The organism is Streptomyces gilvus, from assembly GCF_022513565.1.
GTDB lineage: Bacteria > Actinomycetota > Actinomycetes > Streptomycetales > Streptomycetaceae > Streptomyces > Streptomyces gilvus.
Window position 1 is genome coordinate 1 of sequence record NZ_JAKWBE010000035.1, and the last position, 55,509, is coordinate 55,509.

51 protein-coding genes and 6 pseudogenes (1 of these 57 only partly in view) are annotated in these 55,509 nt (G+C 71.0%); 22 read left to right on the forward strand and 35 right to left on the reverse strand.

All coding sequences use genetic code 11. The annotated features are described in order from the left end of the window. A pseudogene (locus tag MKW14_RS35220) lies at window positions 1–132 on the forward strand (RNA-guided endonuclease TnpB family protein); the annotation flags it as partial. Between the two features lie 265 nt (window positions 133–397). Here MKW14_RS35220 and MKW14_RS35225 read toward each other — a convergent pair. The 4 genes and pseudogenes from MKW14_RS35225 to MKW14_RS35240 form a co-directional block, all read right to left on the reverse strand. Next, window positions 398–2,500 (reverse strand): SpoIIE family protein phosphatase, encoded by a 2,103-nt coding sequence (locus tag MKW14_RS35225; protein ID WP_240870030.1) that lies wholly within the window; start codon window positions 2,498–2,500, stop codon window positions 398–400. Between the two features lie 135 nt (window positions 2,501–2,635). Then, on the reverse strand, window positions 2,636–4,432 hold the full coding sequence (locus MKW14_RS35230) for a phosphatidylglycerol lysyltransferase domain-containing protein (protein ID WP_240870031.1): 1,797 nt from the start codon (window positions 4,430–4,432) through the stop codon (window positions 2,636–2,638). Between the two features lie 571 nt (window positions 4,433–5,003). Next, on the reverse strand, window positions 5,004–5,948 hold the full coding sequence (locus MKW14_RS35235; RefSeq protein ID WP_240870032.1) for a hypothetical protein: 945 nt from the start codon (window positions 5,946–5,948) through the stop codon (window positions 5,004–5,006). Window positions 5,949–6,171: 223 nt separating this feature from the next. Next, window positions 6,172–6,315: pseudogene (locus MKW14_RS35240) on the reverse strand (aldo/keto reductase); the annotation flags it as partial. Window positions 6,316–6,395: 80 nt separating this feature from the next. On the opposite strand from MKW14_RS35240, the gene MKW14_RS35245 reads away from it, so the two are divergent. Continuing rightward, window positions 6,396–7,079, forward strand: a complete 684-nt coding sequence (locus tag MKW14_RS35245; protein WP_240870033.1) for a class I SAM-dependent methyltransferase — start codon at window positions 6,396–6,398, stop codon at window positions 7,077–7,079. A gap of 18 nt (window positions 7,080–7,097) precedes the next feature. Here the strand turns inward: MKW14_RS35245 and MKW14_RS35250 are convergent, their stop codons facing one another. Next, a complete protein-coding gene (locus MKW14_RS35250) occupies window positions 7,098–7,340 on the reverse strand; it encodes a DUF5302 domain-containing protein (RefSeq protein ID WP_240870035.1) in 243 nt (80 codons plus the stop codon). A gap of 76 nt (window positions 7,341–7,416) precedes the next feature. After that, window positions 7,417–7,677 (reverse strand): annotated as a pseudogene (locus MKW14_RS35255) (ATP-binding protein); the annotation flags it as partial. Window positions 7,678–8,322: 645 nt separating this feature from the next. On the opposite strand from MKW14_RS35255, the gene MKW14_RS35260 reads away from it, so the two are divergent. Beyond that, the gene (locus MKW14_RS35260; protein ID WP_276622780.1) at window positions 8,323–12,393 is read left to right on the forward strand and encodes a beta-galactosidase; all 4,071 of its coding nucleotides are present in this window, start codon (window positions 8,323–8,325) and stop codon (window positions 12,391–12,393) included. 56 nt (window positions 12,394–12,449) lie between these two features. On the opposite strand, the gene MKW14_RS35265 is transcribed toward MKW14_RS35260, so the two are convergent. The 7 genes from MKW14_RS35265 to MKW14_RS35295 all read right to left on the reverse strand — a co-directional run bounded on the left by MKW14_RS35265 (window position 12,450) and on the right by MKW14_RS35295 (window position 17,097). Continuing rightward, complete coding sequence (locus tag MKW14_RS35265) at window positions 12,450–13,355, reverse strand: NAD-dependent protein deacetylase (RefSeq protein ID WP_240870038.1); 906 nt, start codon at window positions 13,353–13,355, stop codon at window positions 12,450–12,452. 91 nt (window positions 13,356–13,446) lie between these two features. Beyond that, window positions 13,447–13,668 carry a helix-turn-helix domain-containing protein gene (locus MKW14_RS35270; protein WP_240870040.1) on the reverse strand — a complete coding sequence of 74 codons (222 nt, stop codon included), beginning with the start codon at window positions 13,666–13,668 and terminating at the stop codon, window positions 13,447–13,449. Continuing rightward, window positions 13,668–14,159 carry a DUF2975 domain-containing protein gene (locus MKW14_RS35275; protein ID WP_240870154.1) on the reverse strand — a complete coding sequence of 164 codons (492 nt, stop codon included), beginning with the start codon at window positions 14,157–14,159 and terminating at the stop codon, window positions 13,668–13,670. The genes MKW14_RS35270 and MKW14_RS35275 overlap by 1 nt, the downstream gene beginning before the upstream one ends. Before the next feature lie 32 nt (window positions 14,160–14,191). Then, complete coding sequence (locus MKW14_RS35280; protein ID WP_240870041.1) at window positions 14,192–14,380, reverse strand: hypothetical protein; 189 nt, start codon at window positions 14,378–14,380, stop codon at window positions 14,192–14,194. Window positions 14,381–14,522: 142 nt separating this feature from the next. Beyond that, on the reverse strand, window positions 14,523–15,269 hold the full coding sequence (locus tag MKW14_RS35285; protein WP_240870042.1) for a phosphotransferase family protein: 747 nt from the start codon (window positions 15,267–15,269) through the stop codon (window positions 14,523–14,525). A 45-nt stretch (window positions 15,270–15,314) separates the two neighbouring features. Next, the gene (gene denD, locus MKW14_RS35290) at window positions 15,315–16,340 is read right to left on the reverse strand and encodes a D-erythronate dehydrogenase (RefSeq protein WP_240870043.1); all 1,026 of its coding nucleotides are present in this window, start codon (window positions 16,338–16,340) and stop codon (window positions 15,315–15,317) included. A 163-nt stretch (window positions 16,341–16,503) separates the two neighbouring features. After that, entirely contained in the window at window positions 16,504–17,097 is a 594-nt protein-coding gene (locus MKW14_RS35295) for a TetR/AcrR family transcriptional regulator (protein ID WP_240870044.1), read from the reverse strand. 89 nt (window positions 17,098–17,186) lie between these two features. Between MKW14_RS35295 and MKW14_RS35300 the strand changes: the two genes are divergently transcribed. Next, window positions 17,187–17,615 carry a nuclear transport factor 2 family protein gene (locus MKW14_RS35300; protein ID WP_240870045.1) on the forward strand — a complete coding sequence of 143 codons (429 nt, stop codon included), beginning with the start codon at window positions 17,187–17,189 and terminating at the stop codon, window positions 17,613–17,615. Continuing rightward, window positions 17,612–18,484, forward strand: coding sequence for an NmrA family NAD(P)-binding protein (locus tag MKW14_RS35305; RefSeq protein ID WP_240870047.1), 873 nt, complete (start codon window positions 17,612–17,614; stop codon window positions 18,482–18,484). The genes MKW14_RS35300 and MKW14_RS35305 overlap by 4 nt, the downstream gene beginning before the upstream one ends. Before the next feature lie 12 nt (window positions 18,485–18,496). Here the strand turns inward: MKW14_RS35305 and MKW14_RS35310 are convergent, their stop codons facing one another. From MKW14_RS35310 to MKW14_RS35320, 3 genes are all read right to left on the reverse strand, one after another. After that, window positions 18,497–18,832 carry a hypothetical protein gene (locus tag MKW14_RS35310; protein WP_240870049.1) on the reverse strand — a complete coding sequence of 112 codons (336 nt, stop codon included), beginning with the start codon at window positions 18,830–18,832 and terminating at the stop codon, window positions 18,497–18,499. Then, window positions 18,829–19,320, reverse strand: coding sequence for a hypothetical protein (locus MKW14_RS35315; protein ID WP_240870050.1), 492 nt, complete (start codon window positions 19,318–19,320; stop codon window positions 18,829–18,831). The genes MKW14_RS35310 and MKW14_RS35315 overlap by 4 nt, the downstream gene beginning before the upstream one ends. Window positions 19,321–19,473: 153 nt before the next feature. Continuing rightward, complete coding sequence (locus tag MKW14_RS35320) at window positions 19,474–20,283, reverse strand: SDR family NAD(P)-dependent oxidoreductase (protein ID WP_240870052.1); 810 nt, start codon at window positions 20,281–20,283, stop codon at window positions 19,474–19,476. Window positions 20,284–20,346: 63 nt separating this feature from the next. Here MKW14_RS35320 and MKW14_RS35325 point away from each other — a divergent pair, with 63 nt between their 5' ends. Beyond that, window positions 20,347–21,135, forward strand: a complete 789-nt coding sequence (locus MKW14_RS35325) for a helix-turn-helix domain-containing protein (protein ID WP_240870054.1) — start codon at window positions 20,347–20,349, stop codon at window positions 21,133–21,135. A gap of 87 nt (window positions 21,136–21,222) precedes the next feature. Here MKW14_RS35325 and MKW14_RS35330 read toward each other — a convergent pair whose 3' ends face one another. Continuing rightward, entirely contained in the window at window positions 21,223–23,142 is a 1,920-nt protein-coding gene (locus tag MKW14_RS35330; RefSeq protein ID WP_240870056.1) for an N-acetylmuramoyl-L-alanine amidase, read from the reverse strand. Between the two features lie 234 nt (window positions 23,143–23,376). After that, a complete protein-coding gene (locus tag MKW14_RS35335) occupies window positions 23,377–23,916 on the reverse strand; it encodes a cysteine hydrolase family protein (RefSeq protein WP_240870058.1) in 540 nt (179 codons plus the stop codon). A gap of 167 nt (window positions 23,917–24,083) precedes the next feature. Here MKW14_RS35335 and MKW14_RS35340 point away from each other — a divergent pair, with 167 nt between their 5' ends. Continuing rightward, window positions 24,084–24,938 (forward strand): DMT family transporter, encoded by an 855-nt coding sequence (locus tag MKW14_RS35340; protein WP_240870060.1) that lies wholly within the window; start codon window positions 24,084–24,086, stop codon window positions 24,936–24,938. A gap of 146 nt (window positions 24,939–25,084) precedes the next feature. After that, window positions 25,085–26,614 carry an MFS transporter gene (locus MKW14_RS35345; protein ID WP_374116643.1) on the forward strand — a complete coding sequence of 510 codons (1,530 nt, stop codon included), beginning with the start codon at window positions 25,085–25,087 and terminating at the stop codon, window positions 26,612–26,614. A gap of 28 nt (window positions 26,615–26,642) precedes the next feature. Here MKW14_RS35345 and MKW14_RS35350 read toward each other — a convergent pair. The 3 genes and pseudogenes from MKW14_RS35350 to MKW14_RS35360 form a co-directional block, all read right to left on the reverse strand. Next, a pseudogene (locus MKW14_RS35350) lies at window positions 26,643–27,067 on the reverse strand (DUF6003 family protein). Window positions 27,068–27,169: 102 nt separating this feature from the next. Beyond that, entirely contained in the window at window positions 27,170–27,376 is a 207-nt protein-coding gene (locus MKW14_RS35355) for a hypothetical protein (RefSeq protein ID WP_240870062.1), read from the reverse strand. Between the two features lie 347 nt (window positions 27,377–27,723). After that, window positions 27,724–30,057, reverse strand: coding sequence for a glycosyl hydrolase family 95 catalytic domain-containing protein (locus MKW14_RS35360; protein WP_240870064.1), 2,334 nt, complete (start codon window positions 30,055–30,057; stop codon window positions 27,724–27,726). A gap of 219 nt (window positions 30,058–30,276) precedes the next feature. Here MKW14_RS35360 and MKW14_RS35365 point away from each other — a divergent pair, with 219 nt between their 5' ends. Next, window positions 30,277–31,143 carry an SCO6745 family protein gene (locus MKW14_RS35365; protein ID WP_240870066.1) on the forward strand — a complete coding sequence of 289 codons (867 nt, stop codon included), beginning with the start codon at window positions 30,277–30,279 and terminating at the stop codon, window positions 31,141–31,143. A gap of 236 nt (window positions 31,144–31,379) precedes the next feature. Here MKW14_RS35365 and msrA read toward each other — a convergent pair whose 3' ends face one another. Beyond that, on the reverse strand, window positions 31,380–31,892 hold the full coding sequence (gene msrA, locus MKW14_RS35370; RefSeq protein WP_240870068.1) for a peptide-methionine (S)-S-oxide reductase MsrA: 513 nt from the start codon (window positions 31,890–31,892) through the stop codon (window positions 31,380–31,382). Window positions 31,893–32,075: 183 nt separating this feature from the next. Here msrA and MKW14_RS35375 point away from each other — a divergent pair, with 183 nt between their 5' ends. Together MKW14_RS35375 and MKW14_RS35380 are read left to right on the forward strand one after the other, a co-directional pair. After that, window positions 32,076–32,432: a PRC-barrel domain-containing protein gene (locus tag MKW14_RS35375; protein ID WP_240870158.1), complete on the forward strand. Its 357-nt coding sequence runs from the start codon at window positions 32,076–32,078 to the stop codon at window positions 32,430–32,432. Between the two features lie 25 nt (window positions 32,433–32,457). Next, on the forward strand, window positions 32,458–32,631 hold the full coding sequence (locus tag MKW14_RS35380) for a hypothetical protein (RefSeq protein ID WP_240870070.1): 174 nt from the start codon (window positions 32,458–32,460) through the stop codon (window positions 32,629–32,631). Window positions 32,632–33,096: 465 nt separating this feature from the next. Here MKW14_RS35380 and MKW14_RS41400 read toward each other — a convergent pair whose 3' ends face one another. Next, window positions 33,097–34,053 carry a helix-turn-helix transcriptional regulator gene (locus MKW14_RS41400; protein WP_240870072.1) on the reverse strand — a complete coding sequence of 319 codons (957 nt, stop codon included), beginning with the start codon at window positions 34,051–34,053 and terminating at the stop codon, window positions 33,097–33,099. 247 nt (window positions 34,054–34,300) lie between these two features. Here MKW14_RS41400 and MKW14_RS35390 point away from each other — a divergent pair, with 247 nt between their 5' ends. The 3 genes and pseudogenes from MKW14_RS35390 to MKW14_RS35400 all read left to right on the forward strand — a co-directional run. Continuing rightward, window positions 34,301–34,729: an ANTAR domain-containing protein gene (locus tag MKW14_RS35390; RefSeq protein WP_240870073.1), complete on the forward strand. Its 429-nt coding sequence runs from the start codon at window positions 34,301–34,303 to the stop codon at window positions 34,727–34,729. A gap of 99 nt (window positions 34,730–34,828) precedes the next feature. Beyond that, entirely contained in the window at window positions 34,829–35,719 is an 891-nt protein-coding gene (locus tag MKW14_RS35395; RefSeq protein ID WP_240870075.1) for an SDR family oxidoreductase, read from the forward strand. 277 nt (window positions 35,720–35,996) lie between these two features. Next, window positions 35,997–36,209 (forward strand): annotated as a pseudogene (locus MKW14_RS35400) (DUF6895 family protein); the annotation flags it as partial. A 110-nt stretch (window positions 36,210–36,319) separates the two neighbouring features. Here MKW14_RS35400 and MKW14_RS35405 read toward each other — a convergent pair. Beyond that, entirely contained in the window at window positions 36,320–37,681 is a 1,362-nt protein-coding gene (locus MKW14_RS35405) for a trypsin-like serine protease (RefSeq protein ID WP_240870077.1), read from the reverse strand. Window positions 37,682–37,905: 224 nt separating this feature from the next. Between MKW14_RS35405 and MKW14_RS35410 the strand changes: the two genes are divergently transcribed. Further along, window positions 37,906–38,235 (forward strand): SRPBCC family protein, encoded by a 330-nt coding sequence (locus tag MKW14_RS35410; RefSeq protein WP_240870079.1) that lies wholly within the window; start codon window positions 37,906–37,908, stop codon window positions 38,233–38,235. Between the two features lie 218 nt (window positions 38,236–38,453). On the opposite strand, the gene MKW14_RS35415 is transcribed toward MKW14_RS35410, so the two are convergent. Further along, window positions 38,454–39,293, reverse strand: a complete 840-nt coding sequence (locus MKW14_RS35415) for a SigB/SigF/SigG family RNA polymerase sigma factor (RefSeq protein WP_240870081.1) — start codon at window positions 39,291–39,293, stop codon at window positions 38,454–38,456. A gap of 279 nt (window positions 39,294–39,572) precedes the next feature. Between MKW14_RS35415 and MKW14_RS35420 the strand changes: the two genes are divergently transcribed. Together MKW14_RS35420 and MKW14_RS35425 are read left to right on the forward strand one after the other, a co-directional pair. Next, on the forward strand, window positions 39,573–39,743 hold the full coding sequence (locus MKW14_RS35420; RefSeq protein ID WP_240870159.1) for a hydrophobic protein: 171 nt from the start codon (window positions 39,573–39,575) through the stop codon (window positions 39,741–39,743). A 101-nt stretch (window positions 39,744–39,844) separates the two neighbouring features. Continuing rightward, a complete protein-coding gene (locus MKW14_RS35425) occupies window positions 39,845–40,738 on the forward strand; it encodes an oxygenase MpaB family protein (protein ID WP_240870083.1) in 894 nt (297 codons plus the stop codon). 116 nt (window positions 40,739–40,854) lie between these two features. Here MKW14_RS35425 and MKW14_RS35430 read toward each other — a convergent pair. Then, window positions 40,855–41,694 (reverse strand): annotated as a pseudogene (locus tag MKW14_RS35430) (LysR family transcriptional regulator substrate-binding protein); the annotation flags it as partial. Between the two features lie 310 nt (window positions 41,695–42,004). Here MKW14_RS35430 and MKW14_RS35435 point away from each other — a divergent pair. Both MKW14_RS35435 and MKW14_RS35440 read left to right on the forward strand, forming a co-directional pair. Further along, window positions 42,005–42,907, forward strand: coding sequence for a peptidoglycan-binding domain-containing protein (locus MKW14_RS35435; protein WP_240870085.1), 903 nt, complete (start codon window positions 42,005–42,007; stop codon window positions 42,905–42,907). A gap of 98 nt (window positions 42,908–43,005) precedes the next feature. Then, on the forward strand, window positions 43,006–44,109 hold the full coding sequence (locus MKW14_RS35440) for a M23 family metallopeptidase (protein ID WP_374116641.1): 1,104 nt from the start codon (window positions 43,006–43,008) through the stop codon (window positions 44,107–44,109). Here the strand turns inward: MKW14_RS35440 and MKW14_RS35445 are convergent. Beyond that, window positions 44,093–45,286 carry an amidohydrolase gene (locus MKW14_RS35445; protein WP_240870087.1) on the reverse strand — a complete coding sequence of 398 codons (1,194 nt, stop codon included), beginning with the start codon at window positions 45,284–45,286 and terminating at the stop codon, window positions 44,093–44,095. The two genes, MKW14_RS35440 and MKW14_RS35445, sit on opposite strands and share 17 nt — an antisense overlap. A gap of 179 nt (window positions 45,287–45,465) precedes the next feature. On the opposite strand from MKW14_RS35445, the gene MKW14_RS35450 reads away from it, so the two are divergent. Continuing rightward, window positions 45,466–46,032 (forward strand): hemerythrin domain-containing protein, encoded by a 567-nt coding sequence (locus MKW14_RS35450; RefSeq protein WP_240870088.1) that lies wholly within the window; start codon window positions 45,466–45,468, stop codon window positions 46,030–46,032. A 351-nt stretch (window positions 46,033–46,383) separates the two neighbouring features. Further along, window positions 46,384–47,622 (forward strand): MFS transporter, encoded by a 1,239-nt coding sequence (locus MKW14_RS35455; RefSeq protein WP_240870090.1) that lies wholly within the window; start codon window positions 46,384–46,386, stop codon window positions 47,620–47,622. Window positions 47,623–48,127: 505 nt separating this feature from the next. Here MKW14_RS35455 and MKW14_RS35460 read toward each other — a convergent pair. After that, window positions 48,128–48,658 carry a hypothetical protein gene (locus tag MKW14_RS35460; RefSeq protein ID WP_240870092.1) on the reverse strand — a complete coding sequence of 177 codons (531 nt, stop codon included), beginning with the start codon at window positions 48,656–48,658 and terminating at the stop codon, window positions 48,128–48,130. Between the two features lie 168 nt (window positions 48,659–48,826). Here MKW14_RS35460 and MKW14_RS35465 point away from each other — a divergent pair, with 168 nt between their 5' ends. After that, window positions 48,827–49,360, forward strand: a complete 534-nt coding sequence (locus tag MKW14_RS35465) for a DoxX family protein (protein WP_240870094.1) — start codon at window positions 48,827–48,829, stop codon at window positions 49,358–49,360. Between the two features lie 5 nt (window positions 49,361–49,365). On the opposite strand, the gene MKW14_RS35470 is transcribed toward MKW14_RS35465, so the two are convergent. The 7 genes from MKW14_RS35470 to MKW14_RS35505 all read right to left on the reverse strand — a co-directional run. Further along, a complete protein-coding gene (locus tag MKW14_RS35470) occupies window positions 49,366–49,659 on the reverse strand; it encodes an alpha/beta fold hydrolase (RefSeq protein WP_240870096.1) in 294 nt (97 codons plus the stop codon). A gap of 134 nt (window positions 49,660–49,793) precedes the next feature. Continuing rightward, complete coding sequence (locus MKW14_RS35475) at window positions 49,794–50,030, reverse strand: hypothetical protein (protein WP_240870098.1); 237 nt, start codon at window positions 50,028–50,030, stop codon at window positions 49,794–49,796. A gap of 62 nt (window positions 50,031–50,092) precedes the next feature. Further along, complete coding sequence (locus MKW14_RS35480) at window positions 50,093–50,533, reverse strand: Lrp/AsnC family transcriptional regulator (protein ID WP_240870101.1); 441 nt, start codon at window positions 50,531–50,533, stop codon at window positions 50,093–50,095. A gap of 13 nt (window positions 50,534–50,546) precedes the next feature. After that, window positions 50,547–51,896 (reverse strand): transaminase, encoded by a 1,350-nt coding sequence (locus MKW14_RS35485; protein WP_240870107.1) that lies wholly within the window; start codon window positions 51,894–51,896, stop codon window positions 50,547–50,549. Window positions 51,897–52,158: 262 nt separating this feature from the next. Next, on the reverse strand, window positions 52,159–53,682 hold the full coding sequence (locus tag MKW14_RS41085; protein WP_276622802.1) for a helix-turn-helix domain-containing protein: 1,524 nt from the start codon (window positions 53,680–53,682) through the stop codon (window positions 52,159–52,161). Between the two features lie 102 nt (window positions 53,683–53,784). Beyond that, window positions 53,785–54,972, reverse strand: a complete 1,188-nt coding sequence (locus MKW14_RS35500; RefSeq protein ID WP_240870109.1) for an SGNH/GDSL hydrolase family protein — start codon at window positions 54,970–54,972, stop codon at window positions 53,785–53,787. Between the two features lie 4 nt (window positions 54,973–54,976). After that, window positions 54,977–55,509: the 3' portion of a TetR/AcrR family transcriptional regulator gene (locus tag MKW14_RS35505; protein ID WP_240870112.1), read on the reverse strand. The gene runs 49 nt beyond the window's last position; the window shows 533 of its 582 coding nt (coding positions 50–582); the start codon falls outside the window, past its right edge; the stop codon is at window positions 54,977–54,979.

The window sequence follows — 55,509 nt, forward strand, 5'->3', positions numbered from 1 at the left end:
CTTCTGGCGGCCGGGCTGGCCGTGTCTGCCTGTGGAGACGGTGTAAGACCTCAACGGGAGTCCTCCCGGACGGGGCGGTCGTCGGTGAAGCAGGAAGCCTCACCTGCGAGGGTGGGAATCCCCCGCCTTTAGGCGGGGGAGGAAGTCAACGGGGGTTCCTCTCCACCGTTGTCGACACGCCGGCCCGGCCCCGGTCGGCGGGGGGGGTCGGGGCCGACCGCGACTCAGCGTGAGGGCGGGAGAAGGGGACCTCCAGCCAGAGCCGGGAGATGGTGGATTCCTTCCATCAATGCCGTCTCTGTTGTCGATTTCACCCAACGGCGGAGGCTGCGCGCCCGGGGCCACCGACGCCGTCCTGCGCAGGGCAGGCCACTCATGGGGTGGGCTTCCTGCACCCTCAGACGATGGTCTGCAGCACGAGAAGCGCCACGTCGTCGAGGCGCTGGCCGTTGGTGCCAGCTCTGCTCAGCACGGTGTCGATGAGCCCGTCGAGATCTCCGACCTCGGCTTCGGCGAGATCGTGGGCGAGGCGGGTGATCGAGTCGTCGAGGTCCACTCCCGGTGCTTCGACGAGACCGTCGGTGTACAGGGCCAGCAGCGTCCCCTCCCGAAGCGGGATCTCGGTCAACGGGAACGTGGCGTCGGGATCGATGCCCAGGAGCGGTCCGGGCGGGACCTCCAGCGGCCCGGCCTTCCCGTCGGGGAGGCGCAGGACCGGTGGAGGATGGCCGGCGCTGGCCAGGGTGACGCGTCGGCGGGCGAAGTCCAGGTGGGCGTAGAGGCAGCTGGTGAACAGGTCCGGATCGAGGTCGGTCAATAGCTGGTTGGCGCGTTGCAGGACCTGGTCCGGGGGCGTACCCAGCGCTGCATGGGCGTGGACGCCCGTACGGACCTGGCCCATCAGGGCAGCGGCGGCGACGTTGTGGCCCTGGACGTCGCCGATGACGGCGGCGGCCGCGGTGTCGCCGAGGCGGATGAGGTCGTAGAAGTCTCCGCCGATGTCCATGCCGCGGGTGGCGGGCAGGTAGCGGGCGGACACCCGCAGTCCGTCGATCGAGGGGAGGCTGCGGGGCAGCAGCGCCTGCTGGAGGCCGTGGGCGAGCTCGTGCTTGGTGTCGTAGAGGCGGGCGCGGTCGAATGCCTGGGCGATGAGTCCCGCAAGCGAGGTCAGAACGGCTCGTTCCTCGGCCGGAAAGGTGTGGGGATGGTCGTACGACAGGACGCAGACGCCGACGGGGCGGCCGGAAATGATCAGCGGCAGGAAGGCCCAGGCCTGCTTCCCGCTGACCAGGGGCGCGTCGGGATGGGTGCGCCGCATCTCCTCCGGGTCGGCGAAGAACGCGGGCGTTCCGGTGGTGAGAGCCTGACCCGCGGGGGTGAAGGTGGTGTCGAGGGGGAGCCCGTCCAGTCGCTCGATGGTGTGATCGGCGTACCCGCGATGACCGGTGATCCGCAGCCGGCCGGCGTCGGCGGTGGACAGGACCAGCCCCTGGGCGCCGAAAGCGGGCATGATCTGGTCGGCGACCAGATCGACGACGTCCTGGACGCCGACGACCTCGGTCAGCGCGGCGGCGAGATGCGTGAGCTGATACAGCTGGCCCGCACGGGCCGGCATGACGGGCGGAGGGGACGCGGGCCAGGCCCGCTCGTGCGCGTGGCCGGGCAGGATGCGGGCGCTGATGCCGCTCTCGTCGGGGTACAGGTGAATCTCGAGCCACTGCTCCGGCGGACGGCACACGGTGAACGAAACGGGCTCCCGGCTGATGACCGCGGCACGGTAGCGGTCCTCGTAGACGGGGTCGTCGAGCCAGCGCAGGGACTGCCACGGCTGGGTGCCGAGCAGACGCGCCGCCTCACGGCCCAGGAGGTCGGCGGCGCCGGAGCTGACGTAGGTGAAGCGGCCTTCCAGGTCCAGCGCGCAGCTTCCGCCGGGCAGCCGCTCGACGAAATCGGCGAGGGCCAGTTCCGGGGGTGCGTACCGGCGGCCGATTTCCACCGGCACAGGGCGCGGCCGTCCGGTGCGGGCGTCCGCGGCCTGCTCGGCGGTTTCCTCCAGCAGGCGGGCCAGACGCCGACAGCTGGACGTGATGTTTCCGCGTTCGCGCGGGGTCATGTGCGGCGGACGCGCAGCCGACCACATCAGCAGCAGGCATCCCCACTGCCGCACGCCGGTGACGGGCGCGGCGACCAGCGACATCGAGTACGGAAGCACCATCGCGGTGCGCGGATAGGAGCGGGCCATCTCCTCCTGGCTGGCCACCCGCACCATCCGCTCCTCGCGCACGGCCTCGGCGACGGGTGCCGGAGAGGCGAGCGGGACCTTCGCCCACGGCGCGGCGAACTCGACGGGCGCCCCGCAGACCGCGTCCAGCCGCAGCAGCAGCCCGTCCGGCGCGAGCAGGTACAGGGCGCCGATAGACGCACCGGTACGGCGGACCGTCTCCGCGAGCGCGGCGTCCAGTGAGCTGGTGTCCGTGCGCGGATCATCCAGACCGGTCACAGCCCTTCGCCGCCCATCTCCATCCCCACCGTCTGCCCAGAACACCCATGTTTTCACCTTTTGCGTGGCATGTGCGGCCGTGAAGCACGCCTACGGATCCGCGTACACGCGTCTTGCCGTCGTCGATGGTTTCGGTCAGTGCTTCCAGGGCAGCGTGAGGAACCCTTCCGCGCGGGCGCTCGCCAGGCCGATCCGGGGGATGTCGCTGCTTCGTGCGAAGAGCAGGTAGCGGGGTTCCCATATCGGGCGGTATTTGGCGTTCGCGCGGTACAAGGACTCGATCTGCCACCAGCGGGAGAAGAACGTGAGGGTCGCGTGCCAGATGCGGAGCACCGGGCCCGCGCCCAGACGGGAGCCGCGTTCGAAGACCGAGCGGAACATCGCGAAGTTCAGGGAGACGCGTTGGATGTCCAACTCGGCTCCTCTGAGGAGGAGTTCGACGACCATGAACTCCATCAGACCGTTCTCGCCGTCGCGATCACGTCGCATCAGGTCCAGGGAGAGGCCGTGTTCGCCCCAGGGGACGAAGCTCAGCAGGGCCCGGGGAACGTCGTCCGCGTCCCGGCACACCAGCATCACGCAGCGGCCGTCCGACGGGTCGCCGAGGCGCCCGAGGGCCATGGAGAAGCCGCGTTCGGTGGCGCCGTCGCGCCAGCGGTCGGCAGCCTCGATCAGCGTCGCCATCTCGTCGGCCGGGATGTCCTCGTGGCGCCGGATGTCGACCGTGTAGCCGGCCCGGCGCACTCGGTTGTGCGCCTGTCGGACGACGCGCATGGCGCGGCCTTCGAGGGTGAAGTCGGCGATGTCGACGATCGCCTCGTCGCCGAGTTCGAGGGCGTCCAGACCGTGGCGGGCGTAGATGGTGCCCGCCTCCTCGCTCGCGCCCATCACCGCGGGCGTCCAGGCGTGTTGGCGCGCTTCGGTCAGCCACGCGTCGATCGCACCGGGCCAGGCCTCCGGGTCGCCGATCGGGTCACCGGAGGCCAGGCTGACGCCGCCGACGACACGGTAGGTGATGGCCGCCTTGCCGGTCGGGGAGAAGATCGCCGCCTTGTCCCGGCGCAGGGCGAAGTAGCCGAGGGAGTCGCGGGCGCCGTGCTTGTCCAGCAGGGCGTGGAGCCGTTCCTCGTCCTCGGGGCCGAGCAGCCTGCGGCCGCGCGGGGAACGGAAAAGGGCGTACAGGACCAGGCAGAAGGCCGCCGCGAGCAGGATGTTGATGATGATGTCGGTCCAGCGGGGGGCGCGGACCGCCGTGACCGTGTCGGCGAGGGGGCCGACGCTGACGCCACGCAGGAGCGCGTAGGCGACCTCGTCGGCAAAGGTGGCGCCGGGGAGTTTGTTCGTCGCGTGGACGAGGAGGGTGCCCAGGCCGCCGGTGACCACCAGGCCGCCCACGCCGACGGCCAGTGCCAGCTTCGGGTTGGACGGGTCCCCCACCGCGTTGAACTCACGGCGGCTGATCAGCAGTGCGGCGACGAACAGACCGGTCAGCGCGGCGGAGAGCCAGTTGAAGGCGTGGGCGCGGTACTCGTGCTGCGTGAGCGCGAGGACGTACAGGGCGAACAGGGGGGCGGACAGGACGAGATTGACCACCCACGCCGCCCGCTTGCGGCGGCGCATCACCAGCACGAAGAAGATCGCCAGAGCCGCCGAGACCAGGCCCGCGGTGGCCAGGTACGGCGTGAAGAACTGCCCCGAGTGATGGGCGTGCTGCCGGTGCAGATGGAGGGTGATACGGCCGTTGTTGTGCTCGTTGACCTCCTGCCGGAACGGCAGGGACATCACCGCCGCCACGTTCAGTACGGCGATCAGCCGCAGGTACCAGACGGTGGCGTCGGCGGCCCGTCGCCGCAGCCGGCTCGGCCCAGTGCCCGGGGTGCGCTTCGCGCCGGAGGGACGCGTGGGTATCGGGGCCGACAGTTGTGAGGTCATGGTGGCCGATCACCTTGAAGGCGGAGGAGGGGACGAGAACGAAGGATGACCTTACACTTTGTAGTGTATTGACGGTGGTCGGTAGGGGGATCGTTCCGGGTACGGAAACGGTGTGAAGCCGGGGCGGGCGGTCTTACCGATGAGCCCGTGCCGGGAAAAACCCCAGATTTCTGGGGTACCCCGACCTTTCCCGCGGCTGAAGACTGACGTCATGAACACCTCAGAAACCACCCTGAGCCAGAACAAGGACCTCGTCCGCGCGTTCATCGACGCGCTGTTCACCAAGGGCGACCTCGGCGCGGTCGACGACCACCTCGCCGAGGACTTCGTCAACCACGACCCTCCCTTCGACGAAGACCGAAGCCGGTGCGGTGCGAGCCGGCCACTGTCACGATGCGGTAGGGCATGCCGCATCTTCCCAAACGGGTGTGCTTCGTCGTGGCCCGGGCGGTGCTCATCCTCAGCTCAACCGGCAACACGGTCGGCCGGATCATGACCTGGGGTCCTCCGCATCGAGCCGGCGGGGCGCGCTCCAGCCGGAAGCCAGAATTCGCCACCCGTCACCAGTCCGTCAGTCGGGGAGGTCGACGGTCCACGTACGGTCGCCGGCCGCGCTGGCCGTGATCTTCGCCCGCTCGTCCGGATTCTGGGGGTCGAACACCGACTCCACCCGGTGGACCATCTCGTCGCTGGTCCAGAAGGGTTCGTTCTTGGTGAACCTGCCGCCCAGCTTGCGGCGGACCTTCCAACGGAACCTGACTTCGTAGGAGCAGAGCCAGTACCCCTCGGTCATCTTCATACTGCCCGAGAATCCGGGGCTGTCGTTGAAGGTGATGTGGCCGGCCTCGTTGACGATGTTTCCGTCGTCGGTGTTGTAGGGCGGGCGGAAGGGGCCGTCCACGACCCAGGCTCGCTTCGACTTCTTGGGTCGGTAGTTCACCGCGTTCGGGGTGATCTGCTGGTTCTCGTCGGTGACTTCCTGCCAGAAGTCGTACGCGTCGTCGGCACGCGTCGTCATCCCATCGGCCCGTCGCAGCGTCGCACGCTGTTCGAAGCCGATCTCCTGCGCACTGGCGAGTGACTGCTGGCCCGGGCCCTCGTACCGGGAGGTGAAATGCAGGGTGGGGTTACCGATCGGCTGCGGGTCCTCCGCCTTGTCCTTGCCCCTGACCGACGTCCCGGCCTTTCCACTGCGCGTTGACCGGGTGGCACGTGGGCCCTCTTCAACCCGCCGCTGCTGCCGTGGCGGACTGTCGCCCCGCTCGACACCGGACTCCTCCTGTGTCCGCTTCGCACCCGTGGTGCTCGGTGCGGCCCAGGGCACCTTCGGCCCTGCCCCCGCGCTCTCCGCGACCATGCGGCTCACCGCAGCGTTGCCCGCGGTGCGCTGGAGAGCGATCGTCCGGGCGGGGGTCATGGGGCCGCGGCCCGGGGCGAAACGGTGCTCGCGGACGCTGTCCTCATGCGGTCGGATCAGATGACCTGCGGTCTCGGCCTTGTCGGGTCCTTCACGCATCTGCACAGCAGACGTTCCCCTCGCTTCGGTGAAAGTTCACCAGAACATCAAGCAACGACGGTAGGCAGCCGGCAGGCAGCGATTCAAGAACTCCGGTACACACGACGGGGCAGAACCAACGGCCTTTCGGGCATCTTCCTTGCGTCCGGGGAGGACGAGGAGGGCTCCGGCGGTGGCGGCAGGGCCAGGCCGGGGTATCCACGAGGGAATCCCGATGACAGGGCCGTCCGCGTGCCAAGGGCGACCAGATTGCCGTGCCGACACCCTCGTCCAGGCACAGCGGGATCATTTCGCGCTCCTCCTCACGGCCGAGGAGGTTGTAGTGGTTCTGCATCGACACGCAGCGCGCCCAGCCGTTCTGCTTCTGCGGCGGCACGGCGGACCGCCGTTTTGCCGGACCGGCAACAGAAGTGGCAGACCAGGCGGCGATGGGGCGACGGTGGGCCCGTGACCGACAACGACATCGCAGCAGGATCACCCGCGTCCGACACCCCGTGGTCTGCCGACGCATACCTCGGAGACCCGGCGGTGCGGGCGGAATGGGACAACCGGTACGCCGACCGGCAGCGGTTGTGGAGCGGCCGGCCCAACGGTGCGCTCGTGGCCGAGGTCGCGGGGCTCACCCCCGGCCGGGTGCTCGACGTCGGCTGCGGCGAGGGCGCGGACGCCGTCTGGCTCGCGCGTCGCGGCTGGGACGTGACCGCGCTCGAGGTCTCCGGCGTGGCGCTGCGGCGGGCGGCCGGGCATGCGCGGGACGCCGGCCTCGCCGTTCACTGGGTGCACGCCGCGCTGACCGACGCGATGCTCCCGCCGGCCTCCTTCGACCTGGTGTCGGCGCAGTACCCAGCCCTGCTGCGCACCCCTGACGCCGCGGCGGAGCGAGCGCTGCTCGGCGCCGTCGCGCCCGGCGGCATCCTCCTGGTCGTGCATCACGCGGGCATGGAGAGCCAGCAGGACCACGACAGCGGCTTCGACCCGGCTGACTACGTATGGCCCTCGATGATCGTCGACCTCCTCGACGACGACTGGGAGGTCGAGACGCACGAGCAGCGGCCCCGCGTGGTACCTGACGGCGGCGCCGGCGCACACCACACCGACGATCTGGTGCTGCGCGTACGCCGACTACGCTGAGCCTGGTACGTCCGCAGCTCAGCCGCCGCTCTTGCGGCGGAACGACCGCTGGTGCGCGGCTGGGCCGTGCGCGCCGCGGATCTTCGACGCGTCGCCGTTCGCGGCGGCGTCGGCGGAGTCCGCCTGGGCACCGCGCTTGCGTGCCAGGGCCTCGCGGAACTTGCGCTTGATGTCGTCGTTGCCGTCGCCTGCGGGAACGGTAGCGGACGTCTCGGCGTCAGCCGGCTCCGAACCTTGCTGGGATGCGGCCTCTGCGGTCATCGTGTCCTCCTGAGGTTCGGGCTGTTGCGGTGCCCAGCTTGCCATGCCGCAAGGGGTAGGCGGGTCACCGAGACGCTCAGTCGGGCAGCGGTTGTTCGGCCCAGATGGTCTTGCCGGTGGACGTGTGGCGGCTGCCCCAGCGCTCGGCCACCTGGGCCACGAGCAGCAGTCCGCGTCCGCCCTCGTCGAAGACGCGGGCCCGTCGCAGGTGCGGGGCGGTGCTGCTGGAGTCGGAGACTTCGCAGATCAGTACGTCGGCTCGGATCAGCCGTAGCTCGATGGGCTCGCTGCCGTAGCGGACGGCGTTGGTGACCAGTTCGCTGACGATCAGCTCGGTGAACGTCTCCGCCGTCCGGTGCCGCAGGAGGTGCATCACGCCCAGGGTGATGCCCCGTGCGCGCAGCGGCACCATCATCACCGAGTGCATCCTGAACCGGCGCATGCTCTCGGCACGGGCCGGGGAGGCCGTCGTCCACGCGCTCAGCTTCGGGTCGCTCGCACGGTAGTGGGCGCCCTGGCCGGTGATGAGGGTCTGTGCAGGTGGTGATCCGGGAGGGCAGACGTCGATGTCGCCCGCCCGGACCGCGGATTCGGGGCAGCCGGAGAGCACCGACCGCTGTGCGGTCCGGCGGCACTGCACGGGTGCGCCTCCGCCGCGTTGCCGTAGCCGCCGCCGACGGTGTGCATCAGGCCGTTCCGCCGTCCGCGCCGGTGCCGTGAGACGTCGTCAAGTGGCTTTCCCCCGTTGCGGTTTCGCGTTGGCCTCTGCCGTCCCGACCATGTTCTGCCGACCCATTGTGTTGCACCTTGCGCGGCTCTACTGTTCGACTTTGCCTGAGTCTGTTCGATGCTGATTGCTCAGGCGGTAATGGAGGCCGCAGTGCGGAGTAATCGAATCGGTTCAAAAGCTGCGAGACCCGGCCGCGGCCGGTGGTGGAGGGCGGTCCTCGCGACGACCGCGGCCATCGCCCTGGCCGCGGGCATGACCGCGCCCGCCGTGGCGCAGGACAGTGGCGGGAAGACGCCCGCCGCCGCTGCCGGCAGCCCGCAGGCGCACACCGTGAGTCTTGACGGCTACTCGTTCCTCGTCGACGGAAAGCGCACCTACCTGTGGTCCGGCGAGTTCCACTACTTCCGGCTCCCGAGCCCGGATCTGTGGCGGGACATCTTCCAGAAGATGAAGGCCGCCGGATTCAACTCCACCTCGCTGTACTTCGACTGGGGCTACCACTCCCCCAAGCCGGGTGTGTACGACTTCAGCGGAGTGCGCGACGTCGACAAGCTGCTCGACATGGCCCAGGAGGCCGGGCTCTACGTCATCGCGCGCCCGGCGCCGTACATCAACGCGGAGGTCGACAGCGGCGGCCTGCCCGGCTGGCTGACCACCAAGGCCGGGAACAACCGCAGCGACGACCCGCGGTTCCTGAAGTACGCGGACGAATGGCTGACGCAGATCGACCGGATCATCGCCCGCCACCAGCTGACCAACGGCACCGGCTCGGTCATCGCCTACCAGGTCGAGAACGAGTACTACAACGGTTCCACCGCCGGCCGCTCCTACATGCAGCACCTGGAGGACAAGGCCCGCGCCGACGGCATCACCGTGCCGCTGACCGGCAACAACAACGGCACCTTCAACTCCGGTGCCGGCGCCCTGGACGTCGACGGCCCGGACTCCTACCCGCAGGGCTTCGACTGCTCCAACCCCACGAAGTGGAACGGCGTCCCCGACATCAGCTACGACCACCCGGCCGGCAAGCCGCTGTACTCCCCGGAGTTCCAGGGCGGCGCCTTCGACCCCTGGGGCGGCCCGGGCTACGACAAGTGCGCCCAGCTGATCAACGACCAGTTCGCCAACGTGTTCTACAAGCAGAACATAGCCGTCGGCGCCACCGCGCAGAGCTTCTACATGACCTACGGCGGCACCAACTGGGGCTGGCTGAGCATGCCCCAGAACTACACGTCGTACGACTACGGAGCGGCGATCCGTGAGACCCGCCAGCTCGACCCGAAGTACGACGAGGACAAGCTGATCGGGTACTTCACCCAGTCGGTCGCGCCGCTGACCAAGACCGACGCGATCAGGACCACGCCGCCGGACGACTCCGCGGTCGTCGACACCGCCCGGATGAACCCCGACACCAAGACGCAGTTCCATGTGCTGCGGCACGGGAACTCCACCTCCACGGCGGTCGACAAGACCCACATCTCGCTGGACTTCAACGCCCAGCCGGCCGCGGACACCACCTACACCTGGGACGACCCCGACTCCGCGCTGCAGTACACCGGTTCGTGGTCGCACGTCGCCAACCAGAGCTACACCGGAGGCGACTACAAGCACACCGAGTCGTTCTCCAACAAGGCCGGCGACTCCCTCACCGTCCCCTTCGACGGCACCGCGATCCGCTGGATCGGGTCGAAGACCAACAACCACGGCTACGCCGACGTCTACCTCGACGGCGCCAAGGTGGCGACGGTCGACGACTCCGGCGGCGAGAACCAGGCCGTGATCTTCCAGAAGACCGGACTGCCGGCCGGATCGCACACCCTGAAGATCGTCGTCGCCGGCAGCCACAGCTCGGCCTCCACCGACAACTACGTGGCCATCGACGCCATCGACGTGCCGACGGGCACCGCCGCCGAACAGCCGACCTATCCGGTCGTGCCCCAGCAGCCGGGCACCGCGATCACGCTCGACGGCCGCGACTCCCATGTGATCGTCGCCAACTACCAGCTCGGACACGCGCAGTTGCAGTACTCCACCTCCGAGATCATGACCAGTGCGGCCATCGGCAACCGCGATGTCGCCGTGCTCTACGGCGACCCGGGCAGCGACGGAGAGACCGTGCTGCGCTACTCCTCCAGGCCCACCGTGACCACCAGCGGCGGCACGGCCACCACCACCTGGGACGAGGCCACCGGTGACCTGCGGCTGAACTACACCCACAAGGGCCTGATCCGCGTCAGCGTCAGCGGCGGCGGAAAGCCCCCGTTGCTCCTGCTCGTCGGCGACAAGGCCACGGCCAAGACGTTCTGGCGCCAGGACACGGCGAACGGACCGGTGCTCGTCCGCGGCACCCATCTGCTGCGCACCGCGACCAGCCTCGGCGGCGGCCGCACCGTGGCACTGACCGGCGACAACGCCGACGACAAGAACATCGAGGTGTTCACCTCCGCCACCCACGTCGCCTGGAACGGCAGGGAACTCAAGACCCGGGCCACCGACACGGGAAGCCTCACGGGCAAGATCCCGGTGGCCGCCGCGGTACACCTGCCGGACCTGACCAACTGGAAGCACGCCGAGGAGTCCCCGGAAGCGGCCCCCGCCTTCGACGACTCCGCCTGGCAGGTGGCCGACAAGACCACCACCAACAGCGTCTCCGGCGTCAACTCGCTGCCCGTCCTCTACGCCGACGACTACGGCTTCCACACCGGCAACACCTGGTACCGCGGCCGCTTCCACGCCACCGGCAAGGAGACCGGCATCCACCTGGTGTCGGACTCCGGCGGCGGCGCGCAGGCCTTCTCCGCCTGGCTGAACGGCACCTTCCTGGGCAGCTCCACCACCGGCAGCGCCGACTTCACCTTCCCGGACGGTGCGGTGAGGTCCAAGGGCGACAACGTCCTGTCCGTGCTCACCGTGAACATGGGACACGAGGAGGACTACAACTCCACCAACGGCAACAAGACCGCGCGCGGTCTGACCAGCGCCTCCCTCGTCGGCGCGCCGCTGACGTCCGTCACCTGGCGGCTGCAGGGCGTCCGCGGCGGCGAGGACCTGGTGGACGCGGTGCGCGGCCCGCTCTCGACGGGCGGCCTGTACGGCGAGCGGGCCGGCTGGTCCCTGCCGGGCTACCCGGACAAGAACTGGGACCGGGTCTCCCTGCCGACGACCGACACCCGTCCCGGGGTCTCCTGGTACCGGACCGACGTCAGCCTCGACCTGCCGCACGGCCAGGACACCTCGCTCGGACTGACGTTCACCGACGACCCGTCACGCAAGTACCGCGCGACGATCTTCGTCAACGGCTGGCAGGTCGGCAACTACGTCAACTACCTCGGCCCGCAGCACAGCTTCCCCGTACCCAACGGAATCCTGAATCCCAACGGCCGCAACAGCATCGCCATCGCGGTGTGGAACCTGGACGGCAGCACCGGCGGGCTGGGCAAGGTCTCGCTGACCAACTACGGCAGTTACGCCTCGTCCCTGCGCGTCGCACAGAACGACAGCCCGCGCTACGACGCCCGTACGTACGCGATGCCGAAGCGTCCGGGAGCGGACGTCACCCTGAACGTGCCCGACACCGCTCAGCCGGGCCAGGCCTTCACGGCCGAGGCGACGGTGCGGGTCCCGAAGGACCGGTCGTCCGCGTCCGAGCTGACGGGTTCGCTCGCCGCACCCGACGGCTGGAGCGTCAGCGCCACGAGCCCCACGTCCGTCAAGCGCGTGCCACCGGGCGGATCGGCCACCTTCACCTGGAAGGTCCAGCCGCCGACCGGGACGCTGCCGTCCGCCTCGGCGATCACGGCGACGGTGCACTACCGGCAGAACGGACGCCAGGCCGTCGGCGACGACGAGCGCATCGTCGGCGGAATCCCGCCGGCTCCCCCGTCCGGCAAGAGCGCGGTGAGCGATCTGACGTTCCTGTCGTCCACCAACGGCTGGGGCCCGGTGGAGCGCGACAGCAGCGTCGGCGAGCAGGCGGCCGGGGACGGGCGGCCGATCACCATCGCCGGAGTCGGCTACACCAAGGGTCTGGGCACCAACTCGGTCAGCGACGTCCAGCTCTATCTCGCCGGCACCTGCTCCCGGTTCACGGCGGAGGTCGGGGTCGACGACGAGACCGGTGGTGCGGGAACGGTGACGTTCTCGGTGATCGCCGACGGCAAGACGCTGGTGACCACGCCGACGGTCCGCGGCAGGCAGGCCGCGGTGCCGATCGACGTCGACGTCAGCGGCGCCCAGGTGATCGACCTCAAGGTCGGTGACGCAGGCGACGGAAACGGCAACGACCACGGCGACTGGGCGATGCCGACCCTGACCTGCGGCTAGCGCGAAACCGCTTCCCGGGCGCGTGCCCGGGAAGCGGCCCCGGCTGGTGGAGCACGTCAGATCGAAGGCGCCGCCAGGCCGTCGTCGGAAAGACCCAGCTGACCGGTCACCGTGGCAAGGGCCCGCCCCAGCGGGAGCTCGACTCGCGCGACGGCGTACCGGTCACCGCGCGTCACGTCCCGGTTGATGATCAGCACCGGTTTCCCCGCCTCCGCGGCCTGACGCACGAACCGGAACCCCGACATCACCGTCAGCGAGGAACCCAGGACGAGCAGGGTGTCCGCGGCGCTGACCAGCTCCCGGCACTGCTCGACCCGCTGCCGCGCCACGGCCTCGCCGAAGAACACCACGTCCGGTTTGAGGATGCCGTCGCAGCGCACACAGGGCACCACGCGGAAATCGCCGACCTGGTCGTCGCTCAGGTCGGCGTCACCGTCCGGGTTGATGCCCGCTGCCACCGGAGCGAAGTCCGGATTGGCCTCGGCCAGCCGAGCGGCCAGTTCGCGTCGGGGGCTGAGGGCGCCACAGCCCAGGCACACCACCCGCTCCAGGCTCCCGTGGAGTTCCACCACACCCTCGCTTCCGGCGGCCTGGTGCAGCCCGTCCACGTTCTGGGTGATCACTCCCGACAGCAGCCCCCGCCGCCCGAACTCGGCGACCGCACGGTGCCCAGCGTTGGGACGGGCCCGTCCGAAGGCACGCCAGCCGAGGTGACTGCGCGCCCAGTACCGGCGCCGCGCCTGGGCGCTCCCGGTGAAGTCCTGGTAGAGCATCGGAGTGTGCCGGCTCAGGCTCCCGCCCTCCCCGCGGTAGTCGGGGATGCCGGACTCCGTGGACATGCCCGCACCACTGAGCACCAGCACGCCGCCGGCTCGTAGGGCGTCGACGACCGGCCGCAGATCCGTCGTACCGGGCGGCAGGTCCTCGGAGGGAGTCCAACTCAGGGTGGGGCGCATGCGCATAGCGCCAGGGTACGGAAGCGGGGCCGGCGATCCGCGGCCGCCGAGCACACCTGGTGCCGTCCCGCACCGCCTCGCTGGAACGAGCGGCGGTTCATTCGCCGGCCATGTCCTCGGCCTCCCAGCGCAACAGGTCGCCCGGCTGGCACTCGAGCACTTCGCAGAGCGCGGCCAGCGTGGTGAAGCGCACGGCCCTGGCCCGGCCGTTCTTCAGGACCGCCAGATTGGCGGGTGAGATGCCCACGCGCTCCGCGAGCTCGCCCACGGACATCTTGCGCTTGGCCAGCATCACGTCGATGTCGACGGCGATCGGCATCAGATCACCTCGTCCAACTCGGCCTGCATCTGCGCCGCTTCGATGTCGCGCGCGACGGCCTGGGCGAGCAGCATCCGCAGCACGAGCACGATGAGCGCGACGCCGAGGATGGCGACGCCGATGCCGGCCATGATGAGGGTGACGCCCGGGTCGTCGCGCTGTCCGGGTGCGTTGATGGCCGTGACGGTGAACCACAGGACGGCGATTGCCACGATCGCGCCGATCACGCCGTCCACGTACCGGAAGGCGGCATGGGAGAACACGGTGCCGCGACGCACCATCGCCACCAACCGCCCGACGCAGACGACGGCGACCTGGACCGCCACCATGCCCACGATCGTGACGACGCGAAACGAGGTCAGCGGGAGCGAGCCGTCTTCCGGATCGCTCCCGCTCACCAACACCCACACCATCAGTGCCTGGATGAACAGCGTCCCGACGAACACCATCACGAGCACGGCACGCAACGCGGCCACTGTCAGCTTTCCCACGACCTGTCCTTCCATCGAATCACGATGGGAATCTATCGAGTATCGATAGATCGAGCAAGGGTGGGAAGCAGGGCAGCGGTGCCGGCGCCTGCGGCGGATGCCAGCGCGAGGCCCAGGACCGCCGGGTTGAGAAAGCCGGGGACCGTGGCGGCGGCGTAGCTACCACCGCGGGTCTCGCAGACGAACTGCAGCGGCACGTAACTGACGGTGTAGTCGACCACGTGCAGGGACCGCTCCCAGTGGCCCGGCGTCCGGCAGGGCCGGAGCGGAGAGGCCTCACTGGCGAGATCGGCGTGGCTGTGACGCGGGCCATATCTTCTGCCACAACAGCGTCACAGCAGTACCGGCCGGCCCCGGACGACCTCACATGTGGGATCTCAGCACGTCGACCTCGCACCCGGGCGCGAACGCGTCGAAACCATGCTGGAGAAGCCATCGGACGGCAAGCAGGCTTCGCAACGACCACCACGCGTGGATCACGTCGCGGTCGACGTCGGTGCCGTAGCCGGCGATGAGGTCGTCCAGGTGCTCCTCGTGTCCGAGCGTGAAGGTGGCCAGGTCGTACAAGGCATCACCCCGGCCCGCCTCGGACCAGTCGATGATGCCCGTGACCTCGTCGCCGTCGACGAAGAGGTGCGCGATCTGCAGGTCGCCGTGGGTGAACGCCGGCGTCCACGGCCGCAGCGCGGCCTCGGCCACCCGGCGGTTGCGGGAGACCAGGTCCGCGGGCAGGACGCCGTTCGTCACGAGCCACTCGCACTCGTCGTCCAACTCCGCCACCAGCGTGGTGACGCTCCGGCCGGCCCTGCCGAGCCTCGGCGGCAGTGGCGCGTCGTGCAACTTCCGGATGGCGGCGCCGGCCGAGGCCCATGCCGTCGGCGACCCGGTCGACGGCCCGCCGAGGCGTCCGAGCGTCGTCCCTGTCAGCGCGGCGAGCGCGAGCGCGGGCGGCTTGCGCCACAGGACCCGCGGAGTTGGCACCGGCGCGAGGGACATCGCCTCGACCTCGGCGTCGATGCGCGCCTGATCGGCGTCCACCTTCACAAACACATCGCCGACGCGCAGGGTCGCGCGCTCGGAATGGGCGACGACGACCTCGACCTCATCCATGAGGGACCAGTATCCGGGGGCTGATCGGCGCCGTCGCCGGATTTATCACGTGCGATGACGGGACTGCCACGTCACGGCGTCCCGGTGATCTTCGACGTACTCCCTGACCACACTGAGGAAGCTGGGATCAGGCTGCAGTCCCAGTGCGGCAGCGCGCTCGGAGTCGAAGACGGCCGGCCACGAGCCGACGATGGCTTCGACGGCGGGATCGGGTGCCAGGCTCACCAGGTCCGCCACGTCCCCTCCGGCCACCTCGCGCAGCGCGGCCAGGATCTCGGCCACGGAGACGGTCAGCGCGGGCAGATTGACGGGCAGCACACGGTTCAGGCGGCCCGGGCCGGTGCCGCGTTCGGCCTCGGCGATATGCGTCAGCGCCTGGATGGTGCGGCGCGGGGAGGCAACCGCCACGCGCAGGGACGGGTCGACCGGGCAGACCGTCGGCCGGGCGGCGAGTGGCTCGCGGATGAGGGCGGAGATGAAGCCCGAGGCGGCGGCGTTGGGGGCGCCCGGGCGGACCGCCACCGTCATCAGCCGGGCGACCCGGCCGTCGAGCAGGCCACGGCGGGTCATGTCCGTGATCAGGTGCTCGCACATCAGTTTCTGTGTGCCGTAGCTGGACTGCGGCAGCGGGAGCGTGGTTTCGCTGACCACCGCGGGCAGTGGCAGGTCGGGGCTGGAGCCGTAGACGGCGATGCTGCTGGCGAACACCAGTCGCACCACCGGGCCGCCCGCCGCCGCCTGCGCCCGGGCCGCGTCGAGAACGGCCCGCGTGGCGTCCACGTTGGCGTGCAGGCCCAGCTCGAAGTCCGCCTCGCACGCCGCAGACACCGCGGCGGCGAGATGGAAGACCACATCCACCGGTTGGGCGAACAGTTCCGGACAGCACGCGGCCAGGTCGCCGCGGACCACCTCCACCAGCGGGTCGGCCACCAGCGCGCGGTCGGGCTGCGTCACCTGGTCGGCCAGCACCAGCCGGTCGATCGGAGCACCTCCCAACTGCCCCGTGCGCACGAGACGTTCAGCCAGCAGCCTTCCCAAGAAACCGGACCCACCCGTGACGACCACCCGCACCGGCCCCGCCTCCCTCCGCACCAGATCTCGCGTCCACCCTGCCCCATCGGGGACCGGCTCAGACACCGCGGAAGGCCCCCACCCAGCGGGAAACGTGAACGGAACGTCGCGCACGAGTTCGGGCACCCGGTCGCTGCGCCGGGAAATCCGGGCCCACGGCGACTCAGCCGATCTGTCCGCCTGCATCCAGGAGTCGGGCGGTGTAGGCCGCGAGGTGAGCTCGGAGTTGTTGGCGGGGCATCTGCTGTTGGCCCGCGAGGTGTTCGACGAGGTCGGCGCGGGTGGCGGCAAGCAGGGCGTGGGCGGTGAAGGCGGCGTCGGGGAGGCCGGGGATCTCTTCCAGTGCGGCCTGCAGGGTGTGGTGCCACCAGTCGTACTGTTCCGCCTGGTAGGGCCCTCCGCTTCCGGCTTCCTCCAGGGCCAGGGCGAGATGGCGGTTGTCGAGCTTGAAGCACAGGATGGCGTCCAGCAGGGCCGGGACGCGCTGCCGCGCGGGGGTGGCCGGGCCCAAGGGCGACGGCCCCTCCTCCACGGCCTCCATGACCGGTCGGAGCCGCGCCGCGTACAGCGCCTGGATCAATCCGGTGCGGTCTCCGAAGGCCCTGAACAGGGTCGCCTTGCCGACCCCGGCTTCCGCTGCCACATCGGCCATGGTGACGGCCTCGACGCTCTCGCCGCGGGCGAAGAGGCTGTCCGCGGCCGCCAGGACGGCCGCCCGGTTACGGGCTGCGTCCTTACGTGGTCTGCGCTCGGGCATACGGCTCCTCCATTTGCAAAAACGGACCCCGGGTCCGTATCGTCGAATCGAAACGGACCTCGGGTCCGTATCGTACGGGAGGAGTACTCATGCCCATGAACACCGCACCGGCGGACCTCTATCGCCACGGCCTGGCCCTGTTGTTGAAGAAGGACATCCCCGCCTGGATCGATCTCTGGGACGACAACGGCGTCTTCGAGTTCCCCTTCGCGCCCGACGGCTGGCCCCAGCGGCTGGAGGGCAAGGCCGCGATCGCCGACTACATGCGCGACTATCCCGACCACATCGATCTCCACGACTTCCCCCACGTGCACATCTACCAGACCACGGCCGAGCAGACCATCGTGGTCGATATGCGCGCCGTCGGCCGCCTGGTCACGAGCGACAGCGCCTACGACATGACGTACATCGCCGTTGTGACCGTCGAGAACGGCCGTATCACCCACTACCGCGACTACTGGAATCCCCTCGTTCTCGTCCAGGACCCGACGACCGACTTCACGGGGAGCAACCGATGACCACTCTCCCAGCGATCCTGGTCATCGGAGCCACCGGCACCACCGGCAGCCGGGTCGTCTCCCAACTCCTCGCAGCCGGCCACCCGGTGAAGGCTGCCAGCCGGCGCACCGGTCGGCGTCAGGACGCGGCTGAGTCCGTCGTCTTCGACTGGAACGACCCGGCGACCTTCGACCAGGCCCTCGATGGCGTGGACCGGGTCTACGTCATCCCACCGCTTGGCTCCCGGGAACCGGCCGCCGTCATGCTGCCCTTCCTGCGGCTGGGCCGTGCGGCCGGGGTGCGTCGGACGGTGCTGCTCAGCTCTTCGGCCATCCCCTGCGGCGGTCCGGCCACCGGACAGGTGCACCAGGCGCTTCCCGACCTCTTCGACGAATGGGCGGTGCTACGGCCGTCGTGGTTCATGCAGAACTTCACCGGCGACCACCTCCACGCGCGGAGCATCAGCGAGCACGGGACCCTTCTGACCGCCACCGGTGACGGCCGTGTCGGCTTCGTGGACGCCGACGACATCGCCGCGGTCGCCGTGCACGCCCTGACGGCCGCCCAGGCCCCCAACACCGACCTGGTCATCACCGGTCCGCAGGCGCTGAGTTACGGCGACATCGCCGCCGTTGTGACCGAGGTCACCGGTACAAGCGTCACCCATCGACAGCTCAGCTACGAGCAGATGCGCGACCGACTGGCCACGGACATGCCCCCGGATTTCGCGGCCATGCTCGCCGGAATGGACCGCGCCATCGCCGAGGGCAGCGAAGATCGCACCACTGACGCCGTCCTGCGCCTCACCGGCCGCCCGCCGCGCAGCTTCCGCGCGTTCACGGAAAGGGAACTGGGGAGGATGCAGGGGGTCCGCCAGAGCTTCCCGTAGGAACAGAGTCGGTCAGGGCTGTTCGGCGTACCAGGTCCAGTCGTCGGGCAGGGTGGGCAGGTGCCTGTTGCGGTCCGAAAGGACCATGGCGTCCCGGTCGTCGAGGTTCGCGTCGAGCACTCGGTGGGCGGCCCGGCGCCACCGCTCGAAGGTCTCCGGTGACGCGGTCGCGAGCCGGTGGACGTCGGTCACCCGCAGCCGACCGCCCACACCCGCCGGGCGCACCCGGCGCAGCCCGTCATCCGACAGCAGGTCCAACGCCGGGCGCAGCGGTACCTGGTCGCAGCGGGGCAGTTCCTGTTCGGCACAGGCCGCGTAGAGAGCCAGGGCCACGAGTACGACGGTCATGTGCGCGTCGAGGGCGTTGCCGCCCGCAGGCGGGTACAGCCACTCGTAGACGTCTCCCAGACGCACAGCCGTCGTGCCCAGTGGAGGCAGTCGGTCAGCGGTGCGATGCCGGTCGTGGTCACCACCCGGCCCTCCCAGCGCAGTTGACGCTCGGGGGCGTCGGGCGGGGGCGGGTACAGAGTTCGGTCCTCGGTGATCCGCGGCAGCATGTCGATCTTGACCGCCGCGCCGGGAAACCGACCCTCGGCGCCCTGCGCCCCCAGGTGGAGCAGTTGGCGTACTCCGCAGGCGGCGACCTCGGGGTCGGTCCATTCGTGGCCCTCGGCGCACTCCAGGTGGGCCTCGCGCCCACGGGCGACCAGGGTCAGGCCCGTCGTACGGCCGCAGCGGGGGCAGTACAGCGGCTCCTCCAGTACGTCGTCGATGAGATCCCCGTATTTGGCCACGACGATCTCCCCGCCGACCACCACGCGGACCAGTCCTTGCACGTCACGTCCCTTCGAGCGGACCGATGGACCACGTCCTACCCGGGCGGTGCGCGAATATCCGCCCCGCGCTGTCGGCAACCCTGGGAGGAATGGGCCGACCGGGCACGTCTGCTCCTGTTTCCGTGTCTCGGTGGTGCAAAGGACGCTTCCTGGTCAGGCCCTGGCAGCGAGGGGGCGCCAGGTGTTCCAGGTCTCGAGGCGTTGGCGGTAGGCGGCCTCGACGACGGGATAGGGGTAGGTGCCCAGGAACAGGCGCAGGGGCGGTTCGTCGGTGTCGACCAGTTCGAGGATGACGCCGGCGGTGGCCCGGGGGTCCTGGGGTGCGCGGGCGGCGGCGCCGGCGCGGCGGGCCTCGCGGACGGGTCCGTAGGCGGGGAGGGGGTGGGTGTGCACCGCGGACGTACCGGACCAGTCGGTTCCGTAGGGGCCGGGTTCGACGATGGTGACGCGGATGCCGAGGGGTCCGACCTCCTGCGCGAGCGCCTCGCTCATTCCTTCCAGGGCCCACTTGGACGCGTTGTACAGCCCCAGGGTGGGGAAGGCGGCGAGGCCGCCGAGGCTGGACACCTGCACGAGGTGACCGCGGCCCTGGGCGCGCAGGAAGGGCAGTGCCGCCTGGGTCACCCACAGCGGGCCCAGCAGGTTGGTGTCGAGCTGGGCGCGGGCCTGCTCCTCGGTGGTCTCCTCGACCATGCCGAACAGGCCGTAGCCCGCGTTGTTGACGACCACGTCCAGGCGGCCGAAGGCGTCCGCGGCCCGCTGGACGGCGCCGGCGGCGGCTTCTCGGTCGGTGACGTCCAGCCGCAGTGGGAGGACGCGCTCGCCGTAGGTGTCGACGAGGGATCGCAGGGACTCGGGGCGACGCGCCGTGGCGGCGACGCTGTCGCCGCGGGCCAGGGCGGCCTCGGCCCAGATCCGGCCGAAGCCGCGGGACGCGCCGGTGATGAACCATGTCTTGCTCATGCCTCCACCGTGCGAGATGCGGCGGGCCGCAGCCAGCACCCCGGGAGGGTTACCTTCGAGAGCATGGTGAGCGACAACGTCCTGGGAGAGTTCCTCAAGGCGCGTCGGGGACGGGTCCCGCCCTCGCACGCCGGCCTGGCCCTTCCCGGCCGGCGGCGGGTCGCGGGGCTGCGGCGGCAGGAGCTGGCACGGCTGGCCGGTATCAGCGAGCCGTATCTGACGCGGCTGGAGCAGGGCGTCGACCGGCATCCGTCGCCGCAGGTGCTGCGGGCGCTCGCGCGGGCGCTGGAGCTGGACGCCGACGCGACGGCGTACCTGCTCTCCCTCGCCGACGCGCCGGATGCGGAAAGGCCGGTGGAGAGCGAGGTTTCGGCGGACGTGCACCAGCTGCTGGAGGCGTGGGCGGGCAGTCCGGCGTACGTGCGCAACCGGCGCTTCGACGTGCTGGCCGCCAACAAGCCGGCCCGCGCTCTCGGCCCGATGTACGAGCCCGGGCACAATCTGGCCCGCGACATGTTCCTCGAGCCCGCGGTGCGTCAACTGCTCCCGGACTGGCCGGAGATCGCCGCCCAGACCGCCGCGGCCCTGCGCGCCGAGGCCGACCCGCGCGATCCCACAACCGCCCGTCTGGTCGCCGAGCTGGAGGCGGACGAGGACTTCCGCCGGCTGTGGGCGCGTCACGACGCACGGCCCTCGCGCGACGAGCTCAAGCGGTTCGTGCATCCCGTCGTCGGTGATCTCGCCCTGCGACGCCAGGCGCTCACGGTCGGCGGCGCCGAGCACCAAGTGATCATCGCCTATCAGGCGGCGCCCGGCAGTCCGTCCGAAGCGGCCCTCGCCCGGCTCGTCTGACGCACGCGCCGCAAGCCGCGTACGCCCGGTGCCCAGGAGGCGGGATCCTCCTGGGCACCGGGGTCGTGCAGCGTGCTCAGCCGCGCGTCACGAGTCCGTGGCCGTGACGTCCCCCGCGTACACGAGGGCGACGCGGTGGTTGTACTGGATGGTGTACATCGCCTTGGCGCCGGTGACGACCCGTCCGCTGGAGGGGAAGTAGTCGTCGGTGAGGGACGGTGCGGTGGTCGCCACATAGGCCTGGCCGGTGGGCACGGTGTACATGCTCAGCGGGGCCTGTGTGGAGGGCGACAGACCCGAGGGGTACTCGGAGGCGTCGGGGTAGCTGGAGCCGTACACCGCCACCGGGGAGGTGCCGGCCGCCGTGATCACCTTCACGCCGTGGGCCGGCGCGGTGTTGCAGCCGTGCGGGTTGTGGAACCACACCTTCGCGCCGCTGTACCAGATGGCGGTCCAGTCGCCGTCCTGGTCGGCGACGACGAACTGCTGTCCGGCCACGGCCGTGCTGCCCCAGTCGTTGATGCGGTCGGTGCCGGCCGCGCCGGGGTGGATGGCCTGGTCGCCGAAGAGCGGGGCGGTGTCGCTGGGCTCGGTGCGCAGGTAGACGAAGTTCGCCTTCTGCTGCGTCTCGGTGCAGGCGGTGGTGGCGCCGGTCGGGTCGTCGGAGGGGCAGATCTGGACGGTCTGCACGTTGGTGTCGAAGCGCGGGGCGATGGTGACGACCGAGCCGACGGGGCCGACGCCGTGGCGCCGGGTGTGCACGCCGAGCAGGTTCATGAAGTGGTTCCAGTCCCAGCCCGGCCCCGGGTCCCAGTGCATGCCGGAGACGAGGGAGGACTTGGGGCCGGCGACGTTGTCGTGGCCGATGACGTGCTCGCGGTCCAGCGGTATGCCGAAGCGGTCGGCGAGGTACTTCACCAGGTCGGCCGTGGCCTCGTACTGCGCCTCGGTGTACCAGGTCGCGCCGTGGGCGGCGTAGCCCTCGTGCTCGATGCCGATGGAGTGCATGTTGGTGGAGTAGTTGCCCGCGTGGAAGGCGAGGTCCTTGGTGGGGACCATCTGCGTGACCGCGCCGTCGGAGGAGCGCATCACGTAGTGCGCCGCGGCGCCGCCCGCCTGCTCGAAGGTGGTGATGGCGGCGTCGTAGGAGCTCTCGGTGTCGTGGATGACGATGGTGTCGATCCGGATGCCGTTGGCGGGGCGGTTGGAGACCTGGCCGTTGGACGGCGACGCGGGGACGAAGGTGCAGGCGACGGTGGTGGGGCACTCGGTGGTCGTGTCCGCCGCGGCCTTCAGGTGCAGCGACGCCAACTGGCCGGTGGCCGGGCGCACTTCGGTGTCGGCGGTCAGTGAGACGCGGGTCCCGTCGGTCGTGGTGCGGTGGGCGCCTCTCTTCATGGTGGCGAAGACGCGGTCGGCGAAGGCCTCGGCGCCCTGGCGGCGGGTGGACTGGCTGTAACGGGCCACGGCCGCGTACCACTTGCCGGGGTCCGCGGAGGTGGAGCCGGTCGCGGCCTTCTGGTACGAGGCGAGCAGGGCCGCGCCGCCGCGGATGTTGGCGGACGGGTCGGTGCGCAGCTTCCGCGCCGGCAGTCCGGTCAGCTTCGCGGCGGCCTGAACGGTGTGCAGGGCCGGGTCGGCGGCCAGCTTGGTCAGATCGCCTCGGCCCGCCGCGCCCGCGTCGCCGCCGGCCATCATGGCCGGGGTGACGTCGGTCAGGTGCATCGGCCCGAAGCCGCCGTCCGTGCTGTGCTGCCCGGGGTGGGTCTCCCAGGCGGACTCCTGGTACGCCACCGCGAGCAGCACCTGGCGCGGGACGTGATACGCGTCGGCGGCGTCCTTGAAGTCCTGCTGCAGACCGGTCGCCGCGGGCGCGGCCCCACTGGTGGCCAGTGCCGTCATCGGCACCGCCATGCCGCCCCCGACGGCGAGCGCCGCGAACGCGGCCAAGAGGCTGACGCGGCGGCGCTTCGAGGCGTTTCCGCGCCTGGTACTGCTTGTGGTCATGAAGGTCCCCCCGGACCTGAGAGAGTTCGAAGTGGCCGAGCGGACAAGACGAATGACGGCGCGTCAGGTGGTCGACCGGCTACGAGCACGCACACGACTCCGCGAACTCCGAGCCGCTGTCCGTCGGCTTCTGCGAAGGGGATGATCCACCTCAGGGGGAACCCGCGTCAACCTCGGTCCGGAGAAGGGCAGTTCACGGGAAGATACTCAACGGGGAAAGTGAACGGACCGTGCTCAGCCGCGCCACAGATCGTCGCCGTCACGCACCTGGGCGCCCATGTTGCGTTCCATCATGCGCAGTGCGGCCTGGGCGAGGTCGGCGTGGATGTGGGCCACCGCGTCCTGGGGAACGGTCACGTCGAAGTGGCGGATGTGGGCGTCCAGCGCCGAGTAGAGGATGCACTGTTCGGTGACCTGACCGCACAACACCAGGTGGTCGATGCCCTGTTGGGAGAGCAGGTAGTTCAACGGCGTCTCGAAGAAGACCGAGTGGCGTGCCTTGACGACGAAGAGGGAGCGGTCGTCGGGCACGAGCGGTTCCACGAGTGCCGCGTGCGGACCGGACAGGGCCTTGTCGAGGAGTTCGCCGTGGTGCGAGCGCCATTCACCGAAGTTGTCGTTGACGTAGATGACCGGTACGTCGTTGTCGCGGGCTCGCTCCAGCAGGGCGGCCACCCGTGGTACGACCTCCGTGACCGAGGGCAGCAGCAGTTCGGCGTCGGCGTGATCATAGGTGTTGATCATGTCGATGACGATCAGTGCGGTCGTGCCCATACCCACCAGAGTTCCCCACTGGCGGCGACCATGCAGACTTCCGGAAGATCCCGTATGCCCGGGCTCCGGCCGCCTCGTAGGCTGAGGGCTGCTCGGGGCCCGCGGGGGAAACTCGGGGCCTGCGGGGCAACCGGACAGAGTCCTGTACCTTCCAGCCGAGGCGCCGCATGATCGAGTTCGCCGCTGTCTTCGCCGTCGCGGGCGCCGCGAGCAATGCCATGGGCACCGCCTTCCAGCGCAAGGCCGCCTCCACCGCCGACAAGCGGGGACTGCGCCTGCTGGGGGAACTGGTGCGCCGGCCCGCCTGGGTGATCGGCATGGCCGGTGTGATCGGCGCCGCGCTCTTCCAGAGTCTGGCCCTGGTCAACGGCCCGCTGGCCCTGGTCCAGCCGCTGTTCATCCTGGAGCTGCCCTTCGCTCTCATGATCGCCGCGCCGCTGATGCACCGACGGCTGCCGGCCTGGGGCTGGTGGGGAGTGAGCGCCGTGGTGGCGGGCCTGGCGCTGGTCCTCGTCTCGGCCGCCCCGCACGGGGCCACCCACCAGGCTTCACCGGCGCGCTGGATCCTCGGTCTCGGCCCCTGCCTGGGCGCGGTGGCCGCCGCCGTCCTGCTGTCCGGCCAAGGCCGCCCGGCGGTGGTGCGGGCCGCTCTTCTGGGGGCCGCCGCCGCGATCGCCAACGCCGTCACGGCCGCCCTGCTCAAATCGGCGACGGGCACCTTCGCCGACCACGGCTTCACGGCCTTCCTCACCTCCTGGCAGACCTACGGCTTCGCCCTGGCCGGAGTCATGGCGGTGCTCCTGCTGGAGAACGCCCTGCAGGTCGGCCCGCTGGCCGCGTCCCAGCCGGCGCTGACCATCGGCGACGCGGCGGTGAGCCTCGCGCTGGGGGTCGTGCTGTTCGACGAGGAGATCCGCACGGGCTGGTGGCTGGCGCCGGCCGCGCTCGGCGCCCTGCTGATCGTCACGGGCGTGATGGTGCTGAGCCGCGCGGTGCAGGGGATCGTCGTACTGGAACAGTGAACCCGCAGGCCGAGACCGTATCGGATGCGGCATCGGGACCGTGGGCGCATCCTGGTCGGGTGATCGGTAGAAACACCGAACGCGCTGGGAGCAGGGCTGCTCACGCCGCTCCCGCGCCCTCCCAGTCACTGGCTCTCGCCGCCATGATGTTCGCGGTGGCGATGACCTTCATCGACCAGACGATCGTGTCCATCGCGGCACCCGACATCGTCTACGAGCTGCACCTGAGCGCGTCGGGGATGCGGTGGGTGGTCAACGCCTATCTGCTGGCCCTGGCCGCCTTCTTCGCCCTCGGCGGACGCCTCGCCGACCTGTTCGGCCCCCGCCGTGTCGTGGTCATCGGCACCCTGGTCTTCGTCGTCTCCTCGGTCCTGTGCGGCTGCGTCCCCAAGGGCGACTCCGCGCTGACCTGGCTGATCGTCTTCCGGGCCACGCAAGGGCTGGGCGCCGCGCTGCTCTTTCCCGCGGCGCTGGCGGTGGTCGTGGCGGTCTTCCCCGTCCAGCGCAGGGGCCGGGCCCTCGCTCTGTTCTTCGGGCTGACCGGCGCCCTCACCGCGCTGGGCCCGCTGCTCGGCGGCTGGCTGACGTCCTGGACCTGGCGCGCGATCTTCTGGGTCAACGTACCGGTCGCCGTCGTCGCCCTGATCCTGACCGCCCTCGCCCGTATCTCCGACCGCCGCCGCGACGAGACACTGGACGTCGTCGGCGCCGTACTGGTCGCGGCCGGCATGGGTCTGAGCGTGCTCGGCTTCCAGCAGGCCTCCGCGTGGGGCTGGGACAGCGCCGCGACCTGGGGGTGCGTCATCGGCGGTCTGGCCGTACTGGGCGTGTTCTGCCGCTACGAGCTGGGGACCCGTCATCCGCTGATCAACCTGGCGGTCTTCCGCGACCGCGCCTTCACGGTCGACTCGCTGGTGCTGTTCTTCGCGATGCTGGCGTTCGTCCCGCTGTTCTTCTTCGCCTCCGTCTACGCCCAGGTCTCCCTCAGCGCCTCCCCCGACCAGGCCGCCCTGTTCCTGCTCTACTTCTTCGCCGGGTTCGCGATCGCCTCCCAGTGGGGCGGCCGCATCCTCGACAAGCAGGGAGCACGACCGGCCATGAAGATCGGGTGCGTGGTCGGCGCCGTGGGCTTCGCCCTGTGGGCGGGCAAACTCACCGACCTGTCCATGCACGACCAGTGGCCCTACGCCGCCCTCGCGGGCGCCGGCATCGGCTTCATCCTCGCCCCCGCCTCGACGGACGCCGTCAACCGCTCCATCGACGCCACCTACGGCGAGGTCACCGGCATCACCCAGACCGTTCGCAACTACGCCGCCAGCATCGGTCTGGCCGTGTTCGGAACCGTGCTGAACCATGCCATGACCGACAACGTGGTGCGGAGCCTCACCGCCCGTGGCCTGTCCTCGACCGCCGCGCACTCCGTGGCGCAGGACACCGCGGAGGCGATCGCCGGCAACGGGGACACGCGGCAGCCCACCGGTTCGGGTACGGCGGCGACGATGACGCGGGATGCGATGTCGACGATCCGCATGGACTTCGCCGAGGCCAACCAGTGGGTCTTCTACGGCATGGCCATCGCCCTGGGCATCGGCTTCTTCTGCGCGCTGCGCCACCCCGGAGGCACCGCCCGGGCCGAGACGGAGCAGCAGACCACGGCGACGCCGGTCCACCGCTGATCCGGGTACGGCCGGGGCGGGCGGGTAGTCAGCCGCGCGCCGCATGCGTGACCGTCGCGGGGTCCACTCCGGTCAGTTCGACGATGCGGTGCGGCGGGACGCCGGCGGCGAGGGCGCGTCCGATGAGGTTGTCGCGGCCGTCGGAGCAGTCGCGGTAGGCGAGCAGCTCCTCCTCGACCCGCGCGAGCGGCTCGGATGTCAAGTAGTGGCGGACGCGGCTCAGTTCCTCGTCGCTGAGCGGGACGGGCAGCCGCTCGGCCCCCCTCGGGAATGGCCCCGGTCTCCTCCGGCGGCAGCAGTCGCAGATGCGGAGATGGGCGTGCTCTTCTGCGCGTCCAGCCACGCGCGTACGGCGGGCGTCTCCATGCAGGCGAGGTCGCCGACGGCGGCAGGGGGCACCCCGAGCGGCGCGGAGACGTCGCCGAGCAGGAACAGGTAGGCGTCATCAGTCATCGTCGGCTCCTTCTCAACGGGGGCTGATCGGCGTCCCATTACCCCGCCGCGCCCGGATTACCGCGGCCTCACCGTGTCGAGCGCACCGGGGGTGTCGAAGCCTCATGCCGCGTCCGGCGCACGCCGTGCCGACTCCGGTGCGGGCATGTCACGAGCCTTCTGCAGCCCGCCGGGGATCAGCTTCAGATGCCGCCGCGCATGCGCGTGCCGTGGGGGGCCGGGCGCCGCGGTCAGCCAGTCCTCGACACGGTCCATCAAGAGCAGCAGCCCACCGAGCAGGGGAACCACCAGCACCGCCACGACGATCACAACGCCACCCTCCATCGGCTCCGGTGAACCCCGGGTGCCCGGCATGGAGCGGCAGATCCGTCGGCGCGGTGTGAAGGTGCGGTGAAGTTGGGGCGAGCGTCGACTGTTGTGATCGTCTGCCAGGATGCGGCCATGCCCACCCCGGTTGTTGAGTCCCTCGGGAACCTTCGCCGTGGTCAGCGACGATGAAGCCGAGGAGTTCGGGCTGGGGCGTCGGGTGAAGTTGCCGCGGCGAGCATGAGGGAGCGGCGGCTACTCGGCCGCCTGACCGTCAGCTGCGTCGAACTCACCGGTCCGCGATCACCTCACCGCACCCGCCGCTGCCGAAGGGACCGAGGGGCGGGTGCCTACGCGGGCAGCCCCCAGCGCGGTGCGTCCTGATTCGGTGGAACGGGAGTGATGGTCAGATCGGGGTGGTCGCCGCGGGCGATGATGAGCGCGGTCTCGCCCTTGCGCAGCGCGATCCTGATCGCGCCGTCACCGGCTTGCGTGTACCGGAGCGGGCGACCCCGTTCGTCGCGCACCTCGACCGGTCCGTCGATGCCGTGTCGTACGACGCAGGAGGCGCCGGCTTCGCTGTGCACCCGGACCCAGCGCGTGGTCCCGGACTGGCGGCGGGCGCTGAGCAGGAAGGCGCCCTGGGTGCGGAAGTCGTGCACGACCAGGTCCGCCCAGGCGGCGGGCAGCGCGGGGAAGACCCGGATGGTGCCGCCCCAGGACTGGCAGATCATGTCGTGCAGGGACTGGGCCGCCGACAGGGGAGTCTCGATCACCGGGCCCGACTCCTGGTACATGGTGTTGGGCTGGATGAAGCGGGTCATGAGTTGGTCGAGGTAGTGCAGGGCGTCGTCGCCCTTGCCCAGCAGCGCCGACATCGAGGCCGCGCCCGTGAAGGTGTAGCCCTGCAGGGCGCCTTCGAACCCGACCCAGTGGGCCAGTGACCTCTCGATGAGGGCGCGTTCGTCGGGGGTGCGGCCGGTCACCTCGTAGAGGGGGTAGACCGCGAGCAGATGCGAGTAGTGGCGGTGCGACTTCGCGAACGGGATGTCCGCGCCGATCATGAAGCCGTTGGCGTCCGTGGGGTACGGCACGCGTTTGGCCAGCACTTCCCGCCAACGGGGCACCAAGGGGTCGTCGAGACCGAGGAGTTCGGCCGATTCGACGAGGGTGCGGCAGCCCCAGGTCAGCAGCATCAGGTCGTAGTTGCAGTCCCGGGAGTCGCCGCCGTACTCCGGAGAGAAGGTGGCGGGCAGGTGGAGTCTGCCGTCGGGGCCGGGCTCGAGGAAGTGCAGGTAGTAATTGACGGCCTTGCGGAGGAGAGGGAAGAGGACGTCGCGCAGGATGGCGGTGTCCATGGTGTGGCGGTAGCTGAGCCACACGTTGTGCAACGCCCAGGTCAGATCGCCGACTTCGGGGGTGGGCGGGTCCTGACCCGGGATGCCGACGCCGTAGCCCATGAGCGGGCTGGCCGCGCCGTTGACCAGGTGAGGATCGGTGGTGCGGGGGATGCCGAGCGAGTCGCTCCGGTACGGCTGCGCCACCTCGGCGGCGAGGTTGTCCCGGTACTCGCTCAACGCCCGTGTGATGGCGTCGAGTTCAAGGTGGTTGGAGCCATGGATGAGCCAGTACTCGAGCTGGGCGTTGAGGTTCCACCAGGTGTTGGGCCACGGGGTCGGCTCCAGCCACGGGCCGCTGGTGGCCATCACGGGGGCGTCGCGGCGGGCGGCGGAGGCGGTCTTGTACAGCTGGATCCAGTAGAAGCGCTGCATGCGGGCATCGGGCAGGGACAGGAAGCTCTTGCGGTAATAGGCGTGCCACCAGGCCCGGTGGGTGAGTGCGAGAGCGTCGTAGGGAAGGTGGGCGGTGGTGCGGATCGACCTGAGCGCCCGGTTCAGGGCCGTGGTCTGCGGATAGGAGTGCGCGACGTGCACGTACAGCGTGCGCCTTCGGCCGGTGGAGCGCTGGCGCCATGCGGTGACGTGCTGGCCGCCCGACAACAGCGGCTGGACGGCGGCGCTGACTCCGTCGTGGTCGGCGACCTGGGCGGGAGGGTTGCCTCGGTAGCCGTCCGGGAGGGGTTTGAAGGCGGCTCGTGGGCTGATCGCGTCGGCGGGATGGAAGACCCAGCGGAAGTCGCGCTCGCCCTCGCTCGGTGTCACTTCCACCACCAGGACCGAGCGGTCGTTGTGGACCAGGGCACGCAGCGCCAACGTGCCCTTCTCGGTGGTCAGTGTGCCGGTCAACTCGGCGTCGTGCAGCGACAGCCGCCAGTCGATGCCGGTGATCGCTCCCACCGGTTCCAGGGTGAAGTAGCCGATGGGCAGTCGGGCCAGGCCGAAGAGGGAACCGAACTCGGGACGATGGTCCTGGACTTCGGAGTGCTGGACGTTGAAGCGCACGGCCGTCGTGGTGGCGCCCGGCTCGGCGTAGATGCCGGAGCCGAGGAAGCCGTTGCCGAGGAACGGGCCTTCGTACCAGGCCGTCGGCATCCGCTGCCACACCATGTCCGCGTCGTCGAGAACGGAGCGCCAGGGGTCGGAGGTGTGTGCGGGATTCCTGGCGGACGCCGTCGCCTCGTTCTCGTCGGCCGATGCCTGGGGGGCGGCCAGTCCCGCCGTCAGAAGCGCGCCGCTCAGGGCTGATCCGGTGGCGAGGACGGAGCGTCTGGACGGATCGGACACGGAGCGATGGGACACGACGCCTCCAGACGGCTCTGTGATTCATCGGATCTATCTCGCGATGGAACATAGGGTTGCGACTGGGGAGTGTCAACAGAGCGGAAGAGGCCCGACGTATCGAAGGGGCCGCAGAGCTTGTTATGACCACCGTCATAACCCATGCTTGGTGCCGGCAGCCCACTGGACGACGCGTGTCCGGATCGACCGGCAGGAGGGTGCGGCATGGGGACGAGAGCGGCACGGGCGATGTGGGAACGGCTTGAACCGGTCCACGATCTCGTCTACTTCGCACCCGAAGCCCGCCGGGCCGCCGTCGAGCTCGGGATGCGCGGATTCTGGATGGGCTACTTCGCCCTGCGTGCGGCTCCGCTCGGCGCCGCACCCGCCTCGGTCGTCACCGCGTGCTTCTACGTCTTCCATCCCGAGCGCGTGGCACGGGCGCTCCCGGACGCCTGGCGGTACGCCGCCCCACCGGATGTCCTGGCGGCGCGTGAACACGCCGTGGGGGCGGCCATGACGCGCATGTTCGGCCCCGATGTCATCACCTCGGAGGGCCTGGCCGAGGCCGCGGACCTGGCATGGAACGCCGCGGAAGCCGCCGACACCGCCGGACGGCCGCTGGCCGCCGCCAACCAGGCCCTCGACCGCCCCCAGCTGCCGCACACCCGTCTCTGGCAGGCCCTGACCACCTTGCGCGAGCACCGCGGTGACGGACACGTCGCCACGCTCGTCGGCCATCGCCTCTCCCCCGTCGCGGCCATGGCCCTGAAGGCCGCGAGCGGGGATTCCGACGCCGCGCTGCTGCGTGAGGGCCGCAAGTGGGATCTGGCGGACTGGGCCGCGGCCGAGGCGGACCTGCGGAAGCGGGGCTGGCTGACGGAGGACGGGGCGCTGACCGCGGAAGGCACGGCGGCCCATGACGCCGTCGAGGAACAGACCGATTCCCTCGCCGAACAGCCCTGGCAGGTCCTCGGCCGGGAAGCCACCGCACGTCTCGCCGAGTTGCTCACGCCGTTGGCCGCGGCGGTACGGACGTCGGGACTGCTGCCCTCCGGCAACCCCGTCGGGCTCACCGACACCACCGTATGAGTGTGGCGGGAGGCGAGCGCGGTAGTCGCGAGGAAGCACCACAGGAGTCGTAACAGGACCGTCGGACGTCCATGTGGTCGTCCCCGCCACTCCCCGGCCGGTACGCCCGCGGCGTACCACCGCCGTGGATCTCTTCGGCGGTCGGTGAACATGCGTGGACTGGCCACAGCGGGTGCGCGTCCCGCTGGTGGCCAGTCCGTCGCACGGGGCCTTTCCGACGACCGGGGCGGAGGGGCTCAGCCCTCGGTGCGGGCGGGCAGGCGCCAGCCCGGGCGGGGGAAGTGGCAGGTGTAGCCGTCGGGGTAGCGCTCCAGGTAGTCCTGGTGCTCGGGCTCGGCTTCCCAGAAGGGGCCGACCGGCTCGACCTCGGTGACGACCTTGCCCGGCCACAGACCGGAGGCGTCCACGTCGGCGATGGTGTCCTCGGCGATGCGCTTCTGCTCGTCGTCGACGTAGTAGATCGCGGAGCGGTAGCTCAGGCCGATGTCGTTGCCCTGGCGGTTCTTGGTGCTCGGGTCGTGGATCTGGAAGAAGAACTCCAGGAGGGTGCGGTAGTCGGTCTTCTCGGGGTCGTAGAGGATCTCGATGGCCTCCGCGTGGGTGCCGTGGTTGCGGTACGTCGCGTTCGGCACGTCTCCCCCGGTGTATCCGACCCGGGTCGCGGTCACGCCCGGGAGCCGGCGGATCAGGTCCTGCATGCCCCAGAAGCATCCGCCCGCCAGCACGGCCCGCTGCGTCTGTGCCGCCATGTCGGCTCCTCCCATCGTCTGTCGCCTCGGTCAGGCTCATCGCCCATGCCGTCGGCGTCCCGTCCTTGTGCGTACAACAGCGCACGGAGGGCGTGAACAATTCCTCGCACGGCCTCATCCGGAGCGGTCCCGCGCGGACATCAATGCCACGATCGGGGGTACCCCCAGCATCGGAGGCTGATGATGTTCGAGGCAGGCGACATCCGCGAATGGCGCGGACACGATGTGGTCGACCCCAGTGGCCACAAGATCGGCACCCTGGAAGCGGTCTACGTGGACACCGGCACCGACCTACCCTTCTTCGCGACGGTCACCGTGGGTCTGCCCACCCGTCGCCGCCTGGTGTTCGTTCCCCTGTCCGGCGCGACCGTCGGTCCCGGGTACCTCAGGATCACCCATCCCAAGGACGTGGTGAAGAAGGCCCCCACCATCGACACCGACGGCGAACTGCCGGCCACCGACGAGCCGGACATCTTCGCGCACTACGAGCTCGACTACTCGACCGGGGCGGGCGGCGAACGCCGTCTCGCCCGCCGCTGACCCCCCGAAACCGCCGGGAGCGCCGATGAGTCTGTTCCTGCTCCTCATCCTCGTGGCCCTCGTTCTGGGCATCATCGGATTCGCCGCACACGGCCTCTTCTACCTGCTGATCATCGGCGCCGTCCTGCTCCTCGCCGACCTCGCGTACGCGGCCATGCGCTTCCGCCGCGGCGGACGCAGGCACCGCATCGCACGCTGACCCGGCATCGGAGAGGAGCTCTCCGGCGACGAGGCGCCGACCGCGCTGCGGCACCACGGCGGTGCGCGCCTGCTGATGGACTCCTTCGCCCGGTTCCACTACGCCGACGGAACGCGTCCTCGGTGACATCGTGCCCGGCGCCGGCGCCCAGGTGCTGCACGAGGCGTTCACGACGACGCGGCGCGGCGCGCACGGCGGTGTCTGGAGCAGCCTCGCACTGTGGCTGGGACTGGCCTTCGCTCTGCTGAACCTCGCCTCCGCGATTTCGTGGCCGGCAAGGCGGTCGGTGAGGCCGTCGCCGAGGTCCTGGGCGCGCGCCGGGTGCGAACGGCCGGTGGTGGGACGCGCTGGAGGTACCGGTGGGGCTGGCGCTCGCGTGGATCGCGTCGGCGGTGATCTTCCGATGGACACCCCGACCCAGGGCCCGGGCCCTGACCCCCGCCGGCCGTCACAGCCCGTCAGGCGTCACCCGTCCCGCAACGTCCGCTGCGGTGAGCGGCCGTAGGCCTGGCGGTACAGGCTCGCGAAGCGGCCGGCGTGGTGGAAGCCCCAGCGGGCGGCGACGTCGGTGACCGTGGCTCCGCGGGTGGGGTCGGCGTCGGTCAGGTCCTGGTGGGCGTGGGCGAGACGGATCCGGCGCAGGTGGGCGAGGGGGGTGGTGTCCAGATGGCGGCGGAAGGCGTACTGGAGCGCGCGGACGGTGACATGGGCGGCGGCGGCGATGTCGGCGACCGTGAGGGGCTCGTCCGCGTGGTCGTCCATGTAGGACAGCGCCCGGCGCAGGGCCACCGGGTGGGCGTCCAGGCGGTCGGAGGAGGTCGGCTCGGCGACGGCGGTGTTGGGGAAGGTGGCCAGCACGGTCGCCGCCAGGTGTTGTGCCGCCGTGGAGACGATCAGCGGATGCTCGCTGACCCCGGGGTCCGCCAGGACGTGGTCGCGCAGGTAGCTGATCGTGTGCGTGAGCCGCTGCCCGGCAGCCGGGGAGAACGGCCGGTGACCGGTCAGCCGTACCGGCGCACCACCGGACCCGCCGTCTGCGGCCACCTGCGACAACACGTCCGGGTCGAGCATCGTGATGTTGTAGCGGGCGCTGCAGATGCGTCCCGCGTACGGCAGCTCGGGCGGTGCGAAGGACACCACGTCACCGGGGCCGAAGGCGTCCTCGACGCCCTGGTAGCGGTGGTCCTGGATGGTGCCCTCGTGGACCAGGCAGAGGCAGATCCGCCCCAGCGGGGTGACCGCGTAGCTCATGTCGAAGTCGAGGTCGAGCTCGTCGACCGTGACGGGGCCGAGGGTGCTGCGGCTGATCCGGGCGCGGCTGCTGTCCTGGCTGCCGTTGCCGATGTGCATCTTGGCGTAGGCGCGGCTGAGGAACTCCTCGGTCCGGCCGAGGTCGTCGCTGTCGAAGGTGAGCGTCTGCACGTCAGCCTTCTCCCCTCACTGATGAAACGACCCGTCACCGCAGGTCAGACGGTCTTCGCGGGTGCCTGCAACCGAGTGTGCGCCGTCGGGAACAGGCGGGTTTCGTTTTCTGGCTACTGCCCCGGTGAGTCTTCGTTATACGGCTGGCACCCGTGATCAGTGCGACGGAGGGTGGAGCGGAGTGACTCGGTGCTGACGTCCGCCGCGGGTGCGGCTCTGTGAGCAGGGAACGGGAAGGCAGCCTCACATGGCCCCACCAGACGACGCGGTGGACAAGATCGCCGCGCTCCAGGAGGAGGTCGACCAGCTGCGGCAGGCGCTGGTGTCGCATGCCGCGGTCGACCAGGCGATCGGGGTGCTGATGGCCGCGGCGCGTCTGCGTTCTCAGGAGGGCTGGGAGGTGCTGCAGTTCGTCTCCCAGCACACCAACATCAAGCTCAGGGAGATCGCCCAGCACGTCCTGCGGTGGGCGGAGGACGGTGAGCTTCCCGACGCCGTCCGTACCACCCTCCACACCGCGGTGATCAGGACCCGGCGGCAGCGGCTCAGGTCCGCTTCCCGCTCCGATCAGGGCGGGAGGGCCGGACAGCAGCGTCGGCGATCGGCGTACGACTCGCGCATGGACGGCTCCGTGTGGTCCGGCGAGACCGCCGAGATCTGCGACTGGGGCGGGTAGCCGGCCCGGGCGGTCGTCGGCGGCAGGGCGGCTTTTCGGGGCCTGGGAACCGGGAACCCAGTGGCCTGTGCGTACCGCCCGGACGATCAGGAGGCCGGCATGAGTGACGAGCAGCGCGTGCAGCAGGACCCGACCACCCAGCATCCCCGGCCCGAGTTCCCCTCGCAGGACCAGCCGCATCCGGGCTGGACCGGGCCGATGGACCCGCCGCCCGACCACGGTGAGGAGTCCTATCGCGGCACCGGCCGCCTCTCGGGCCGTAGGACGGTGATCACGGGCGGGGACTCCGGTATCGGACGGGCTGTGGCCCTGGCCTTCGCGCGTGAGGGTGCGGACGTGCTGTTCACGCATCTGGAGGCGGAAGCGGACGACGCGCGGGAGACGGCGCGGCTGGTGGAGGACGCGGGCCGCAAGGCGGTCGCCGTGGCGTGCGACATCCGCGAGGAGGACAACTGCCGGGCGCTGGTCGACCGGGCCGTCGCGGAGTTCGGGCACATCGACGTCCTGGTGAACAACGCGGCCTTCCAGATGTCGCAGCCCGACGGCATCGAGGCCATCACCACCGAGCAGTTCGACCGCGTCATGCGGACGAACCTGTACGGGATGTTCTGGCTGACCAAGTTCGCCCTGCCACACATTCCGGGAGGCGGCAGCGTCATCAACTCCACGTCCGTGCAGGCGTACAAGCCCAGTCCGCATCTGCTGGACTACGCGATGACCAAGGGCGCGATCGTCACCTTCACTCAGGGGCTGGCCCAGATGGTCGCGGAGCGCGGCATCCGCGTCAACGCCGTCGCGCCCGGGCCGGTGTGGACGCCGTTGATCCCGGCCACGATGCCGGACCCGGCCAAGTTCGGCAAACAGGCCCCCATGGGCCGTCCCGCGCAGCCCGCCGAACTGGCCCCGGCGTACGTCTGTCTCGCCTCCCAGGAAGCGAGCTTCATCACCGCGGAGATCCTCAACGCGACCGGCGGCACGCCGCTGCCGTGACTCGCTTCGAGCGTGGTCTCCGACCTTCACGGCGGAGGCCCCGCCCGGCCGGCCGACCCTGCGGGCGGCCCCGGCCGCGACTTGGGGCTCGCCGCGGCCCGCGTCCTCGGCGCGGACTGCTGATGCCGGGCCTCCTGCACCGCGCGCCGCTCACCCAGAACCGGATCGACGTCGTCACCGGCACACTGGACGCCTTTCCGTCGCGTCCGCAGGCCGCGCCCGCCGTCCTGTGGAACCACTGGGCGATGGCACGCGCGGCACGGCCCACCGACGCGTCCGGCTCGGGCTCTCCGCCTTTCAGCGCCGCTTCGGACTGGATCCGCGCCCGCCCGAAGGCGAGGCGCCGGCCGCCACATGGTCGGCCCGGACGCCCGAGCCATGGACCGTGGAGGGGCACATCGCCTACGACGTCACCCACGCCGTGTCCCATCTCACCGACTGGGGCGAGAGGCCCGACGGGCTGCCGCCCCGCCTCGCCGACTATCTCGCCGCCTCAGGGCCGACGACCCGTTCGTGGCGACCGCGTACACAGTGCTTGCCGACATGCAGTTGTCCGCCCGGGCGTGACGTGGTCTCGCGCGCCCGGGCGGAGAGCGGGTGTCACAGACGCTGCCAGAGAGCCGGCGTGGCGTCGGGGGCCCAGGCGCTCTGGGCCTGGTGGGTCCGCAGGCAGCGGAAGCGGGCCTGTCCGTGCGTCACCGTGGCGCCCACCCGGTAGACGCGTCCCGTGCTCCAGGCGCCGGTCGTCCCGGGGCTCTGCGAGGCGGCGGTCTGGGCGGTGGTCTTCAGGGTGAGGCCGAAGTCGCTGAGCGTCGCGTTGATGGGCTGGAAGAAGGTGGTGCCGCCGCTGGTGCAGTCGCCGGAACCGCCCGAGGTCGTGCCCTGCGCCTGCGCGCCGGAGATGTAGGGGCCGCCGGAGTCACCCGGTTCGGCGCACACGTCCGTCTGGGTCAGGCCGTTGACGGTGCCCTCGGCGTAGTCGACGGTCACGTCCGTCTGCTGGATGGTGCCGCAGTGCCACCCGCTGGTGGAACCGGAGCGGCACACGGACGCGCCGATGACTGCCTCGGCCGAACCGGCGACCTGCACCGTCTGCCCGTTGTCCGCCTTCACGTCGGGGGTGGCGGTCCAGTTGGCGTTGACCCCCACCCAGGCCATGTCCTTGCCGGGGAAGGTGGAGGCCCGGAAGGTGCCCTGGTCGGTCTGGTCGTAGCCGGTGGTCTTCGCCCCGGGCTTGCCGCAGTGGCCTGCGGTGGCGAAGCCCTGCGTGGTGCCCTTGGTGACGGAGAATCCGATGGAGCAACGTGCGCTGGCGTCGATGTAGTAGGCGTCCCCGCCGACGAGGTCCTTCAGGAGGCGCGGGCGGTTGGCCGTGACGAGGACGCGGGTACGGTCGGCCGCGACGCCGGCCGCCTTGACGAACGCGGTCGCCGCCGAACGGCTTCTGGCCTCCACGACCACCCGGTTGGTGCGGGCGTCCGTGTACCACACGGGGGTGTCGGCGGTGATCCGGTGGGCGGCCGCCTTGTCCAACTTGCTCTGGGCCGTGCGCAGGTCGTTCAGGGTCCAGCGGACGAGGGTCGGCTCGGCGCCCTGGGCCCGGATGAGCGGGAAGTCGGCGCGGGAGGTGGTGGCGACACTCAGCTGGGTGGAGGTCGCGCCCTTGACCCAGGCGCCGGCGAAGCGGGTGCCCAGGGCGTTGTGCAGGATGCCGGCCCGGGTTCCGGCCTCCGCCTCGTTGACCAGACGGGCAGACGCCTGAGTCGGCGTCAGGCGCAGATCTCGCTCGAGCGCGCGCAGGACTTGGGCGGACGGTTTGTCGGCGCCGAGGGTCTGGGCGGCGGTGGGGGCGGGGCCGGACGGCGGCTGGGCCGACGCGGCCGGGACGATCGCGGTCAGGACGAGTGTGCCGAGGGCGACCAGGGCGGCGTTGCGGGCGAGCGCACGGGGTCTGCCTGCCATGGGGGCGTACCTCCTACGGGGGCGCGGGTTCGGATGGCCCCAAAGGCCTAGCCGTCCATGGCGCGGGAGATGTCAACCGCTGCCCTTTTGCACAGTTCGGGGGACACCCGGGAGGGCATGTGCAGTAGCGGCCCGACGAGTGAACGTCGTTCGGGTCGGGCTCCGTCGTACGGGGCACTCAGCAGGGGCTGATGATCACATCGGCCGCGGCGCGGAAGGCGCCGGTGGCCGTTCGTCATCGTCTGATCAAGGTGGCTCCCAACGCCGTGTGGGCGGTGCTCGCCGACGGCGCCAGGTACGCGGAGTGGGTGGTGAATACGTCCGCCTCCCGCCCGGCCCGCGGCCACTGGCCCGCGAAGAACGCGGCGATCCGCTGCCGGGTGCGGTCGGGGCCGCTGCGGCTGGGCGACGAGACCACCGTGCGGAACTGCGAGGAGGACAAGCGGCTCGAACTGGGCACATGCCGGGCCCGGCACAACGTGACGTTCGAGCCGCTGATCCATCTGCGTCACCGGGCGGTGCTCGGTCGCCTCGCCCGGGTGGGCGGGCCATGACCGACGCCATCGTGATCGGCGCCCGACCCAACGGACCGGTCGCCGCCAACCTGCCGGCCGACGCCTGCTGGAGCGTGCTACGAGCTGGCTGCGCCGCCTCGCTCGTCGTCGGTTTCGCGGCGTACCGCCCGCGACATGCCGTGCGTGAGCAGGGGCGGCCGGCCGCCGAGCGGGAACGCCGCCCCGGCTGGGCGACGAGGAGTTCCGCCCCCTGGGGCTCAGCCAGTGGTGAGCAGGGCCGTTCGCAGCCGCGCCAGAAGACGGTTGAGGAGGCGGGAGACATGCATCTGCGAGATGTTCAGACGCTTGCCGATCTCGGCCTGAGTGCACTCCTCCACGAAGCGCATGTGCAGGATCAGTCGCTCCCGCTCGTCGAGTTCGGCGATCAGCGGCGCCAGCGAGTGGAAGTCCTCCACCAGCTCCAGGGCGGCGTCCTCGGCGCCGATGAAGTCCGCGAGCACGCCCTCGCCGTCCTCACTGGTGGAGACGGCGGCGTCGAGCGAGGAGGAGTTGTAGCCGTTGGAGGCGACGCGGGCCTCGATGACCTCCTCCTCCGACAGGCTCATCAGCTGCGACAGCTCCGCCACCGTGGGCGTGCGGCCCAGGCGGCTGCTGAGCTCCTCGGTGGCGTGGGCCAGCTGCACCCGGGCCTCCTGCAGACGCCGGGGCACGTGGACGGCCCAGGAGGTGTCACGGAAGAACCGCTTGATCTCGCCGACGATGTAGGGGATGGAGAAGGAGGTGAACTCCACCTCACGCGAGACCTCGAACCGGTCGATCGCCTTGATCAGGCCGATCACGCCGACCTGGACGATGTCCTCCATCTCCGCCGGGCCGCGGCTGCGGAACCGGGCGGCGGCGTAGCGCACCAGCGAGATGTTCATCTCGATCAGCGTGTTGCGCGCGTACTGGTACTCCGGGGTGCCCTCTTCCAGCTCCGCCAGCCGGGCCAGGAAGTGCCGGGTCAGCTCGCGGGCGTCGCGAGGGGTGACGTTGATGGGGTCGGCTACCTCCGACAGCTGGTCCGTCCCGGCTTCGGTCGTCAACGCCGCCGTCATGGTGGATGCCTCTCCTCGTATCGACTCGCGGCCGGCCAGCCGCTCGGGCTGGCGGATACCCCGGATTCTGCTTCTCACCGCTTTCTCGCGCACCGGAGGGACAAGTGGCCGGTTTTGGTCCCTCGCCCGACCGGCTGCGACCTCGTCGGCAAATCTGCTCGTGTGCCCGGGAAAGACGAAACGGACCGAATTCCCGGCCGCGACGGAAACAAACAACGGGAAATTGACGTGCGTGACACGCTTTTTCCGGGGCACCAGAAACTGCGGAGGTGGACAGACATGGTTCCCTTGCTTCTCGTACTATTGCTGGCTGTTGTTCTTTTCGGTGCCGGATTCGCGCTGAAGGCGCTGTGGTGGGTCGCCGTCGTGGTTCTGGTGCTGTGGCTGATGGGATTCGTGGCGCGGCCCGCCGGGCATGGTGGCCGCAGGGGCCGCTGGTATCGCTGGTAGACATCGGGGTGGTGAGCGGGTCCCGTGGGCAGGAAGCCGACGGGACCTGTTCGCGTATGCGGGGTCACCAGCGTGATCGAGGTGATCAAGAGGAGGACCAGGTGCTGACGAAAATCACCGGATCCGGCGCACTCGGTCTGCGTGAGCAACTGGGCAAAGGCCTCTTCGCCCGCGTCGCCGGCCCGGACGGCCCGCGCAACCGGGCCCGGATACACGGCACTCCCGGCCCGCGCTGGTTCGGCCCCGAGCGCCCCATACGCCGGGTGCACTCGGACGCCTCGATGTTCATCGGCGGTCTGTCGGCGCTGCTCCTGCAGTCCCTGCACCCGCTGGCGATGGCGGCCGTGGCGGCGCACTCCGGTTACCGCGGGGACCCCTGGGGGCGGCTGCAGCGGACGAGCACCTTCCTGGCCACCACCACGTTCGGCACCGCCGCCCACGCCCAGGAGGCGTGCGCCCAGGTCCGGGCGGTGCACGAGCGGGTGCGCGGCAGGACCCCCGAGGGCGAGAACTACCACGCCGCCGACCCGCATCTGCTCGCCTGGGTGCATGCCGCCGAGGTCGACAGCTTCCTGCGGGCGCACCAGCGCTACGGCGCACGGCCCCTGTCGGAGGACGGCTGTGACGGGTACGTCGCCGACGCGGCGCGGATCGCCGCCGAACTCGGCGTCATCGACCCGCCCACGAACCGCGAGGAACTCGCCCTGGTCCTCGCCGCCTACCGTCCCGAACTGCGCGCCTCGGCGCAGGCCCGCGAGGCCGCCCGCTTCCTGCTGCTCAATCCCCCCGTGCCGCTGGCCGCCCGGCTCCCTTACGGCGTCCTCGCCGCCAACGCGGTCTCGCTCCTGCCCTCCTGGGCCGCCCGCGAACTGCGCCTGCCCCGCCTGCCGGTCGTCGACGAGTGGTGCGTACGGCCCCTGGGGTCCGCGATGACGTCGGCGGTGCGCTGGGTCCTGGCCCCGTCCCGCCCGGGCACGGCGCCGGCCGCGAGCTGAGATGCGGGGGCCGGCATCGCGGACCGACGAGAGGGGCGCGGCGGCTGCTCCGGCTCACGGTTGCGCCAGTTCGGCACGGACCTGCGGAAGCACCTTCGTGCCGAGGCCAGCGGCCTCTGGCGGTGCGGGCGGTGCCAGGTGACGTTCTCCCCGGCGTTGACGGCCATCAACAGGTCGAGTTTGGAGGCGTAGAGCCTGTCGTAGTCGTGCTCGTGATCGAACAGCGGGAACGTGATCGTCGACGATCCCCGCCCGGCCACCAGCTCGACGCGCCCGGGATCCAGGGACGCGGCGGTCGCGAGCTGCTGGAACACCCGGATCGGGTCGTCGGTCGACAGCACGGTGGCCCTTGTGCCGAGCTTGATCCGACGGGTGGTGGCCGCGGCGGCGTTGATCACGGAGGTGGGCGAGGAGCCGACCATCGCCACGTGAAGGTGAGCGGTCGGCTCGATCGGCGCCACCACCGCCCCGCAGCGGCGGGCCAGGCGGGTCCAGGACGAGGGCAGGACGGCGACCCCGACGCCGGCCAGGACCAGCGGCAGGATCGACGTACGGTGATCGACGACCGTCACGATCTCGGTGCCGGTGCCGGGCCCACCGCGGTGATGTCGTCGACGTTCTGGCGCATCAGGCTGCCGGGTGCGCGACGGGATGAGTTTCTGTCCGGCCAGGTCCTCCGGCCGGACCGCGACGTCGTCCTCGATGGTCCCGCCCGGCGCGGCGACGACCACGAAGGGCTGGTCCTCGACATGCAGGACGTCAGGGGCGGCCGGACGGACGGGAGTCGCGCTGCTGAGCAGGCGCAGTTCGCAGGCACCGCTGCGCACCAGGGAGATCACCTCGTCGGGGGTGAACGCGGCGTGCGTGCTGACGGTCACGGACGGGTGGCGGTCTGAAACCGATTCCGGTCGCAGGAAGGATCCCCATGACCACCATGTCGTTCGCCGACGCGGCACGCATGTGCCCCACCGCCAAGTACGCCACGGTCTCCGGTCACGCTCTGGTGAGCCGGTCGGGTCGCGCAGGGCGGCGACGGCGTCATGCCCCGTCGCGGGTCATTGCCGCGCCGGTCCGATTGGGCCGTGGGCTCGGCAGGGGGTCGGTGTTGAGGCTGTTGCGGCTGTTGAGGCTGTTGAGACACGGACTGACGAGGACGGTCACCAAGCCGCCCCGACAAAAGGAACGACACACACCATCTCCCACCCCCGGAGATTGCGTGTTGAACATATGAATAAACTCTGGATTCTTCACGGAGAGGGATCCGGAGTGACTGAACACACCCCCCATGTCTGCCCGTTATGCGGCGCACCCAGGGCAGCGGACGGCACTCCGTCCTGCGCCTGCGGACGACGTGTCTCCGACGCCCACCGCCACAGCCGTACGGCGGCGGCAGCAGCAGCCGAGGACTTCGACCCGGTACGGATCCGGCCCTTCGTGGAACTGGAGGACGGGGGCGGCTCCGACGACCCCGACGACTCGCCACCTCCCGTAACAGTACAAACAGGTGACGCCGTTCACGCGTCACCTGCGGATGTCCCGGACACCTCGATGCCGGTCGAGGACGACGCCCCGACGGCACCCTTCCCGTCCGTCGACGAGCCGGTCGCGTCCCGTCGGCGCGTCGGGCTGCTGTTCGCGGGAGCCGCCGTCGCCGTTCTCGTCGTGGGCGGCACGGTGGGCGGGCTGTTGTACGAGGGCCCCTCCCACGACGCCGCGCGGTCGGACGGCATCCGGGCGCCCCTGCCGGATCCCGCCACGTCCACGAGCGCGGCAGCGCTACGGCCGTCCGCGAGCGCGTCGTCCGCCTCTCCGTCAGCGACGACGTCGGAGTCGGCCGGGGCGACGCCCAGCCGGTCGGCGACCCCGACGGACTCGGCGCCCCCCGACGGCACCCCGTCCGCCACCGCCTCGGCGACCCCCTCCCCCAGCGCCACCAGCGGCCAGCCCCCCATCCTCCGGCTGGGCGACACCGGGCCGGAAGTGGTCGAACTCCAGCTGCGGCTGCGTCAGGTGGGCCTGTACAGCCAGACCGCCGACGGTGTCTACGACAGCGACGTGCAGAGCGCCGTCCGCAGTTACCAGTTCACCCGCCTCATCCTGCAGGACGAGTCGGGCGTGTACGGCAGGGCGACCCGAGCGTCGCTGGAGTCGGAGACCAAGAAACCCTGAACCGCGCCGAGCCCGGCGGCGACACCTGCCCTTTCGGGCAACTCCCTTTGGCCCGGCGACCGGTGACGTCATGTCAGGGGGATGGTTAGCCTGCGAGCGTGAGTCGCGGGCCCCAGCAGACGGAGGACACTCCGGTCGTCCAGGACAGCGCAAGCGCGAAGAGCCGTCCACGGCGGAAGGGGCCCGGTCCTTTCCTGTTGATCGTGATGCCCGGGCTGGTCGCGATGACGGGGGTGTCGGTGTTCCTGGCCTCCACCGGCGGCCTGTCCTCCGTACTGCCCCAGGGGTCGAACGCGGCCGACTCCGCCACGAGCAAGGTCGACGGCTCCTACGTACCGTGGCTGCGCAAGGCGACCAAGGCCTGCACGGTCGTCACACCGTCGGTGCTCGCCGCGCAGATCGATCAGCTGTCCGGATGGAGCGACGACACCGCGAGCCTGTCCCAGCAGGGCATCGCCCGCTTCACCGACGCGCAGTGGCGCACCTGGGGGCGGGACGAGGACGGCAACGGGCGCTCCTCCCCGCACGACGCGGTGGACGCGATCATGGCGCTGGGGCGGCAGGACTGTTCACTCGTCCATGAGGTCACCACCTTGAGGACCAAGGGAACCGTCAACGGGGACCTGGTCGATCTCACCCTCGCCGCCTACCGGGCCGGCACCGGCGCGGTGGAGCAGGCGGGCCGTGTGCCCGCCGCGGCCCAGGGCTTCGTGCGACAGGTCAAGGCCCGGCTGCCGCAGTACGAGGCGCTCGTACGGCAGAACCCCGAGCAGAACTCGAACCAGGCGCCGGCCGCCGTCCTGACCCCACCGGTCACGACGCTCACCGTCACCTCCCCCTTCGGCTCCCGCAAGCACCCGCTGACCGGAGTGACCAAGCTGCACACCGGGGTCGACTTCGGTGCGCCGCAGGGAGCGCAGGTGTCCGCCGCACGGGACGGGCGGGTGGAGTTCGCCGGGATGACCACGGCGTACGGCAACCGGGTCGTGATCGACCACGGCACGATCGGGGGCAAGCGGCTGGAGACGACGTACAGTCATCTCTCCGCGCTGCAGGTCACCGTCGGACAGAGCGTCACGACGGGCACCCCGATCGGGCTGGTGGGCTCCACCGGGCTGTCGACCGGGCCGCATCTGCATTTCGAGGTGCTGCTCGACGGGCAGTACACCGATCCCCTGCCCTGGCTCACGCCCGCACGCTGACGTTGAGCTCGTGCTCGCTCCACGCCCGGTCCCTGAGGTCCGCTGACAGCAGCGTCTCCACCGTCGTGCGGGCCAGGGCCTCCGTCGCCGCGAGCATCACCCGGCGACCACGCTCGGAGGAGGCCGCGGTGGCGAACTCGGGAGTGTGATCGGAGCCCTCCGACGTCATGATCGCCACGAAGGGATGGATGGCGGGCACGCGGCCGCTGACGTTGCCGATGTCGGAGGAGCCCAGGAACACCCCGGGTTCGGGCGGGGTGAGCTCGATGCCCGCGTGGGCCAGATGATGGGCGAAGCGGGCGGACAGCACACGGCTGTCGCGGAAGTGCTCGTAGCGGGGTGTGGCGCGTTCGACCGTCACGGTCGTGTCCGTCGCCCGGGCGACGCCGTGGGCGCAGGTCAGCAGCTCGCCGGCGAGGTTCTCCAGGCCGACGGTGGTCGACGCGCGCAGGCCGAAGAGGCCTTCGGCGTACTCGGGGACGATGTTCGTCGCCCGCCCGCCGTCGGTGACGATGCCCTGGATGTGCGAGCCGGCCGGCAGCCGCCGCTCGACGACGGCGAGGGTGTTGAACAGCTGGATGAGGGCGGCCAGCGCGTCGATGCCCTCGGTGGGGTTCCCGGTGGGGTGCGCGGCCCGGCCGTGGAAGCCGACGCGGTACTGGGTCTGCGCGGTCAGCGGCGCCCACTGCCAGTCGTGGACCCCGGGGTGGAACATGAGGGCGGCGTCGAGGTCGTCGAAGACGCCGGCGTCGGTCTCGATGACCTTCCCGCCACCACCCTCCTCCGCGGGCGTCCCCACGGCCCACACCGTCCCGGGGGCGTCGCCCAGCGCGGCCCGCGCGGCGAGGGCGGCGCCGAGTCCGGCCGCGGCGATCAGGTTGTGCCCGCAGGCGTGACCCAGGCCCGGCAGGGCGTCGTACTCGAGCAGCAGGGCCACCGCGGGACGTGCGCCGGTGCCCGCCCTGGCGGCGAAGGCGGTGGGCAGTCCGGCGAGGCCGCGTTCGACGGCGAAGCCCTCGCGTTCCAGCTCCCCGCTCAGCAGCTCGGCCGCGTGGTGTTCCGCGAACGAGTATTCGGGGTCGGCGTGCAGCGCCAGCGCCGTCTGCCACAGTCGCTCCGCCCGGACGGCCACCTCGCCGCACACCCTCCCGAGCACCTCGTCGACGGCATAGGACACCTCGGCCTCCCCGGTCGGTCTTGTCGGCGTTACGGAGGCGGGTTCCAACGAACACGGGTCGTACACCCCGGGGGGGGGCCACGGAGGGGCGGGGCGTTAGCGGGGCGAAGGTCAGGGCACTCGGGATGCGTGGCGGATCCGGACGGGGAGACGCCGCTTCCTGGCTGGAGGTGAGGAGCATGGGACACGGTGGGAACGTCATCGACGAGCTGATGACCGATCACCGAGAGGTCGAGGAGATCTTCGGCCGGATCGAGGCGCTGTCGCCCGGCGACAAGAACCGCAAGGTGTACGCGGACCAGGCCACGATGGAACTGGTGCGGCACTCGGTCGCCGAGGAGGCCTATCTCTACCCGGCCGTGCGTGAGCACGTCGCCGGCGGGGACGCCCTCGCGGACAGGGAACTCGAGGACTACGCCAAGGCAGAGCAGATCATGAAGGATCTGGAGAGCTGCGAGGCGGACCACATGGAGTTCGACCGGCTCATCGGCCTGCTGATGACGGAGATCCGCTCGCACATCGCGGACGAGGAGGAGAACCTCTTCCCCCGGCTGCGTGCGGCGTGTCCCCCGGAGGCGCTGGACAAGCTGGGCGACAAGGTGCGTATGGCGAAGAAGACGGCGCCGACCCGGCCGCACCCCTCCGCGCCGGACAAGCCTCCGGCCAACAAGATGCTGGCGCCCGGCGCCGGTCTGGTCGACCGGCTGCGGGACGCGCTCAGCGGCCGCGGCAAGATGGACGACTGACCCGAGCCGGCAGCCTCGTACACAGGAGCCCGTCGCCCTCTGGCGGCGGGCTCCCGCACGTCTCCGCCAGCGCTTCTGTGAGCAACGGCACTCAAGGCCTCAAGTCCCCTGCGCCCCACCGGACTTGATCGACACCGCTCGCCAGGGGCGACGCCTTCCGCACCGACCCGCTCATCTCTTCTGCCACCATGGTCCGCGCCGTATCCCGGCTCCATGGAGACCCGTGCAGCGCAGCAAGGTACTCCCTCGTCGTCCGTTCGCTGAGTCGTCCGACTCGTCTTCGAGTACCGCACTGTGTCTTCCTCCCTCGCTCCTTCGCGCTCGCCCTGGCGCTCGCTCCGCTACCGCAGCATGCGCTGGTGGTCCGTCGCCAACTTCGTGTCCAACGCCGGTACGTGGATGCAGCTGACCGTGCAGAACCTGCTGGTGCTGCAGATCACCGGGTCCGCCGCCGCGACCGGTCTGTCCATGTCCGTGCAGGCCGCGCCCGCCCTGCTGATGAGCCTGCTGGGCGGGGCGGCGGTGGACCGGTGGCCGCGGAAGCTGACGGCCGCCGTCAGCCAGGCCCTGCTCGGTGCCGTCGCCTTCGTGATGGCGGTACTGGTTGCCCTGGACCGGCTCGACATGACGGTGCTGATGGCGCTGGCCGCGGTGACCGGCGTCGTCGCCACGGTCGACGGGCCCGCCTGCGCCCTGCTGGGCAACGATCTCGTGCCGGCCGAGGACGTTCCCTCCGCCATCGGGGTGGGCGCTCTCGTGCACAGCGCGGGCCGGCTGGTGGGCGCCGCCCTGGCGGGGGTCGCCGTCGGCTTCCTCGGTACGGCCTCCGCCTACGCGGCCAACGGGCTGTCGTTCCTGTTCGTCGCCTCGGTGATCCCCTTCCTGCGTCCCGTGCGCGGGACCGACCGTGTCGTCGAGGCGGCTACGGGTGAGCCTGCCGGGATGACGGTCCGGGAGGGACTGGGCTACTTCGCCCGGCGCCCGAGGCTGGTCGCGCTGGCCGGTGTCACGGCCGTCAGCGCGGTCTTCGGCCGCAACTACGGGCTGACGCTGGCGGTGCTGGTCACCGGGCCGCTCGCGGGTGGGGCCGGGGCGTTCGGCACGGTGTCCACGGTGCTCGCCGTGGGCGGCATCGTGGGGGCCGTGCTCGGTGGGCGGCTGCGCCGGCCGTCGGTGCGGCTGGTGGGCGTGCTGGCCGCCGCCGGGGGGCTGCTGCAAGTGGCCGCAGGTCTGTCGCCGTCGCTCGGGATGCTCATGGTGCTGGTGCTGCCGATGGCCGTGGTGGAGTCCGTCTCCGACACCGCGGGCACCGCCGTACTGCAGACGGACCCGCCCGCCCATCTGCGCGGCCGCGTGCTGGGCGTGTGGGGCAGCATCGGCACGGTGTGGAGCCTGGGCGGACCGCCCGCCCTGGGCCTGCTGATGGAACTGGCCGGTGTCCGCGGCGCCCTGATCGCCGGAGGCCTGCTCATCACCGGCACCATCGCTTCCGGCCTCCTGCTGCGCACACGCCGGGTTCAGCAGCCGGTGATGGTGCGCGAGGAAGAGGGCGACGTCACCGACCGGGACACCCTGAGCACGGCCGCCTGAGCGAACGACGCCCGGCCACGAGGGCTGGACCCGACCTGAGCCGGCCCCGAACGCCGCCTTGCGGCGAACCGGCCACCCGGCTGACTTCCGCCCAGTCACCGCTGAAGCGGCGCCGGCTGCCCCTGCGGAGCTGCCACAGCAGCGAACCAGCCTCAGCAGGCCTGCAGGGAGCCCTTGCGCAGCACCGCCGGCCCGGCTGCTCTCGGCCTGCGGCCGCACGAGCGATCAGCGCGCCCCGTCCGGCCGACGCCAACCCCCCAGAACGTCAGGCGAACCGGCGGCCTGCTGACCTTGCCCCCGTCACCGCTGAAGCGACGAAGGCCTGGCCCGCCAGGACGTGGCCCTGGGCCGCCACATGGGCAAGCAGGCTCAAGGGGCCTTGCGGAGTACCGCCGGCCCGGCTGGTCTCGGCCAGTGGGCGCTCACGCGATCAGCGTCAGGGCCGGCCGGAGCCGACCCCGAGCGATGCGACAGCGGCGTGCAGATTCAGCAGGACCGCGGGCGGTCAGGCGATCAGGGCCTGGTCCGGGCCGAGGCGGTTCAGGAGTTGGGCCTGGTGCAGGGCGGCCACGGGGGCGAGGAGGTCGGGGTGGCGCAGGAGGGCGGCGGCGCGGCGGTCGGCGTCGTCGGGGGCGAGCAGGCGGCGGAACTCGACGGGCGTACCGGTCGTGTGGCTGCCCGTGGCGATGGCGGCCACCGCCGCCGCGGCCAGGTCGGGGTCGCTCAGCAGGGCGGCCGCCCAGCTCGCCACGACCTCGTCGACCCAGGTGCGCCAGGCGTGGGCGTCCTCGTCGTCCGGGTCGTCGGCGGGCTCCGCGCCGGTCATCCAGTCCAGCCGGGCCGATCCGCCGGGGCCCGCCATGCCGACGAGCGCGGCGTCCATCGGGGTCGGGTAGCGCAGCCATGCCGCGACCGTCACGGCCTGGCGTGCCTGCACCTCGCACAGGACCGAGGCCAGCGCGCCGCCGCCGGAGGGATAGGCGCGGGTCAGCCACTGAGCGGTCGCCGCGATGAGCGGGGAGAGATCTGTGAGCACTGCGGGGCCGTCCGTACTGCGGGGTGTGACAGGGATGCGAAAAACGGTAGCTGGCGGCCGCGGCCGGGAACATGCCTTAGACCGGTCACAGGGCGTGGCATCGACCACATGAGCGCGGGAACCCGTGCGGTCTCCGTGTCCATGTCCTCACCGTTCTTGGAGACAGTCATGAGTGTCCTGCGACTGGTCGGCCGCCCCATGCTCGCCTCGATGTTCGTGGCCGGCGGCCTGAACTCCCTGCGCGCCCCGGAGAAGGTCGCGCCCGCTGCCGAGCCCGTCGTCCAGCCGATCACGGAACGCGTCGACGTCCTGCCGGACCACACCGAACAGGCCGTACGGCTCAGCGGTGCCGTACAGGTGGCCGCGGGCCTGCTGCTGGGCACCGGGCGGCTGCCGCGACTGGCCGCGCTGGCCATCGCGGGCACGCTGGTGCCCACCACGCTGGCCGGGCACCGCTTCTGGGAGGCGGAGGATCCCGACGAGCGCGCCCAGCAGCGCATCCACTTCCTGAAGAACCTCTCGATGCTGGGCGGACTGCTGATCGCGGCCGACGACACCGCCGGGTCCCCTTCGCTGGTGTGGCGTGGCCGGCACGCCGCCCATGACCTGCGGCGGGAGGCCCATCTGGTGCGGCGCTCGGTGCGGGCGACGGCGCGTCCGGCGGTGGCGGCCGGCGGGGTCAGGGCGAAGCTGGCGCGCTGATCACCTCACGCGGCGGTCAGGAAGCGGTCGAGGGCGGTGGTGAGTGCGGCGGGCCGCTCGACGGGGAGTTCGTGGCCGGCGTCGATGATGCGGACCACCGCGTCCGGGTAGGCCTTGGCCATGCACAGCATCTGCCGCACTGGCAGCTGGATGTCGTGGAAGCCGTGGATCATCTGGTGGTCCCGGCGGTGCCGGTTCGCCGTCCAGCCGTGCACGAGGACCAGGGGCGTGGGTCCGCCGTCGCGGGGGCCCTTGTCGTCGTAGGTCAGGGTCGCGCCGTCGACGTCGAGCTGCGGCATGGTCGCCTCCTGGATGCACACCGGTTACTGGCGAGTAGGGCAGCGGGGGGCGGGCCCGCCGTCACAGGGTCCGCGGACGTCGAAAAGCCCGGCACCGTGGCGTGCGCGGTGCCGGGCCCCGGCGTGAGCGGTACTCAGCCGCCGTTGAGACGTGTCCGCAGGAGGTCCTTGCCCAGTTCCGCGCCCTTGCGGCTGTCCGCCTGGGCCTTGCGGAACAGGTCCGCGACCTCGGAGTCCTTCTCGCGCTCCGCGTCCTGGATGTAGGACTCCAGGCGCAGGGCGTTGTTCAGACACGCCTCGACGTACCAGATGAGGTTGTAGTCCTTGTCCGGCGTACCGGTCACGCCGCCGGTCTCCGTGCTGCTGGTCATGCGGGCCTCCTCCAGCGGTTGTCGTTCCGGAGTCGTCCGAGTACCCGTCTCAGGCTGGGCAATCAGCCGACGTCCCAGAGGAAGCGGTGGGTGTGGATGCCGAAGTAGGGGAACGACTGGATCCGCTCGACCCCGTCGATCGGCCGTACGACGTCGTTGACGAAGTCGAGGAGTTCGCGCGGGCCGGGCGCGACCACCTCGGCGAAGAGGTCGAAGCCGCCGGAGGTCAGCACCGAGTACACGACCTCCGGGTGCCGGGCCAGTTCGTCGGCGACGGCGCGCACGTCGCCGTCGACGGTGATGCCGAGCAGCGCCATGGCCTGGCCGCCCATGGCCATCGGATCGGTGACGCCGACGACCTGGACGGCCCTGGAGTCCAGCAGCCGCTGCAGACGCTGGCGGGCCGCCGAGGCGGACAGGCCGACCTTGGGGCCGAGGTCGGCGTAGGCGATGCGGCCGTCGGTCTGCAGTTCGCGCAGGATGGCCCGGTCGATCTCGTCCACGGATTCCCCCGGTTCAGGCGGTCAGTTCGGACAGGGCGGCGGCGAAGACCTCGGTGTGCAGGTCGACGTCCTGCTCGGTGGTGTCCGGGCACATGAGGGCCATGTTGTGGAACGGGGTCAGCAGGATGCCCCGGTTGGCCAGGTACAGGTGCAGGAAGTCCTCCAGCTCGGTGTCGGCGGCCGCCGCCGACTCGGTGCCGGTGCGCGGGGCCGGGGAGGCGAAGCGGTATTCGGTGCGGGCGCCCAGGCGGCTGACGGACCACGGCAGGGCGTGGGCGTCGATGCCCGCGCGGACGCCGGCCTCGAAGCGCTCCGACAGCTTGGCCATGTGGGCGAACGCCTCGTCGGTCAGGACGTGTTCGAGGGTGGCGCGCATGGCGGCGACCGAGAGGGCGTTGCCGGCGAGGGTGCCGCCGACGCCGCCCATGTCGACCAGATCGAGGTCGGCGCGGTCCAGGAGCCGGTCGGCGAGTTCGGCGGACAGGCCGTAGGCGCCGGCCGGGATGCCGCCGCCGATCGCCTTGCCGATGGTGAGCAGGTCGGGCTCCAGGTCCCAGGCGGCGGTGCAGCCGCCGGGGCCGGCCGAGAAGGTGTGGGTCTCGTCGTTGATGAGCAGGGTGCCGTGACGGCGGGTCAGCTCGCGGACGCCCTCCAGGTAGCCGGGCTCGGGCAGCACGATGCCGATGTTGGTGAGCGCGGGTTCCATCAGCACGGCGGCCACGTCACCGTGGGCGAGTTCGCGCTCCAGTTGGTCCAGGTCGTTGAACTCGGCGACCCGGCTGGTCAGCGTCACGTCGCAGGGGGCGCCGACGTTGCCGGGCCGGGCCATTCCCCCGCCGTCCGGGCCGACCACGATGAGCGACTCGTCCACGCTGCCGTGGTAGCTGTAGCTGTTGAACAGGATCTTCGAGCGGCCGGTGACGGCCCGCGCGAGCCGGATCGCCCACCGGTTGGCGTCCGTCGCGGTCAGCGAGAAGCTCCAGCGGGCCAGGCCGAAACGCCGGGTCAGCTCGGCGCCGACCCACTCGGCGTCCTCCGTCGGCAGCATCGCGGTGGAACCGCCCAGCTCGGTGAAGCGCCGGTCGACCGCCTCGGCCACGGCCGCCGGCGAGTGGCCGGTCATCGCTCCCGTGTCACCGAGGCAGAAGTCGACGTACTCGTGTCCGTCGATGTCCGTGACGCGGGCGCCGCGGGCGGTGGCCAGATAGCGCGGGAAAGGGCCCGCCGTCTTGTTCATCCAGGTCATCGGCACCCGGCCGAAGAGATGGTCGGCGCGGGCGTAGGCGTCCCGCGAGCGCGGGCAGCGGCGTGCGGCCTCCGAGCTCTCGCGGGCCAGCAGCTCCTGAAGCCGGGAGCGGTCCATGGGTCACCTCTGTGCGTCGGTCCGGGGGGATGGCGGTCGAACAGTCGGACGGTACGACGGAAATGACAGCGACATCAATAGCTGGCGACGGAATCGAGCGTATCGACGATCGATTCGAGCGTTTCCTGGCGTGAGGGCGCCAGGGAGAAGAAAAGGGGCCCGACCGGTCCCCCGCTCCGGTCGCGCCCCTGAGGAGATCGAAGTTACGTGCCTGGCGACGGGTTCGGTACCGCGTCGATGCCCGCTGTCGTGGCCGAAGGACTCACCCGTGCACAGGTGAGTCCGGATGGTCCGTTTTCACCCTCGAGAAGACGGGGACGTGCAGGTCACCGAGGGCCAGGTGCGCGAGGACGACCTCGTAGAGGTCGCTGCCGGCGGCCAGGAGTTGGCGTTCGAGGACCGGTTCGGCGCTGCGGACGTGTTCACGGACGGTCTGCGCGTGCATGCCCAGGGTCTGCGCGGCGCGTTCGGCGTTGCCTCCGGCGGCGATCCAGGTGCGCAGGGTGCGGCGCAGGTCGCGGCTGTCGGAGTCGAGCCGGCCGATGAGGTCACGGGCCCAGGTGCCCAGCGCGGGGCCGGTCAGCAGGTCGCCGAGCCGGGCATGCGCTGGGGCGGGCTCGCCGGCGTCGAGGGCCATGCCGACCTGGGTGTTGAGGGCGAGGTGGGCGACGGCGCGGACGGTGAGGTCGGAGAAGTCGGCGTGGAGCAGGGCCTCCACGCGTTCCATGCGGGCGCGCACGGTGTTGCGGCTGACGCCGAGGACCTTCGCCGCGCTGACGGCGGTGAACTCCAGGCCGAGGCGGGTGGTGGCGAGGAGTTCGGCGCGGGTGTGATGGGCCAGGGTGTCGAGCGGGCGCAGCAGCCGGGCGGTCCAGGCGTGCAGTGCGGCCGGGTCCATCAGGCGCTCGGGATGGGTCCGTTCGGCGTACACGGCCTGCTTGTCCGGGCGGAACCGGGCGACGGCGAGGGCGCTGACGGCCTGTCCGTAGGCGGTCGCGGTGCTGGCGAGGCTCTGCGGGGCGCTGCCGCCGAGCAGGATGCCGGGCCGCCGGCCGACGAGGTCGCGCAGGGGGACGGCGGCGGTGTCGCGCGGCGCCACGACGATGACGTGCGCGTCGACGGCCGGGCAGCGCACGACCAGCGCCTGTTCGCGTGTCACGTCCAGGCAGTCCTCGGCGATGCGGTCACGGTCCTCCGCGCACCCCTCAAGGACGTAGACGCAGGCGGTGTCGGTGTCCAGCAGGCCTGGCCACAGTCCGGCGGCGACCCGGCGGGCGGCGACGGTGTCCTCCACCATCAGCAACTGCAGGATCGCCAGGCGTAGATCGGAGGTGGCGCGTTCCAGGCGGTGGGCGGCCTCGGTGGACCCGTGGACCCGCAGGAGCAGTTCGAGGACCTGGGCGGTGTGGCTGACGATGTCGGAGGCGCGCCGGTCGAAGGGGGTTTCACGGCAGACGGCGAGGACGCAGGCCCCCGAGGACCCGGGCTGCTCGACCCCGACCAGGCGCAGATGGCGGCCCGTGTCGTCCCAGGCGGCGGAGGAGATGCGTCCGGCGGCGATGTCCGCGACCAGGTCGGCGTCCACCGGCACGGGCGTTCCGGCGACGAGGCCGCCGTCGGCGCCTTGCAGGCAGGCCGAACCGTGGACAGCTCCGGCGAGCCAGGTGACGACCCGGTGGACGTCGCGCCCCGTCTGCCGTAGCTGCTCGAGCAGTTGTCGCGCCCACAGCGCGTCGTCGGCACCCGTCATGTGCGCGGGACGGTCCCCGTCCCTTCGGCCTGCCATGTCGCCCTTCTCCTCGTGTGTCGCTTCCGCCTCGGCGTATCGCGGGGACGTTACCTCACGAGTGCCCAGGGGCCGTACGAGCACGATCGCACTGACGTCACATCAGGAGCGGGGCGCGAAGGGGCCCTCCGCGGCGAAGGCGATTTCCGAGAAGCGCTCGGCGATGAGGCGGTGGGTGGGGCCGTCGGGGTGGAGGGCGTCGGGGAGGGGGAGTTCGTCGGCGTCCTTCTCGCCGTAGAGTTCGCGGCCGTCGAGGTGGTGGAGGTGGGGGTCGTCGGCCGAGCGCTGGGCGACGATGCGGGCCAGTTCGTCGCGGATGACGTGCAGGGTGAGCTTGCCGCCGGCGACCTCGGCCGGGTCGCCCATGGCCTGGAAGCGGACCTGGTCGGCGGCGAGGCTGTTGACGTCCATGGCGGTGGGGCCGGGGGTGTCCTCGTGCATGGGGCACAGGATGGGCGAGACGACCAGCAGCGGTGTGGTGGGATGGCCTTCGCGGACGGTGTCGAGGAAGCCGTGCACGGCGGGGGTGAAGGCCCGCAGCCGCATCAGGTCGGTGTTGACGAGGTTGATGCCGATCTTGACGCTGATCAGGTCGGCGGGCGTGTCGCGCAGGGCGCGGGCGGTGAAGGGGTCGAGCAGGGCGCTGCCGCCCAGGCCGAGGTTGACGAGGTCGACGCCGGCGAGGGAGGCGGCGAGCGCGGGCCAGGTGGTGCTCGGAGTGGTGGCGTTGGAGCCGTGGCTGATCGAACTGCCGTGGTGCAGCCAGACCCTGCGGCCCGAGTACGGGGCGGGCTCGATGGGGGCGTCGGTGCGCAGGGCGATGAGTTCGGTGGTCTCGGTGTGCGGCAGCCAGATCTCGATGTCCTTGTCGCCGTCGGGCAGTTCGGCGAAGCGGAGGGTGCCGGCCGGGCCCGGTTGCAGGTCGGCGGTGCCGGCGGCCATGTCGATGGTGAGGGTGTTGCCGCCGCTGACGGTGCCCTGCGCGTAGGGAGCGCCGTCGATGAACAGCTCGTAGGTCCCGTCCTCCGGGCGGTGGGCGAGGCCGGGGTAGACGCGCTTGGTGGGGCGCGCGTCGAGTTCCAGGGTCCGGGTGCGGCTGCGGAGCACGAGACGTACGCCGGAGGGCTGGGACTCCGCCATGAGGAGCTGTCCGTCGGTGCACTGGGCGCGTGCCCAGGCGGGCAGCCGGTGGGGCAGCACGCCGTCCTCGGTGTGCTCGACCTCCAGGGCGCCGCGCAGCAGGGACGCGGTGACGGGGGTGGAGATCAAGGGTGCGGCGGTGCTCGTCATCTGCTCAGGCTCCTGTCGGTCGGGTCGGCCAGTTGCGCAGCAGCGCGTCGAGGGCGTCCAGCATGCGGGCCCAGGTCTCCTCGGAGTCGGGGAGGCTGTGGCTGAAGCCGCCGGCGAGCTCCAGACTCACGTACCCGTGAAAGACGCTTCCCAGCAGCCGGACCGCGTGTGTCTGCTCGGGTTCGGGCAGGTCGTAGCCGCGCAGGACGGCGCGGGTCAGCTGGGCGTGCCGTACGCCCGCGCTGGCGGCGGCCGTCTCGGGGTCGAGCCGGAGCCGGGCGGCGGCCGAGCGGCCGGGGTGTTCGCGGCCGTAGTCGCGGTAGACGTCGGCGAAGGCGGTCAGGGCGTCCTTGCCGGAGCGTCCGGCCAGGGCGTCGGCGGCCAGGTCGGCGAGTTCCTCCAGGGCGAACAGGGCGATGCGGGTCTTGAGGTCCTGGGAGCTCTGCACGTGGGAGTACAGGCTGGCGACCTTGACGTCGAAGCGTCTGGCCAGGGCGGAGACGGTGACCTGTTCGAAGCCGGCCTCGTCGGCGAGTT

Coding starts and splice junctions, on each gene's coding strand:
- MKW14_RS35230 (WP_240870031.1), bottom strand. CDS start 4,432: ATGACCTCACAACTGTCGGCCCCGATACCCACGCGTCCCTCCGGCGCG.
- MKW14_RS35235 (WP_240870032.1), bottom strand. CDS start 5,948: ATGCGTGAAGGACCCGACAAGGCCGAGACCGCAGGTCATCTGATCCGA.
- MKW14_RS35250 (WP_240870035.1), bottom strand. CDS start 7,340: ATGACCGCAGAGGCCGCATCCCAGCAAGGTTCGGAGCCGGCTGACGCC.
- MKW14_RS35260 (WP_276622780.1), top strand. CDS start 8,323: ATGACCGCGCCCGCCGTGGCGCAGGACAGTGGCGGGAAGACGCCCGCC.
- MKW14_RS35265 (WP_240870038.1), bottom strand. CDS start 13,355: ATGCGCATGCGCCCCACCCTGAGTTGGACTCCCTCCGAGGACCTGCCG.
- MKW14_RS35270 (WP_240870040.1), bottom strand. CDS start 13,668: ATGCCGATCGCCGTCGACATCGACGTGATGCTGGCCAAGCGCAAGATG.
- MKW14_RS35285 (WP_240870042.1), bottom strand. CDS start 15,269: ATGGATGAGGTCGAGGTCGTCGTCGCCCATTCCGAGCGCGCGACCCTG.
- MKW14_RS35295 (WP_240870044.1), bottom strand. CDS start 17,097: ATGCCCGAGCGCAGACCACGTAAGGACGCAGCCCGTAACCGGGCGGCC.
- MKW14_RS35300 (WP_240870045.1), top strand. CDS start 17,187: ATGCCCATGAACACCGCACCGGCGGACCTCTATCGCCACGGCCTGGCC.
- MKW14_RS35305 (WP_240870047.1), top strand. CDS start 17,612: ATGACCACTCTCCCAGCGATCCTGGTCATCGGAGCCACCGGCACCACC.
- MKW14_RS35310 (WP_240870049.1), bottom strand. CDS start 18,832: ATGACCGTCGTACTCGTGGCCCTGGCTCTCTACGCGGCCTGTGCCGAA.
- MKW14_RS35320 (WP_240870052.1), bottom strand. CDS start 20,283: ATGAGCAAGACATGGTTCATCACCGGCGCGTCCCGCGGCTTCGGCCGG.
- MKW14_RS35325 (WP_240870054.1), top strand. CDS start 20,347: ATGGTGAGCGACAACGTCCTGGGAGAGTTCCTCAAGGCGCGTCGGGGA.
- MKW14_RS35330 (WP_240870056.1), bottom strand. CDS start 23,142: ATGACCACAAGCAGTACCAGGCGCGGAAACGCCTCGAAGCGCCGCCGC.
- MKW14_RS35335 (WP_240870058.1), bottom strand. CDS start 23,916: ATGGGCACGACCGCACTGATCGTCATCGACATGATCAACACCTATGAT.
- MKW14_RS35340 (WP_240870060.1), top strand. CDS start 24,084: ATGATCGAGTTCGCCGCTGTCTTCGCCGTCGCGGGCGCCGCGAGCAAT.
- MKW14_RS35345 (WP_374116643.1), top strand. CDS start 25,085: ATGTTCGCGGTGGCGATGACCTTCATCGACCAGACGATCGTGTCCATC.
- MKW14_RS35365 (WP_240870066.1), top strand. CDS start 30,277: ATGGGGACGAGAGCGGCACGGGCGATGTGGGAACGGCTTGAACCGGTC.
- msrA (WP_240870068.1), bottom strand. CDS start 31,892: ATGGCGGCACAGACGCAGCGGGCCGTGCTGGCGGGCGGATGCTTCTGG.
- MKW14_RS35375 (WP_240870158.1), top strand. CDS start 32,076: ATGTTCGAGGCAGGCGACATCCGCGAATGGCGCGGACACGATGTGGTC.
- MKW14_RS35380 (WP_240870070.1), top strand. CDS start 32,458: ATGAGTCTGTTCCTGCTCCTCATCCTCGTGGCCCTCGTTCTGGGCATC.
- MKW14_RS35390 (WP_240870073.1), top strand. CDS start 34,301: ATGGCCCCACCAGACGACGCGGTGGACAAGATCGCCGCGCTCCAGGAG.
- MKW14_RS35395 (WP_240870075.1), top strand. CDS start 34,829: ATGAGTGACGAGCAGCGCGTGCAGCAGGACCCGACCACCCAGCATCCC.
- MKW14_RS35405 (WP_240870077.1), bottom strand. CDS start 37,681: ATGGCAGGCAGACCCCGTGCGCTCGCCCGCAACGCCGCCCTGGTCGCC.
- MKW14_RS35415 (WP_240870081.1), bottom strand. CDS start 39,293: ATGACGGCGGCGTTGACGACCGAAGCCGGGACGGACCAGCTGTCGGAG.
- MKW14_RS35420 (WP_240870159.1), top strand. CDS start 39,573: ATGGTTCCCTTGCTTCTCGTACTATTGCTGGCTGTTGTTCTTTTCGGT.
- MKW14_RS35450 (WP_240870088.1), top strand. CDS start 45,466: ATGGGACACGGTGGGAACGTCATCGACGAGCTGATGACCGATCACCGA.
- MKW14_RS35455 (WP_240870090.1), top strand. CDS start 46,384: ATGCGCTGGTGGTCCGTCGCCAACTTCGTGTCCAACGCCGGTACGTGG.
- MKW14_RS35465 (WP_240870094.1), top strand. CDS start 48,827: ATGAGTGTCCTGCGACTGGTCGGCCGCCCCATGCTCGCCTCGATGTTC.
- MKW14_RS35470 (WP_240870096.1), bottom strand. CDS start 49,659: ATGCCGCAGCTCGACGTCGACGGCGCGACCCTGACCTACGACGACAAG.
- MKW14_RS35475 (WP_240870098.1), bottom strand. CDS start 50,030: ATGACCAGCAGCACGGAGACCGGCGGCGTGACCGGTACGCCGGACAAG.
- MKW14_RS35485 (WP_240870107.1), bottom strand. CDS start 51,896: ATGGACCGCTCCCGGCTTCAGGAGCTGCTGGCCCGCGAGAGCTCGGAG.
- MKW14_RS41085 (WP_276622802.1), bottom strand. CDS start 53,682: ATGGCAGGCCGAAGGGACGGGGACCGTCCCGCGCACATGACGGGTGCC.
- MKW14_RS35500 (WP_240870109.1), bottom strand. CDS start 54,972: ATGACGAGCACCGCCGCACCCTTGATCTCCACCCCCGTCACCGCGTCC.